This is a genomic window from Streptomyces sp. NPDC037100 (assembly GCF_055606225.1).
Map to the genome: position 1 here is coordinate 454,728 of NZ_JBVJSX010000002.1, position 56,615 is coordinate 511,342.

Below are 56,615 nucleotides of genomic sequence, written 5' to 3' on the forward strand. Positions count from 1 at the left end.
TCGTACGCCGGAGGGGCGGCCCCCTGCGGCAGGTAGACGTTCGGCGGGCCCTGCGGCTCACCGCCCGTCACTCCGTCGGCGTAATCGAATGGCTTGGACATGGCGGGGAATTCTAGGGACCGAAGGGGCTGGTGGGACAGCGCGCGGCGATATCGCCCCAAATCCCCGCGTCTCACGTGGCGGAAAACACGGCCCGGGAGGCGTTACCGGGCCGTAAGCTCCCAGTCATGCAGGTGATCCAGTCGACCAAGCTCGCCAATGTCTGTTACGAGATCCGGGGCCCGGTTCTCGAGGAGGCGATGCGCCTGGAAGCGGCAGGGCACCGCATCCTCAAGCTCAACACCGGCAACCCGGCCGCGTTCGGCTTCGAGTGCCCGCCGGAGATCCTTGAGGACATACTCCGGAACGTGTCGTCGGCGCACGGCTACGGCGACGCCAAGGGCCTGCTGGCCGCGCGCCGTGCCGTCGTGATGCACAACCAGACCCTCGGCATCGAGACGGACGTCGAGCACGTCTTCATCGGCAACGGCGTCTCCGAGCTGATCGTGATGGCGATGCAGGGCCTGCTGGACGACGGCGACGAGGTCCTCGTGCCCGCGCCCGACTACCCGCTGTGGACCGCCGCCGTCTCCCTGTCCGGCGGCACCGCCGTGCACTACCGCTGCGACGAGCAGGCCGACTGGATGCCGGACCTCGCCGACATCGAGCGCAAGGTCACCGACCGCACCAAGGCGCTCGTGATCATCAACCCGAACAACCCCACCGGGGCCGTGTACGACGAGGCGATGATCAAGGGCCTGACCGACATCGCCCGCCGGCACAACCTCCTCGTCTGCTCCGACGAGATCTACGACAAGATCCTCTACGACGGCGCCACGCACACCCCGACCGCCTCCGTCGCCCCGGACCTGCTCACCCTCACCTTCAACGGCATGTCGAAGGCCTACCGGGTCGCCGGCTACCGCGTCGGCTGGATGTCGATCTCCGGTCCGCGCGCCCACGCCGACTCCTACATCGAGGGTCTGACGATCCTGGCGAACATGCGCCTGTGCGCCAACATGCCGGGGCAGCACGGAGTCGTCGCGGCCCTCAGCGGGCGCCAGACGATCAACGACCTGGTGCTGCCGGGCGGACGGCTGCGCGAGCAGCGGGACACGGCGTACGAGCTGCTGACCCAGATCCCCGGCGTGACCTGTGTGAAGCCCAAGGGGGCGCTGTACCTCTTCCCGCGCCTCGACCCCAAGGTCTTCAAGATCAAGGACGACCGCCGCATGGTCCTGGACCTGCTCCGGCGCGAGAAGATCATGGTGGTCCAGGGGACGGGCTTCAACTGGCCGGAGCCGGACCACTTCCGGGTGGTGACCCTGCCGACGGTCGGGGACCTGACCGACGCGGTGGGGCGGATCGGCCACTTCCTGGACGGCTACAGCCAGCCCTGACCACGCCGAGCCGAAGACGGGACTGCCTGCTCACGCTTTGTGTGCAGGCAGTCCTGTTTTGTGAGCAGCTCAACTTTAGACGAAATCTAAGCTAGGATGGTTTCCTGTAAGCATCCAGGAGGCCCTCCCATGTACGAACCGATCCGCACCAAGTCGGTCCACAGCGCGGTGGACGGCCCCACCCCCGACTTCCCGCACCGTTCCCGCGAGGAAGAGCTGGACATCCAGCTCGCGGGCCATCTCGCCGCCCTGCTCGCCGTCACTGACGAACTGCGCGCGACGCAGGCCTCGGCCGACCTGGACACGGCGGCGGAGCGGCTCGCGGAGCAGGTGAGCCGGCTGCGCGGGGGACGCACCCCGGTTCGTGCGCCGATGAGCGGCCGTCGCGAGCGCGGCACCGCGGCCCTGCACCGGCGGGCGCACGCCCTGGCGGGCCGCGCGCTGGTCGTCGCCGCCTCCCGCGCCGACACCGCGGCCGCGATCCTGGCCGCCGAGCGGATGGACGCCCACACGGCGGCCCTGGAGCCGCGCGAACTCGCGTCCCACTGAGCCCTGCGGGGCTCCCCCTGACGGCCCCGGTCCGCGCGCACCCGCAGCGACGCGCGGACCGGGCGCCACTAGCCCCTCCGTGAGGGCCATCGGGTACCCGCACCCGAAGCCCGTCATGCCTGCCGCGCACGGGAGCACCCGCCCCCAGCGGTCGGCCGCCTGCGGTGACTTTCGGTCAACGTACCCCTTACAAGTCGGCACAGAACCGTGCATTCCGCCATGCCACGCGGCAGTTGCGGCCGTATCGCCCCGGTTTGGCGCGGAGAAGCGGCGGGGCTGATTCCAGCCCGCATGCAGTGGACGTTCAAGGGCACACCGCGCCGATTTGTGCGCTTCCTGTGACAACTTGTGTGGCCGAAGTGACCGTATCGGTCACGCGTTCTGCCTGACTTCCGTGGGGGAAGCTGATGCATTCACGTGCGGGAAGCACGTCACTTTGGCGTGCCCGAAGAACACACAGAACCGCTCTCCTGTCCGCGATCACGACCGCCGCCGTGGTGCTCTCGGCGGCACCGGGGCTGGCGGCGGCGCCGAAGCCGGAGTTACCGGAGCCGGAGAGCCCCTGGACGAGACCGACCAAGGTGGAGGTTCCCGCGACACCGGCCGGGTCGGTGAAGGCGCCGGAGTCGCAGGCGGAGGCCAAGCCGTCGGCGGAGGTCGCCGCCTGGCGGGCGGCGCAGCAGGCCCGCGCGGGCGGCAAGTCCGGCGCCCAGCGCGCGGGGGCCGCCGTCGAGGCCACGCCGTTCGTTCCCGAGGGGCAGGGCGAGGTGCCCTGGCACCGCATCATCGACACGCGTCTGAACGACGCGCTGGTGGCGCGGGTGAACGTCTCCAACGGCAACCTGATGCTCGCCGCGACGGACTTCGACATCGCCGGTGTCGGTCAGAGGCTGCAGCTGACGCGGACGTACAACTCCCTGGAAGCGCCGTGGGGGAAGGTGTCGCAGCGCTGGTGGCAGGCCTACGAGCGTTACCTCCAGACCGGCGACGGTGAGGTGGTCGTCTACGACGCCACCAGCGACGCCCTGCGCTTCAAGGAGACGTCCACCGGCGGCTACACCACGCCGACGGGCTACTCCAAGGACCTGAAGAAGAACGCGGACGGCACCTACACCCTCACCGACCGCAAGTCCGGCACGAAGGACACCTACGACGAGCACGGCACCCTGACGAAGGTCACGGACAAGAACGACGGCACGATCACCGTCGGCCAGCACGACGAGGGCAGCGAGCACAAGGGCTTCAAGCTCACCGAAACCCGCTCGGGCCGCTGGATCGACCTGCTGAAGACGAATGCCAGCCAGTGGCAGGCCAAGGACCACTCGGGCCGCACGGCCGTGTTCGACCTGGACCCGGCGGGCAACCTGGCGAAGGTCACCGACACCGAGGGCAAGGCCACCGCCTACGCGTACGACTCCTCACGCCGCCTGACCAAGGTGACCACGCCCGAGGGCACCGTCACGCTGTTCACCTACGACGCCCACAATCGCGTCAGGTCCATGCAGCGCGCCACCGAGGTGACGGGCAGCGGCCACATCGGTCCGACCTGGCGCTACGACTACACGGCCGCCACCCCGTCGGACGCGGGCACGACGACGGTGACCGACCCCGACGGCGACACCACCAAGTACCTGCACAACGCGGACGGTGAGGTCACCAAGGTCACCGACCCGCTCGGCCACTCCCGCCATTCGAAGTACACCAATCACCTCGTGCAGACCGCGATCGACGCGATGGGCACGGGAGCGGACGGCACCGGCGGCAACACCATCACCTACGGCTGGGACGGCCGCAACAACGCCCTCTCCCAGAAGCTCCCGCTCGGTGCGACGGCTTCGGTGACGGCGTACCAGACGGTCGCCGGCACGGACCTGCCCAACGACTTCACCACCGCGGACGGCCGCAAGGACACCTTCAAGTACGACACCAACGGCAACACGATGTCGGTGACCACCTCGGGCACGGCCGGCGGCACCCGCGAGTACACCTACAACAAGGACACCCCGACCTGCGGCGGCTTCGAAGGCCAGCGCTGCACCGCCGAAGACGCCAACGGCAAGGTCACCTCGTTCACGTACGACGCCAAGGGCAACCTCAAGACGGTCACCCCGCCCGCACCGCAGGGCACAACGAATTACACCTACGACGCACTCGGCCGGGTGGCGACCGCCACCGACGGACGCGGCATCACGACGGTCTACGTCTACGACAACCGCGACCGCGTGACCAAGGTGTCCGCCACCAACGCCACGGTCACCTACTCCTACGACGGCGACGGCAACGTCAGGACCCGCACCGACGCCTCCGGCACCACGGGCTGGGACTACGACAAGCTCAACCGCGAAAGCGTCCGCACCCTGCAGAACGGCGCCCAGACGGCGCTGGCCTACACCCCGGGCGGCGAGGTCGACCACTACATCGACCCGACCGGCAAGACCGACTACACCTGGGACAAAGCCGGCCGCCTGGACTACCTGACCACCCCGGACGGCAAGAAGACCGACTTCGACTACAACAACAACGACAAGCGCACCAAAACCGTCTATCCCGGCGGCACCACCCAGTCGGTCACGATCGACGACAACGGCCGCCCCGAAGCCGTCAAGACCACCTCGGGTACGACCACACTGATCGACCTGGCCTACGGCTACAAGAACACCGCGGGCAAGGACACCACCAAGATCCGCACCCGCACCGACAACCTCACCAAGTACAAGACCACCTACGACTACGACTCCCAGGACCGCCTGCGCTACGCCCTGGAAGCCGACTCCGCGGGCACGCGCAAGGCATCGTGGCTGTACTGCTGGGACAAGGCCGGCAACCTCACCTCCCAGGACGGCACGAAGAACGCCTGCCCCGGCGGCACCACCTACACCTACGACGACGCGAGCGAACTGACCGGCAAGAACGGCTCCACCACGGGCTGGTCCTACGACAGGCTCGGCAACGAGACGGCAGGCGCCGGCAGCACCGCCCGCACGAACGAGACGTGGACGGACCACAGCCAGCTCTCCGGCATCACCGCGGGCGGCAAGTCCTACGACCTGGTCCACGCGGGCACGGACAACTCCGAGCGCACCAAGCTGGGTTCGACCTGGTTCCACCACACCGCACTCGGCCTGGCCTCCACGACCACGAACGGCGTCGACACCGGATTCATCCGCGAACCGGCGGGCACCTTGAACTCCATGACGACTGGGGGGAAGTCCTACTACTACCTCACCGACGCCACGGGCAACGTCCTCGGCCTGGCCGACGGCGCGGGCAAGCGCACCCACACCTACGCCTACGGCCCCACCGGCCTCCCCCGCGGCACGACCACCGAGGCAGTCCCCCAGCCGCACCGCTACACCGGCGCCTACCTGGATCCGACGGGCCTGTACAAGATGGGCCACCGCTACTACGACCCGTCCCTCGGCCGCTTCACCCAGCCGGACCCGTCGGGGCAGGAAGCCAACCCCTACCTCTATGCGGGCGGCGACCCCATCAATCGGACTGACCCCACCGGGCTGCTGTGGGACGACATCACCGGGGCGCTGAAGTCGGGAGCGAAGACGGTGGGACGCTGGGTGAAGCCGGCGCCCGGTTATGTCGCTGCCTGCTACACCACAAATTCAATACTGGACGAAGACGGCAGTGACTGGGGCGAAGAAATGGGGGATCTGTGGGCCTGCGCTGATCCCACCGGCGGGTTCATCCCCGACTGACCAGAGTGAAGTCAGAAGGGCGGGTATGAAACACCCGCCCTTCTGACCTCTCCGTACAGTGCTGCAACAACGGGAAGGGCAACCGGGTCATGACGAATTCCAGAAAGATACAAATTGCTCTCTGGGTGATCGCGATAACAGCTGGCATCATCGTCGGTATCTTGACAGTCGATTAAGTCTCTTACGCTCTGGTGCGGGCCCGTCGAACGAGCGTACTTGCCGCTCTCGGCGGGCTGGTACTGACCGCCATGACCATGGCCCGCCGGAGACCGAGGAGGTGAGCGCGATGTCCCACGCCGCCGCGTTCACCGTTGCGGCCCTGTGCGCGATCGCGTGCGTCCTGTGCCTGCTCACTCCGGGATCGAACAGCGGCCCTCTCTATCGCGTGGCGATCCTCTCTGGCTTGATGGCTGTCATCTGCTTGGTGCAGGGCCTCCGCACACGCCGGTGATGAGCGGGCACCGACTCCGCCTTGGTGAGCCGAAGGGGTCATGCGGCAGGTGCCGACTTGAGGGACATGACGAAGGACGTCCAGGCCGGGGCGGTGATGGTGAGGAGCGGGCCGTGAGGGACCTTGGAATCACGGACGGGAACGACGGCGGTGTGGGCGTCGCACACTTCGACGCAGTTGCCGCCGTCGCCGTTGCCATAGGTGCTCTTGCGCCAGCGGGCGGCGCCGGGGAAGGCCTCGGCTACCTCCACGCAGGGGTCACCGATCCCGACCCCCGGGCGCTGCCCGTCCTGGTCGGAAGGGTCGGAGCGGCCGGCGCCGGGGCCGGGGCGGAATCCGGCCGAGGGCTGGCGCTGCTCGACGCGCTGGCCGTGCGGTGGGGGGTGGAGCAGGAGGCCGGCCGCAAGACCGTGTGGTGCGAGCTGTTCACCGGCGCCGACACCATCGCCGTCACCGCTGCCGACACCCCGAACACGCCCGAGCGCCCCGGTCGACGTAGGCGGTCGGCCGGAGCGCTCGGTCATCCATCGGCACGTTCGTGAGCCCGCGGGGCGGGCCGCGCCGAAGCGGGCGGGAGTGGGCCTGTCGAAGCCTGGTTCCGTCGGGGCGGACGGAGGGCGACGACCGGCCCGGAAAACCCCGCACGCCGTTGTGCGGGCCCCGCCAGTCGGTTCCGCGGCCGGCCGTGACGATATTGCTGGTCAGGGCACTGTCGGTTCCAGCCGGCCGCGGAGTACAGGGGGTGGGATCAGCCGAGGCGCTCCACCAGGGCGCGGTACTCGTCCCACAGTTCCTTCGGGGTGTGGTCGCCGAAGGTGTTGAGGTGCTCGGGGACCAGGGCGGCCTCCTCGCGCCAGACCTCCTTGTCGACCGTGAGGAGGAACTCCAGGTCGGAGTCGGCCAGTTCCAGGCCGTCGGTGTCGAGGGCCTCCTTGGTCGGCAGGATGCCGATCGGCGTCTCGACGCCCTCGGCCTTGCCGTCCAGGCGCTCCACGATCCACTTCAGGACGCGGCTGTTCTCACCGAAGCCGGGCCAGACGAACTTGCCCTCGTCGTCCTTGCGGAACCAGTTGACGTAGTAGATCTTCGGCAGCTTGGACTGGTCCTTGTCCTTGGCCACGTCGACCCAGTGGGCCATGTAGTCGCCCATGTTGTAGCCGCAGAACGGCAGCATCGCGAACGGGTCGCGGCGCAGCTCGCCGACCTTGCCCTCGGCGGCGGCGGTCTTCTCGGAGGCCACGTTGGCGCCGAGGAACACACCGTGGTTCCAGTCGAAGGACTCGGTCACCAGCGGCACGGCGGTGGCGCGGCGGCCGCCGAAGAGGATCGCCGAGATCGGCACGCCCTTGGGGTCCTCCCACTCGGGCGCGATGATCGGGCACTGCGAGGCCGGGACGGTGAAGCGGGCGTTGGGGTGCGCGGCCGGGACGCCCGACTCGGGTGTCCAGTCGTTGCCCTTCCAGTCCGTGAGGTGGGCCGGGGTCTCCTCCGTCATGCCCTCCCACCAGATGTCACCGTCGTCCGTCAGCGCCACGTTCGTGAAGACGGAGTTGCCCCACAGCGTCTTCATCGCGTTGGCGTTGGTGTGCTCGCCGGTGCCGGGCGCGACGCCGAAGAAGCCGGCCTCGGGGTTGATGGCGTAGAGGCGGCCGTCCTCGCCGAAGCGCATCCAGGCGATGTCGTCGCCGATGGTCTCGACCGTCCAGCCGGGGATGGTCGGCTCCAGCATGGCGAGGTTGGTCTTGCCGCAGGCGCTCGGGAAGGCGGCGGCGACGTACTTGGCCTCGCCGCGCGGCGGGGTCAGTTTCAGGACGAGCATGTGCTCGGCGAGCCAGCCCTCGTCACGGGCCATGACGGAGGCGATGCGCAGGGCGTAGCACTTCTTGCCGAGCAGGGCGTTGCCGCCGTAGCCCGAGCCGTAGGACCAGATCTCGCGGTCCTCGGGGAAGTGCGAGATGTACTTGGTCTGGTTGCAGGGCCAGGGGACGTCCGCCTGGCCGGGCTCCAGCGGGGCGCCCAGGGTGTGGACGGCCTTGACGAAGAAGCCGTCGGAGCCGAGCTCGTCGAGGACGGCCTGGCCCATGCGGGTCATGGTGCGCATCGAGACGGCGACGTAGGCCGAGTCCGTGATCTCCACACCGAGCGCGGACAGCGGCGAGCCGAGCGGGCCCATGCAGAAGGGCACGACGTACATGGTCCGGCCACGCATCGAGCCGCGGAACAGACCGCCCTGGCCTCCGGAGCCCTGGAAGATCTCCCGCATCTCGGCGGGGGCCTTCCAGTGGTTGGTCGGGCCGGCGTCAGCCTCCTTCTCGGAGCAGATGAAGGTCCGGTCCTCCACGCGTGCGACGTCGGTGGGGTCGGAGGCGGCGTAGTAGGAGTGGGGGCGCTTGATCGGGTCGAGTTTGCGGAAGGTGCCCTTCTCGACGAGCTCCCCGCACAGGCGCTCGTACTCGGCCTCGGATCCGTCACACCAGACCACGTTGTCCGGCTGCGTCAGTTCGGCGATCTCGTTGACCCACGAGATCAGTCCCTGATGGGTGGTGGGGACGGTGGGAGCCGCGATGTCGCGCGCCACGATTGCTCCTAAATGAGGGATTTTTTGATGTGGAGGCCCCGTGGGGGCTGCGACCCGGATGCTTCAGGGTGGATCTTGGCGCTCATCCGGTGCCGACCGCACTCATTTGATCATCCGACGTACGCGCCCATCTGTCCAGAGGAGCGCACAGGTGAGCAACGTGAGGCTCGCCACGGTTTCCGACGGCCGCTTTACGTGCACGTTGCGTTCACCTGGCAGTCCGTTTGCGTGACCGTCGCCGGACCAGGGTGAGAGGATGGCCACTCTTCGCCCATCAATCGGCGGCACTGATACGTGACTTACGGTTCCGTAGCTACCATTCGGCCATGACTGCGTTCGTCCCCGACGCGCCCACGGACTCGGCGGCCGACGGCCACGGTCCGAAGGCGCTCTCCCTGCCACACCCGGTGAAGCCGAAGCTGCGCGGCTGGCTGCACCTCGGCATGTTCCCGGCCGCACTGATCGCGGGTCTGGTGCTCACGGCCCTCGCCGACTCCACCAGAGGACGTATCGCCTGCGGCATCTTCGCCCTGACCGCCTGCCTGCTGTTCGGTGTGAGCGCGCTGTACCACCGGGGCGACTGGAGCCCCCGCATGGACGGCGTCCTGCGGCGGCTGGACCACGCCAACATCTTCCTGATCATCGCGGGCACGTACACGCCGCTGACCATGCTGCTCCTGCCCGGCGCCAAGGGGCAGTGGCTGCTGTGGGGCATCTGGGCCGCGGCCGTGGCCGGCATCCTCTTCCGCGTCTTCTGGGTCGGCGCCCCGCGCTGGCTCTACACGCCCTGCTACATCGCGATGGGCTGGGCGGCGGTCTTCTACCTGCCGGACTTCATGCGGACCGGCGGCATCGCCGTCTTGGTCCTGGTCGTCGTCGGCGGCCTGCTCTACAGCGCGGGCGGCGTGGTCTACGGGATCAAGCGGCCCAACCCGTCACCGCGCTGGTTCGGCTTCCACGAGGTGTTCCACTCCCTCACCCTGGCGGCCTTCATCACGCACTACGTGGGCATCTCGCTGGTGGCGTACCAGCACGGATAGCTCCCTCTCACCCCTTCGGGCCACGGCTTCCGGTCGTGGCCCGACGCATGCCCGGATCACTCCGATGGCCGACAATGCCCCCACGGCGGCCCCCGCACCACCGCCGCCGACCACCCCCAGCGGGGGCTCCGGGAGCGGAATCCGGGATCTCGCCGGCCGCGTCCTGGGCGTCCCGGAGCACGGCCCGCCGACCGGAAAACCCTGAGGCCGGCGCACCGCGCCATGGCATCCTGACCGGGTGAACGGTCCCGAGATCCAGGTCGAGTTCGCACCCGAGCTGCACGTGTTCGTGCCCAGGGCCCGAGCGGACGGCGCCGTGCGGGCCGCCACCGACGGCGTCTCCAGCCTCGGCCATGTCATCGAGTCGCTGGGCGTACCGCTGACCGAGGTGGGCGCGCTGGTCGTGGACGGCCGCGAGGTGCCCTTCGCGCACGTCCCCGCGGCCGGCGAGTCGGTGGCCGTGCGCACCGTGGCACGCCCGCAGCAGGTCCCGGGCGCTCCCCTGCGCTTCCTCCTCGACGTCCACCTCGGCACGCTGGCCCGGCGGCTGCGGCTGCTCGGTGTGGACACGGCCTACGAATCGACCGACATCGGCGACCCGGCCCTCGCGGCGCGTTCGGCCGCCGAGCAGCGGGTGATGCTGAGCCGCGACCGGGGGCTGCTGCGGCGGCGCGAGCTGTGGGCGGGGGCGTTCGTGTACAGCACGCGGCCCGAGGAGCAGCTGCGGGACGTGCTGGAGCGGTTCCGGCCCGAGCTGCTGCCCTGGACGCGCTGCACCGCCTGTAACGGGGTGCTGCGTGAGGCGACCAAGGATGAGGTCGCCGACCAGCTGAAGCACGGGACGCATGCGACGTACGACGTGTTCGCGCAGTGCACGGCGTGCGGCCGGGCCTATTGGCGGGGTGCGCACCACGAGCAGCTGGAGGCGATCGTGGAGCAGGCGGTCGCGTTCGCCCGGAGCGCCGTCGACGGTTGAGCGCCGTGGGGGACTGCGCGGCCGTCGTGGCCCGTCGCACAGTCCCCCACGCCCCTGAAGGGGCGTCCCTCTAGCGCTTCGCCGGGTCCCCCTTGCCGCAGGCGATTCCGTCCCTGTTCCTGTCCAGGCCCAGCGGGTCGTCCTTGCCGTTGACCTTCAGGCGGCCGTAGTCGTTCGTCTTGAGCCACTCGCAGCGGGCCGCCGTCGTCTTCTTCACCTCCGCCGGGAAGTCCGTCGGCACGCAGACGTTGATCGAGCCGTAGTGGCGGTCGCAGCCCGAGATCGTCGGGCTGACCTTCTGGGAGGCCCGCTTCTTTCCGGGCCTGACCACCCTGCCCGTGGGCGCGTCCGCGAAGTCGTGGACGTGGGCCGAGGCGTCCGTCGCCTTGAGGGCCTGGGGGCCCCGGAGGTGCACCCACTTCGCCACCGACGGCACCCCGTTCGCGTCGACCGCGAAGAGCATGTACCAGCCGGGCGGGGCCAGGTTGGGGTTGCTCGTCACGTTCAGGTCGACGTTGTTGCCGTCGACGGACAGCGGCAGGTCCACGAACCGCTGGTTCGGGTCCGAGGAGTGCGTGACGGCGGCCGGGCGGATCAGCTCTGCCTTGGCGATGGGCCGGTCGACGGTGATCCGCTGGGTGTCGCCGTAGTTCCACTCGGTGTCGATGACGGAAGTGATCGCCGGACGCGGGCCCTTGAACAGGTAGGGCGGGCTGTAGACCGACACGTCGTGGTTCCACGTGCCGTTGCCCGGGTTGTCGCCGGTCGTCATCACACGGCCGTCGGGGAGCAGGAACGCCGAGGAGTGGTAGCCGCGTGCCTCGGGGTCGACGGCCACCGGGTCGAAGGTCTCCGACGCGGGGTCGAAGATCGACGTCTCGTACACCGGGTCGGCGCGGTTGTGCAGCGCGCCGCCCGTCTCCAGCACCTTGCCGTCGGGCATCAGCACCGCGGAGACGTACATCTTGCCCTGGTTCCCGGTCTGCGGGACCGGACCGTTGCCGAGGTCGACCGCGCCCTGCGGGATCGGCGGACCGGCGACGTACGACGGGTTCGGCTGCTTGAGGTCGATGATGTCGGTCAGGCGGTTCGCCTCCGGGTTGGAGTCGATGTTGCCGCCGCCGAGGGTGAGCACCTTCTGGTCCTGCGCCGGAGGCAGCAGCACGCTCGCCGACTGGTCGCGCTCGTCCTTGTTCCGCAGGCCCGGCACCTGGGTGGTGGTGTTGGCGTCGTAGTCGTAGATCGCGGAGCCGGTGCCGGGGATGTTGTTGCCGAAGACGTGGCTGCCCGAGTAGAAGAGGCGGCCGTCCTGCATGAGGATCATCGACGGGTACAGGCCCCAGTACGACCAGGTCTGGTTGACCTTCCACAGCGGCTGCCACTGCTGCTCGGCCTCGGAGAACAGCTCGGCGGTGACCGATCCGGTGGAGTCCTCGCGCAGACCGCCGAAGGAGATGACGTCACCGTTGCCGAGGATCGTCGCCGACGGGTACCAGTGCCCGTCGTTCATGTCGTTGGTCCTGGAGTAGGTCTCGGTCTCCGGGTCGAAGACGTACGAGTCCTTGAAGCCCTCGTAGCCGTGTCCGCCCGGCACCGGATACGCCTTGTTTCCGCTCATCACCAGCACGCGGCCGTCCTGGAGCTGCACATGGCCGGCGCAGAACATGTCCTTCGGCGTGGGGATGACCTTGTAGGTGCCCTTCTGCGGGTCGTACACCGCCGAGGTGAAGGTGCCGGCCTCGAACATCGACTCGTCGTTGCCGGAGCCCGCGATCAGCAGCACCTTGCCGCCCTGCAGCACGACCGAGTGCATGGAACGCACCGGGTTCTGCGTGGGCAGCACGTCCCACTTGCCGTTGGCGCACTGCTCGGCGGTGCCGGTGCACGCGGGCGGCAGGACCGGGTCGGGGACCTGGTCCATCGTGTAGTCGTCGGTGGTGGCCGAGCCGGTGCCGTAGACGGAGACGCCCCAGGAGATGCGGTCCGTGCCGGCCGGGACCTCGGGGGTGCGGACGGTGGCCTCGGTCCAGGTCCCGGCCATGTCCAGCGTCTTGAGGTCGGTCCAGTACTGCCAGCCGGCGGTCGTGTCGTGCCGGAACAGGGTGATCGCCGCGTCCGGGGTCGTCGTCTTGTACCAGAGGCCGAGGTCGTACTGCTTGCCCGGCGTCACCACCGGCGCGCACGCGGCGGACTCGGTGATCAGCGCCTTGCGGTCGCCGTCGATCCGGCGGGTCAGCTCGACCTTCATGGCCTTGGAGCCGGAGTGCGCGTCGGCCGTGGTGGTGAAGGTGAAGTCGTTGTCGCCCCAGCCGGACTTCTCCCAGCAGTACGGCATGTCGCCGGTGCCGGCGGTCTCGAAGCCCGGGTTCTTGATGAGGTTGGCGGCGGAGGCGGACTGGGGTGCGGTCAGGAGCAGGCCCGAGGTGAGGCCCGCCACGGCCAGGAGTGCGGTACTTCTACGACGTCTGTTCACACGGCTCTCCTTGCTGTGCGGTGCTCCCGCGCGCGGGCTTCTCACGTCCCCGGCGCGGCAGGTAGACCAGCGCTTCGGTCGCGGCGAAGCGCAGGACGAACGTCGTCACCAGCGCGAGCGCGGTGGCCGACAGCACGCCCAGGTGGAACTGGTGCACGAACAGGGCGATCAGCGGGATGCGCAGCACCAGATCGGCGTTGGCGAGCAGCGCGAACCTCCCGGCCCGGTCCCACCAGCGCCGGTGCCGGCGCCGCTCGCGGAACAGCAGGTGCTCGATGAGCACGAAGTTCCAGGCGACGCCGAGCTGGTTGGCGAGGATCTCCGCCGGTACGTAGTGCATGCCGGCGGCGGTCAGCGCCCACAGGCCGACCAGGTTCGGCACGAAGCCGGTCAGCCCGATCAGGCCGAACCCGATCATCCGCGCGACCGGCGAGGCGGCGCGCAGCCCGGCCAGGTGGCGCAGGAAGCGCAGGCCCTCCTGCGCGGTCGACTTGGACTCCCCGGCGAACCGGTCCTGGAAGACGAACGGCACCTCGGTGACCGTGCGCGGGCGGCTGCGGACGGCGAGTTCGAGGAGGATCTTGTAGCCGAGCGGCTGGAGGACCTCGGCGGTGACCGCGCTGCGGCGGATCGCGAAGAAGCCGCTCATCGGGTCGCTGATGCCGTGCAGCCGGCGCGGGAACAGCGCCTTGGTCAGCCAGGTCGCCCCGCGCGAGACGGCCACCCGGTAGCTGCCCGCGAGCCCGGCCCGGCTGCCGCCCTTGATGTACCGGGAAGCCACGACCAGCCCGGCGTTGGCGCGTTCGCCGGTGGCGACCAGGTCGGGCACGAGGGACGGCGGGTGCTGGCAGTCGCCGTCCATGACGACGATCCAGTCGGACGTGGCCGCCTTCAGGCCCTCGACGACAGCGCCGCCGAGCCCGCCCACCGGCTCCTCGCGGTGCAGGACGGTCACGGGGAACGGGCAGTCCTGCGCGGCCTCCTCGATGACCTCCGGCGTGTCGTCGGTGGAGTCGTCCACGAAGACGACCTCGCAGGGCAGCCGGGCCGGGACGGCCTCGGTGATCTGGCGCAGCAGCTGCCGGACGTTCGCCGACTCGTTGAACGTGGGTACGACGATGGTGACGGCGCCCGGCTCGGGGATCTCGGCGGTCTCGACGACCTCGCTGGGGACGGTGGACTCCTGGCTCATCGCGCGCCTCCGGCGGACGTCTGGATCTGGCGGATCTCGATGCGGTCCTCGCCGGTGCCGAAGGTGGCGACCGGCTCCGAGTGCTCCATGGCGGCCTTGACGTTGGGCAGGTCGGCGGCGTCCCGTCGCACGGTCGGCGAGGCGACGACGTAGTCGAGGTCCTTCCAGCCGCGCGGCATCGTCTTCGTCACCGCCGGGTCGAGGTCGGCCTTGTAGAACCAGATGACGCCGAGGCCGGGCCGGTAGCCCTGGTGGACCAGGTCCAGCCAGAGCGCGTCGTCGACCAGCACCCGGGTGCGCTCCGGGTCCTCGACCTCCGTGGCCAGCCACTTCGACGCGGCCTTGTAGGGGGCGTTGGCGTCGGTGGTGACGGCCGTGCGGGCACCGTCGTACCAGTGCGGGACGACGTAGGCGCCGGCGGCCAGGGCGAGGACGGCGGCGAGCGCGTACCGGCCCACGCTGACGTACCGTTTCTCCGCCTCGGAGCGCCAGCGGCTCAGCACGGCGTGGGCGACGGAGGCGGTGCCTCCGGCGAGGACCAGCGCGAGGAACGGCAGGGCCTGGATGACGTACATCGCGGGCAGGTAGCCGTTCGGGCGCAGGGCCAGCGCGGCGAAGACCGCCACGGCCAGGGCCGGTCCGGCCAGGGCGCGGGCGGTGACCGACCAGCGCCAGGTGACGAGCAGCAGCAGGGCGCCCGCGAGGCCCCCGAGGGGCAGGATCCTGTCGTAGTACAGCCACGACTGGAGCACGCCCCAGGAGCCCGAGCCCTGGTCGAGGATGAACCCCGAACCGGGTCTGGTCATCTGGTACTTGACGCCGTCCCAGAGGGACACGTGCCCGGCACCCGGCAGCAACTCGCCCTTGAGCAGGGCGAACAGGGGGTAGGCGAAGCCGATCAGGGTGCAGGCCGTGACGGCTCCGGTGAGGGCGAACTTGCGGGTGTCCCGGTGGCTGTGGCGCCACATGGTAAGGAACAGCGCAGGCAGGACGACGAGCATCGTCTCCTTGGTGAGCACGGCCGTGGCGGCCGCGATGCCCGCACCGAAGTGGTGCCAGAGGTGGCGGCTCGGGGAGGCGGCCAGTGTGAAGGCCAGCAGCGTCCACATCACCGCGAGGTTGTCGAGGAAGATCTCCCGCTGGAGGACGACCGACAGCGGCGAGAGCCCGAAGAACACCATGCCGAGCGCGGCCGCCCAGCGGGGCAGCGCGAGGCGCCGGCCCAGCACGAACACCAGGACCGCGCTGATGCCACTGATCACCAGCATCGCGGCGCGCATGGTGCCCACCGTCATCGACTCGGGACTGATCAGCGCGGGGATCCAGGTCAGTACGGCGATCTGTATCCAGCCGAGCGGCGGATGGTCGTACCAGTAGGTGTAGTGCGCGAGTCCTTCGCCCTGCTGGACCGACCAGGCCTGGGCGAGGTAGGTGCCCTCGTCGTCGCTGAGGGCCGGGTAGTCGGCGATGTTCCAGCCCTGCACGACGAGGATCGCCAGGAGGAGGACGCCGCACAGGAGCAGGTCGGGACGCGAGGAGCGCAGCCGGTTCGGCGGCTCGAGTCGCCGGTGCGCACCGGTGCGGGGCGCAGGCCCGCGCTGCGCGGGGACTTTCGGAGTGGTCACCGCGGGAAGGGTGGAGGTCACGCGGGAACGTCCTCTCGGGTCGCTTCCGGCCGGGTCACGGCCGTCTCGTCGAGGTGCGCGCCGACGTGGGTCGTCAACTCCCAGTCGTTGCGGCCGCGTTGCTCACGCCACACGGCCCGCACGGCCGCACCGGCGAGAAGGACCTGGTAGAAGGGGCCGCCCACGATCAGCTTCAGGTAGTGCGTGAAGCGGACGCGCAGCCCGTACTGCTTGCCGAAGTCGTGCAGTCCGACGATCTCGAAGACGAAGGTGACCAGGGCGGTGACGGCCGGCAGGAAGGTGACGAAGGCGATGCCGACGGGCACGTCCAGGAACAGGGCGATCGCCACGTTGAGCGGGATGATCAGGCCGGTGAAGGCCTGCATGAACGGCGTCATCAGGGTGTAGCGGGCGAGCAGCCGCTGCCCGAGGGTGGGCAGTTGCTTCCAGTCCTTCTTCCGGTACACCTGCAGGAAGCCCTGGTTCCAACGGGTGCGCTGCTTCAGCAGGGACATCAGCGAGCCCGGGGTCTCCTCCCGGGTCACCATGTCGGAGTCGTAGGCGACGACGACCTTCTTGCCGACGCTGGACAGGCGCACGCCCAAATCGCAGTCCTCGGCGAGGCAGTTCGGATCCCAGCCGCCGGCTTCCCTGAGGACGTCCGTGCGGACGAAGACGGTGTTTCCGCCGAGCGGAATGAAACCTTTCTGCGCGTGCAGATGGAGCCGCGAGCGGAACCAGAAGAAGTACTCCAGACAGTTGCGCAGGCTGTACCAGCTGGAGTGGAAGTTGATCAGCTGCACCCCGCCCTGCACGACGTCCGCGCCGGTGGTGAGGAAGGCGTGGTCGACGTGGGCGAGGAGCTCGGGATGGACCTGGTCCTCCGCGTCGAAGACCCCGACGACGTCGCCGCGGCAGTGCGGCAGCGCCGTGTTCATGGCCTTCGGCTTGTTCTTCTTCTCGTGGGTGTCGACCACGACCCGGACCCGTGGGTCACGCGCGGCGGCCGTCTCGGCCACCGCGGTGGTCTCCGGGTCGTCGTGACCGACGATCACGATGATCTCGAAGTCGGTGTGGCTCGACTCCAGCAGCCGCTGGATGGTGTGGTCCAGCACCGCCTGTTCGTGCCGCGCGGGCAGCAGCAGCGAGAAGGAGACGTGCTCGTCCCCGTCCGGACTGCTGAACCGGGTGGAGGCGAGCACTTCCGGCGTACGCCAGGCGTGCATCTGCCACCACAGGGTGAACGCCGCCATCCAGAACAAGGCAAGCGAAACGGCAGCGATGAAGACAGACGTCAGCAAACAGATCCCCCCAGATCTCAGAACCCCCGGTCGTGACGGTGGGCCGGTACGGCCTCGCCCGCCACGTCACCGTGCAGAGATTAGGGGGGAACTGTGAAGCCTGGAGGCTGTTCGGATAAAGAGCATGTTTCCGTTGATACGTGACTTCAGCCACTCAAGACCGTACTGAGCCGGTCAGGCTCGGTTGTGGGGGCGTCACAGGTGAAGTTACGGCAGACGTACGCGGCCGGTTCACCACCGACCAGCGGACGGTCCGCGAGCAGGGGAAACTCCTCGCTCCCCGCGACACCCACCGCGACCACCGCACCGGGCGCGGTGCCCAGAAGTGCCGTGCGGTGCAGGGTCCTCGTGCCCTCGTCGTCGAGGGCCGGACCCACGATCGCCACCTCGCGCGGCCCGTCCAGCACCGCCTCCGCCGCGGCCAGCCCCCAGCCGATGAAGCGCGGCACCCTCGGCCCCAGCGCCTTCACGACACCCAACGCCCTCTCGGCGGCGGTGCGGTGAGGCTCGGACCCCGTGTGCGCGGCGTAACTCAGCAGGGCGTTCGCCGCCGCGGTCCATCCGGACGGGGCCGCGTTGTCGGTCGGGTCCTGCGGGCGGCGGATCAGCCGCTCGGCGTCGGCCGCGGTGTCGTACAGCGCACCCGACTCGGGGTCGGTGAAACGGACCACGACGTGATCGAGGAGGAACCCGGCGAACTCCAGCCAGACGCCCTCCCCGGTGACCGACGCGAGCGCGAGGAAGCCCTCCGCCACATCCGCGTAGTCCTCCAGGACACCTGCGTTGGCGCCGGCGTGGCCGTCCTTGCTGGTGCGGGTGAGCCGGGCCTGCTCGTCCAGGTGCAGCCGGACGAGGAGGTCGGCGGCGGCGACGGCGGCCTCGACCAGGTCGGGCCGGTCGAAGTAGGCGCCGGTCTCGGCGAGCGCGGCGATCGCGAGGCCGTTCCAGGCGGCGACGACCTTGTCGTCCCGGCCGGGCGCGGGCCGCCCGCTCCGGTGCGCCAGCAGCCGCTCCCGGATGGAGGCGACCCTCCCCGCGTCGACGAAACCGTCCCGCACGGGCAGTTGGAGGACGGACGCGCCCTCCTCGAAGGTCCCCTCCTCGGTCACCCCGAAGTACTGGGCCGCCAGCTCGGCGTCCTGCTCGCCGAGGACCTCCCGCAACTGCTCCGGCGTCCACACGTAGTACGCGCCCTCGACGTGCCGGCCCGTGCCGTCGTCGCTGTCGGCGTCCAGCGCGGAGGCGAACCCGCCCTCGGTCGTGCGCAGTTCACGCACCATGAAGTCGGCGGTCTCCAGGGCGACGCGCCGCGCGAGCTCCGAGCCGGTGGAGCGCCAGAGGTGGGCGTACACCCGGCACAGCAGGGCGTTGTCGTACAGCATCTTCTCGAAGTGCGGCACGACCCAGTCGCGGTCGACGGAGTAGCGGGCGAAGCCGCCCCCGAGCTGGTCGTACATACCGCCCCGGGCCATGCGCTCGCAGGTGTCCTGCGCCATCTGCAGGGCCCCCTCGGCGCCGGTGCGGGCGTGGTGGCGCAGCAGGAACTCCAGCACCATGGACGGCGGGAACTTCGGCGCCCCGCCGAATCCGCCGCGCTGCGGGTCGTACTCCCGGGTGAGCCCGAGCAGCGCCTGCGCGAGCTCCTCCTCGCCGGGGGTCCGCGCGTCGCCGTAGGAGATCTCCCGTCCGGCCAGATCCCGGACGATCTTCCCCGCGACCTCGGTCACCTCGTCCCGCCGCTCGTCCCACGCCTGGTGCACGCCCTGGAGCACCTGCCGGAACGAGGGCATGCCCTGGCGGGGGGCGGGCGGGAAGTACGTACCGAAGTAGAACGGCTCGGCGTCCGGGGTGAGGAAGACGGTCATGGGCCAGCCGCCCTGCCCGGTCGCCGCCTGCACGGCCTCCATGTAGACGGCGTCTACGTCGGGGCGCTCTTCGCGGTCGACCTTCACGCTCACGTAGTGCGCGTTGAGGTACTCGGCGGTCTCCTGGTCCTCGAAGGACTCGTGCGCCATGACGTGGCACCAGTGACAGCTGCTGTATCCGACGCTGAGCAGCACGGGCACATTCCGCTTCCGGGCCTCCTCGAAAGCCTCTTCCGACCAAGGCCACCAGTCGACGGGGTTGTCGGCGTGCTGGAGCAGGTACGGGGACGTCTCATGAGCCAGTCGGTTCGGCATGCTTCCATCCTGCCTCACAGCGGCCACCCGGCCACGGAACGCGCCCCCTCGCGCGAGGGGCGGCTCGTAGGTCACCGGACCGCAAACGTTGATCGTCGCCCCCTCGCGCTCGCGCCTCCCACCAAGGACACTCTTAGGCAAAGGAGTTGTGGCCTAAGGGGGACCTTGACATGCGGGACGGTCATCGGGCCGAGGCCGAGCGGCTGTTGGGGCGGGCCGTGGAGGAGGAGGTGCGGCGCTCGGGTGGCCGCACCGACGGGAAGGTGCTGCTCGCGCGGGCGCGCGGCGCGCTCGATGTGATGGCGCGGAGCGCGTCCGAGGAGTACGAGGCGTACACGCGCGCCCTGGACGAGGCGGCGGCCGGGCAGCTGACTTTCGGGCAGCGTTACGCCCGGGAGGGCGCCGGGACGCCGCTGCTGGTGGCCGGGGTCGCGGCGGTCGCGGCCGTGGTCGCCGACATGGCGCTGGGCACGGGGACGGGGACCGCTCTCGGGGCGGGTGTGACGGTGGGTGTCGTGGGGGCAGCGGCGACGGTGGTGAAAGTGGTCGGGTCGCATGTGCCGGCCGCGAGTCGTCGCGCCGGGGCCGCGAGCCAGCCGGGCGGGGCCGAACAGCTGCGGCTGCAGTGGCTGACGGCGCTGGAGGTGCGGGGCATCCGGCCGTTCCTGGACCAGCAGCGGGTGCTCGCGGCCTCGACCGGGCCGAAGAAGACGGGCGGCCCGCGGCTGCGGGGCGCGGACAAGAGCGCGGCGGCGCGTGGGCGCAACGTGCTGGAGCAGTCCTTCGGCCAGCTCCCGCAACCGGCGGAGCCGTTCGCGGGGCGGCGGCACGAGCTGGCGCAGATCCGGCAGTGGGTGCAGGCGGCCCGCGCGAGCACGGAGACGCAGCCCACCGTGGTCGTGCTGCATGGCCCGTCCGGCAGCGGCCGTACGGCGCTCGCGGTGCACGCCGCGCATGATCTGAAGGACTACTTCCGCGGTGCCTGCGTCGTCGACCTGCGCGCCGAGGGGCCGGGCGGGTCCCCGCTGTCCACCCGTGACGCCCTGCTGCATCTGCTGAACCGGCTCGGCGCACCCCGCGAGCAGCTGCTGTTCCGCGAGCGCTCTTCGCCGGACCAGCAGGTCAAGCGGCTGAGCGAGCTGTATCACCAGCATCTGACGGGCCTGCCGGTCACCGTCGTCCTCGACGACGCCTCGGAGGCGGAGCAGATCCGCGCGCTGATCCCGGAGCGGTCCGACAGTCTGGTGCTGGTGACCGCGCGGGGCCCGCTGGAGCTGGAGGGCCTGCCCGCGCGGGTGCACCGGCTGGCGGTGGAGCCGCTGGACGCCGCCGGTGCGGAGGAACTGCTGGGCGCGGCGGCCCAGGACCGCTCCGGGCCGTACGACGCGGAGTCCGCGGACCGGGTCCGGGAGCTGTGCGGCGGGCTGCCGCTGGCGCTGCGCATCGCGGGCTCGGGTCTCGGCCCGCGCTCCCCCCGCGCGCTGGCCACGGATCTCGACGCCTACGGTCCGGTGGAGCCGGTCGAACGCGCCCTGTGGCTGCGCTATACGGACCAGCCGGAGACCGTACGGCGGCTGCTGCGCCGGCTGGCCCTGGCCGGACGTGCCTCGCTGGGCGCCGCGGCGGCCGCCGCGCTGCTGGCCACAGACGAGGCGGAGGCCAAGCGCCATCTGCAGGCGCTGACCCGGGCCGGCCTGATCGACCACGTCCGGGGCGACCGCTACCGGCTGCACGACCTGGTCCGCTCCTTCGCCCAAGCCCGCCTCCTCGACGAGGAGGAGCCCGCCGAGCGCACGGCGGCGCAGGAGCGGCTGATCGTGAACTACGCCGAGCTGGCCGACTCGGTGCTGCGGATGGTCGACGGCAACATGTCGACCCGCACCAACCGCTTCAGCCCGTACGGCTTCACCTCCCTCGACGAGGCGCTGCGCTGGCTGGACGACGAGTCGAGCTTCATCACGGCGGCGCTGCGGCATGCCGAGGGAGTGGACCAGGCGGCGGTGCTGAACCTGCTGGGTGCGCTGTGCGACTACTGCCTGCTGCGGGGCGACCTGTACCGGCTGGGTGAGATCAGTGAGCTGGCCCAGGCGGTGGACGAGGGGCTGCTGGTCCGCTCGGTGCAGTGGCGCACGGGTATCGCGGCACGGCAGCTGGGCGAGCTGGACAAGGCCCGCACCACCCTCGCGTCGGTCGTGGACCTCTACCGGGAGGCCCACCATGACGCCGGTGCCGCCCGCGCGCTGTGCTCCCTCGGCATCACCCTGCACCACCAGGGCAATCTGACGGAGGCGTCGGAGAAGCTCCGCGAGGCCCTGGCACTGCAGGCCTCCCCCGAACTTGCGACGGACCGGGCCTGGACGATGCACGCCCTGGCGGCCGTCGAGCGCGACCGCGCCCGGGTGGGAGAGGCCCTGGAGCTGCTGACCGAGTCCTTGGTCCTGCACCGCGCGGGCGAGTCCGTGCACGGCCAGGCGTGGGCGCACTTCCAGCTCGGTCAGCTCGGGCTGCGCATGGGTGACGTCCCGCGTGCCGAGGCCGAGCTGCGGGCGGCCCTGGAGCTGTACGGGCGGACCCGTGACGCCCGCGGTGAGGCCTGGGCGCTGACCCAGCTGGCCCGGGCGCTGCTGGTCGCAGGGGACGCTTCCCCGGCGGTGGAGGAGCTGCGCGGGGCGGCTGCGCGCCACCGGGACAACGAGGATGCGCGCGGCGAGGCCTGGACGCTGTACTACCTGGGGCAGGCCCTGGAGGAGACGGGCGACCTCGACCAGGCGGTCCGCGAGCTGGAACGGGCCCGCACGATGTTCTCCCGTATGCGGGACGTGTACGGGCTGGCCTGCGCACGCCACCACTCGGCCCGCGTCACCCGGGACCAGCGGGCGGCCCAGACGGGCTCGCTGCGCAACTCGGGCTTCGCCCGTCAGCTGCTCGTCGACGCCCGGGCCGACTTCCAGCGCATCGGCGTCGCCCACGGCGAGGCCTGGACGTGTCTGGAGCTGGCGGTCGTGGACGCGGGCAACGCCCGTACCCAGCAGGCGATGGCCCTGTGCGACGAGGCGGTGGAGCTCTTCGCGTCCTACGGCGACCGTCGGGGCGAGGACTGGGCCCGTTTCCTGCGTTGCACGCTCCTCCCCTACGCGGCCCCGGGCGGCATGGAGGTGGGTACGGCGGTGGCTCAGGAGGAACTGGCGCAGTTGTCCCGCGCGAGCCACGGCCTGCGTGACGACAAGCTGGACGACTACCTCGACGCGTACGGGCTGCTGCTGGAGCGGGGCGTCACCCTGGAGGCGGGCTGGCAGGCCTGGCGCCTCGGCATGGTGCCGAACCGGCATGCGCGGGAGGTGATGGGGGTGGCGGTGGAGCCGAAGGCGTAGGCGCCGCCCGGCGCGTGCAGGGTGTGTGTCGCCGGCGGCTCCCATGGCGGCGGCACACACCACGGGCGCCCCTCCCCCGTCGCCCATGGCACGCATCACGGGCGCCCCCCCGTCGCCCATGGCACGCATCGCGGGCGGCAGTCGTCGCCGACAGCACGCATCACGGCCGCCACCCGTCGCCCACAGCACGCATCACGGCCGCCAGCCGTCGCCCACGGCACGCATCGCGGGCGGCAGCCGTCGCCGCCCAGCGCGCCTCTTCGGACACGACACGCCAGGAGACAGCCGGGCTACCCGTCGGCGGCGGTCCCCGCCGGCCACCGACGGGTGGCGTTCCCCGGGTGGGGGCGTCAGCCCTGCTTCTTGCCGCCCTGGCCGGAGGGCTCCGCTTGCGCGGCTTCCGCTTGTGTCCGGGACGGCTCCGCCGCCGGCTGCTCCGGCTGCTCGGCCTCCGGGTCCGGGGCCTGGGCGAAGTCGACCCGGTTCATGTGCCGGCTCATGGACTTCATCAGGGCCCACACCGCCAGGGCCATCGCCGCGAAGACGATGAAGCCGAGGACGCCGGGGGTGACCTTGTCCTCGTCGACCTCCTTGGCGAAGGAGACGAGGTGCGTCATTGCCAGGCTTGCGCTTGCGCTCATGTCAGGCATTGTCGCGGATGCCCGCAAAGAGGTCGTCCTCGGGGAGGGAGGTATCGACGAGGGCCTTCGCCAGCTCGTACTCCTCCGTCGGCCAGACCTCCTGCTGGATCTCCATGGGCACCTTGAACCAGCCCCCGTCCGGGTCGATCTGCGTGGCGTGGGCGATCAGCGCCTTGTCGCGGATCTCGAAGAACTCGGCGCACGGGATGTGCGTGGTGAGGGTGCGCTGCTTCATGCCGAACTCCTCCCAGCGCTTGAGCCAGTCCCCGTAGGGGGACTCCAGCCCGCGGTCGAGCATCGCCTGGTGCAGGGCCTCGGTGCGCGGGCGGTTGAAGCCCTGGTTGTAGTAGAGCTTCTGCGGCTGGTAGGCGGGGCCGTACTCGGCCTCGGGGTACTTCTCGGTGTCCGCGGCCGACTCGAACGCCACCATGGAGATCTTGTGGGTCATGATGTGGTCGGGGTGCGGGTAACCACCGTTCTCGTCGTAGGTGGTGATCACCTGCGGCCGGAAGGCGCGGATCTTGCGCACCAGCTCACCGGCCGCGTGGTCCACGTCCTCCAGGGCGAAGCAGCCCTCCGGCAGCGGCGGCAGCGGGTCGCCCTCGGGCAGGCCCGAGTCGACGAAGCCGAGCCACTCCTGCTTGACGCCCAGGATCTCCCGGGCCTCGTCCATCTCCTTCTTGCGTACCTCGTGGATGTGCTCCTCGATGTACGCGTCGCCCTGGAGCTTCGGATTGAGGATGGAGCCGCGTTCCCCGCCCGTGCAGGTCACGACCAGCACGTCCACCCCCTCGGACACGTACTTCGCCATGGTCGCGGCGCCCTTGCTCGACTCGTCGTCGGGGTGGGCGTGAACGGCCATCAGTCGCAACTGGTCAGTCAAGACTCAATCCTCAGTAAGTCGGCGCCCGGTGTGCGTCGGCGCAATCAGCGGCTTCTATAGTGACCGAATCGGGGGGCGAATAATTCCGGGGCCCGGTCCTGGAGCCCCTTCCGGGACCTTCGTTCCGGCCCTGCCTGGAGGACGATCATGAGTTCGGCGAGCACGCGACTGCCCGAGGGCCGTTACGGCCGTTCCTCGGACGAGCGCGCCGACCGCACGCTCAAGGTCGTGGGCGCCGTCCTCGCGGTGGCACTGCTGGGGCTCGTCGGCTGGTTCGGCTACCACTACGTCGCCCAGAACGAGATCAGCGCCGAGGTGATCAGCTTCGAGCCGGGCAAGGAGTCCGTGCAGGTGCATCTGGAGGTCCGCAAGGACGCCGGCGCCGAGGGCTACTGCACCGTGCGCTCGCAGGCGGAGAACGGGGCCGAGGTGGGCCGGGCCGACTTCCGCTTCGACGGGGACGGGACCCGCATCGACAAGGTCGTCACGCTCCGTACGACCTCCCCGGGGACGACGGCCGAGCTGCTGGGCTGCCACGCCGGCTGACAACAACTCGGCGTCACCTGGAATACCTGGAGCCTGACCTGCATTGACGTGATTGTCGTCGCATATGTCCTCCCCCTCGGGCCCCTGAATTGTTAGGCTCGTGGTTTCGCCCTTCCGTGAAGGAACATTCTTCTGGGTAGGGCGATGCTTTGTATTCCCAGTACCTACGAGGAGCACCTGTGACCCAGACCAGCGAGAACGTCACCTGGCTGACCCAGGAGGCGTACAACAAGCTCAAGGCTGAGCTTGAGTACCTTACTGGTCCCGCGCGCGCGGAGATCTCCGCGAAGATCGCCGCGGCGCGCGAGGAGGGCGACCTGCGTGAGAACGGCGGGTACCACGCGGCCAAGGAGGAGCAGGGCAAGCAGGAGCTCCGTGTGCGCCAGCTCACCCAGCTCCTCGAGAACGCCAAGGTCGGCGAAGCGCCCGCGGCGGACGGTGCGGTGGCGCCCGGCATGGTCGTCACGATCGCGTTCGACGGTGACGAGGACGACACGCTGACGTTCCTGCTCGCGTCCCGCGAGTACGCGAGCTCCGACATCGAGACGTACTCGCCGCAGTCCCCGCTGGGCACCGGCGTGATCGGCCACAAGGTCGGCGAGGACGCGGAGTACGAGCTGCCGAACGGCAAGAAGGCCCTGGTGAAGATCCTCAAGGCCGAGCCGTACGAGGGCTGACCGGCCTCCCGGTCCCTGAAGTGCCCCCGGTGCCGCTGCGGCGCCGGGGGCTTCGTCATGCCGTCGCCGAGCGGTACTTGCGGACCGCCAGGGTCCGGAAGATCACCAGGATCAGGATCGAGTAGATCAGCGAGGCCCACACGGGGTGCTGCATGGGCCAGGCGTCGGACGGGGACTGGCCCGGGTTGGCGAACAGCACACGGCAGGCCTGGACCGTGGCGCTGAAGGGGTTCCACTCCGCGATGTGGCGCAGCCACGGGGTCATGTGGCTGGTGTCCACGAAGGCGTTGGAGATGAACGTGACCGGGAAGAGCCAGATCAGGCCGCTGGAGGTGGCCGCCTCGGGGGTCTTCACCGACATGCCGATCAGGGCGCCGATCCAGGTGAACGCGTAGCCGAGCAGGAGCAGCAGGCCGAAGGCGGCGAGGACCTTGGCGGCATTGGTGCTGCCGTCCGACCCGACGCGCCAGCCGACCATCAGGGCGACGACGGCGAGGACGACCAGGGTGAGGGCCGTCTGTACGGAGTCGGCGAGGGTACGGCCGGTGAGCACCGCGCCGCGCGCCATCGGCAGGGAGCGGAAGCGGTCGATGAGGCCCTTGTGCATGTCGTCGGCGATGCCGGCGCCGGAGCTGGCGGTGGCGAACGTGACGGTCTGCGCGAAGATGCCCGCCATCAGGAAGTTCTTGTAGTCGGCGGCACTGGTGCTGTCGCCGATCTGCATGGAGCCGCCGAAGACGTAGGTGAACAGCACCACGAACATGATCGGCTGGATCAGCCCGTAGATGATCATCTCGGGGATCCGGGACATGCGGATCAGGTTGCGCTTGGCGACGACCATCGAGTCCCGGATCGACTGGCTGACCGGGTTCGCGGCAGGCGCGACCCGCACGGTGTCGGTGACGGCGCTCACTGGGCGGCCTCCTTGTCGTTCTCCTGGTCCTTGATCTCGGCCACGTGCCCCGTCAGGGACAGGAAGACGTCGTCGAGGGTCGGCCTGCGCAGGCCGATGTCGTCGATCTCGATGCCGCGGGTGTCCAGTTCACGGATGACCTCGGCGAGGAGCTTGGCGCCGCCGGTCACGGGCGCGGTGAGCTTGCGCATGTGCTCCTCGACCGTGGTCTCGCCCTTGCCGAAGCCGGCGAGGATCTCGGCGGCGGACCGGATGTGCTCGCGCTGGTGCACCACGACCTCGACGCGCTCGCCGCCGGTGCGGGCCTTGAGCTGGTCGGAGGTGCCCTTGGCGATGACCTTGCCGTGGTCGACCACCGCGATGTCGTGGGCCAGGTGGTCGGCCTCCTCCAGGTACTGCGTGGTGAGCAGCAGGGTGGTGCCGCCGGAGACCAGTTGTTTGATGACCTCCCACAACTGCTGGCGGTTGCGGGGGTCGAGGCCGGTCGTCGGCTCGTCCATGAACATCACGGGCGGCGAGACGACCAGGGCCGCCGCGAGGTCGAGGCGGCGGCGCATACCGCCCGAGTAGGTCTTGGTGGGGCGGTCGGCGGCGTCGGCGAGGTGGAACTGCTCCAGCAGTTCGGCCGCGCGCGCCTTCGCCGCCTTCGCGCGCATCTGGTACAGCTGGCCGACCATCTGGAGGTTCTCCCGGCCGGTGAGGTATTCGTCGACGGCCGCGAACTGGCCGGACAGGCCGATGGAGCGGCGGACCGCGTCGGGCTGTTTGAGCACGTCGATGCCCGCGACGACCGCTCGCCCGCTGTCGGGCCGCAGCAGGGTGGTCAGGCAGCGGACGGTGGTGGTCTTGCCCGCGCCGTTCGGCCCGAGCAGGCCGAGGACCGTGCCCTCGGGCACGTCGAGGTCGACGCCGTCCAAGGCCTTTACATCACCGAAGGTCTTGACCAGACCTTCGGCATAGATGGCGCCTGGCATATGAGTCTCCACGTCTTCGGGGATGACCGGACGGATGTCCGGCGAGGCTTCTCACCCGACACACCATAACGCGATGTATCGCGTCTCACAATGAGTTTTAGCGCGTCACTCTCCGTGAGACGAAAGGATCTTCGACCGGCCTGGGAGCAGGCTCAGCCGATGACGGTGTAGCCCGCCTCGCGCAGCGCCTGACCCACCTCGGCGCAGTGCGCCGGGCCCTTCGTCTCCAGGTGCAGCTCGACCTCCGCCTCCGTGAGCCCGAGCCGTGGGTCGGTTCGCACATGGCTCACATCGAGGACGTTAGCGTCGACCACCGACAACGCGCCCAGAAGTGTGGCAAGGGCACCGGGCCGGTCCGTCAGCCGCAGCCGGACCGCCAGGTAGCGGCCCTGCGCGGCCATGCCGTGCCGCAGCACCCGCTCCATCAGCACCGGATCGACGTTGCCGCCCGACAGCACCGCGACGACCGGGCCCTCGAAGGCGCCGGGGTCGCTCAGCAGCGCCGCGACCGGGCTCGCCCCGGCCGGCTCCACGACCAGCTTGGCCCGCTCCAGGCACAGCAGCAGCGCGGCGGACAGCTCGTCCTCGCTGACCGTGCGCACCTCGTCGACCAGCTCGCCGACGATCCTGAACGGCACGTCGCCCGGCCGCCCTACCTTGATGCCGTCGGCCATCGTCGCGGGATTCTCCACCGACACCGGCCTGCCCGCGGCCAGCGAGGGCGGGTAGGCCGCCGCGCCCGACGCCTGTACGCCCACGACCCGCACCTCCGGGCGCAGCGCCTTCACCGCCACGGCGATCCCGGCGGCCAGCCCGCCCCCGCCGATGCCGACGAGGACCGTGCGCGCCTCGGGGCACTGCTCAAGGATCTCCAGGCCGACCGTGCCCTGGCCCGCGATGATGTCGGGGTGGTCGAAGGGGTGGATGAACACCGCGCCCGTCTCGGCCGCGTACTCCTGCGCGGCGGCCAGCGTCTCGTCGACCACCTGGCCGTGCAGCCGCACCTCCGCCCCGTAGTCCCGGGTGGCGCTCACCTTGGGCAGCGGGGCGCCCTTCGGCATGAACACCGTGGAGCGCACGCCCAGCAGGGAGGACGCGAGGGCGACGCCCTGCGCGTGGTTGCCGGCGCTCGCGGCGACGACACCGGCGGCACGCTCCTCCGGAAGCAGACCGGCGATCCGGACGTACGCGCCGCGCAGCTTGAACGACCCCGTCCGCTGGAGGTTCTCGCACTTGAGGTGCACCGGCGCACCGACCATCTGGGACAGGTGCCTGCTGCCCTCCATCGCGGTCACCCGCGCCACACCCGAGAGCATCTTCTGCGCGCCGCGCACGTCGTCGAGGGTGACGGTCCGAAAGGAGTCAGCCGTGCTGTAGCTCATGACTCCAGCATCGCAGTTCACAGGCGGGAACGGCCGTTGTGACCAACCTCCGAGACCCGCTTTGCGCAGCGCCGGTACGGCCTGCCCTCCGGCCGCGTACCCTGTCCCCCAATCTGCCAGCCCTCCACGAAGTGAGCCCCCGGCCATGCCCACAACACCTGAAATGTCGATGGACATGACGACCGTCGGTGACACCGGTCTCCTCGACACGCTGCAGCACGAGGTGGCGCTGTTCGCCCGCCGTGCCGAACAGACCCGGCTCGGCGGAGTCGGGCAGGTGCGCAACTCCATGGACCGCGCCGCCTACCTGCTGCTCAACCGCCTCGACAAGGAAGGCCCGATGGGCGTCAAGGCGCTCGCGGCGAGCATGGGGATCGACTCGTCGACGGTCACCCGGCAGGTGGCTCCGCTCGTCGACACCGGCCTGGTCAAACGCACCTCCCACCCCGAGGACGGACGCGCGGTGGTGCTGCAGCTGTCCCCGCGCGGGCAGGCCCGGCTGGAGGAAGTGCGCTCCTCGCGGCGTCAGTTGATGGCCGAGCTGACGCACGACTGGGAGCCCGACGAGCGCGAGGCGTTCTGCGACCTCCTCACGCGGTTCAACACCGCGCTGTCCTCCCGGATGTCGGCGCAGGGGGTCCCGGGGCCGGAGGCGCAGTCGGCATCCTGAGCGCCCGGCGGCCCGGCTCCTGACCGTGTCGGCGCGCCCCCCGGGCCCGCACACGGACGACCGGGCCCGCACGCGTGCGGGGCACCGGCCGACCGTTCGCGGCACTGGCCGACCGTTCGGAGCACTGCCCAACCGTTCGCGGCACCGACCGACCGTTCGGAGCACCGGCCGACCGTTCGCGGCACCGACCGACCGTTCGGAGCACCGGCCGACCGTTCGCGGCACCGACCGACCGTTCGGAGCACCGGCCGAGCCGTGCGCGGCTCTTGACCTCGGGGCCGCCCCTGGCCTGATATGAGACCGGGCCCCGTCGCGCGTGGCCGGGGCCCGCGTCCTCAGGGTCGCCGTCGGGCGGGAGGTGCGGTGCTGGAGCGGCATGCGTCCCGGGCAGCCCGTCGCGCCCGGGAGTTCGAGGCGTTCGTCGCGGGCGCGGCCGGGCGGCTGCTGCACGCCGCCACACTGCTCACCGCCGAGTCCCCCGACGACAACCCCCGCGCGCGGCGCCTGCTGACACGGTCGCTGGCGCACACGTACGCGTGCTGGGACCGGCTGCACGGCGAGGATCCGTACGACCGCACCCGCCGGCAGCTGGCCACCCGCTTCGCGCGCAGCGCCTGGCACCAGCACGGCGCACTCGGCCGCGCCCGGCCGCACCCCGCGAGCCCTCTGGCCCCGCTCACCCCGCAGGAACGGCTGATCCTGGTGCTCCGGCTCCACGAAGGTGTCGCCGAGGAGCAGGCGGCCGCCCTGCTCGGTCTGTCCCCGGAGCGCGTACGGGCGATCTGCCACCGGGCGACCTCGGCCCTGCTGCACCGCTCGCGGGGCCCGGCCCCGACGGTGACGGCGACGAAGGCGGTGCCGTGAGCCCGGCCGGCCGGAGGGCGGCATGAGCGGGAACGACCGCGAGGCGACCGTACGCAGGCTGCTGGAGCAGCCGGCGCGGCCGGTGCCGCCCGAGATCCACACGGAGGCGGTGCGCCGCGGCGGCCGCATGCTGCGACGCAGGACGCTCGCCCGCCGTCTCATGTGGCTGCTGCTGTGCGCGGCGGCCGTGGCGTTCACGGTGTGGGCGCTGACGGCCCGCCCATGGGTGGAGCCGCCGTCCGACACGACTCCACCCCTCACCGGCTGGTGACCCCGCCAGGGGCCGTACCGGTCTAGCCGAGCGCCTGCTTGAGGTCGTCCACCAGGTCCTCGGCGTTCTCGATGCCGACGGACAGCCGCACCAGGTCGGCGGGGACCTCCAGGGCCGAGCCGGCCACGGAGGCGTGCGTCATGCGGCCGGGGTGCTCGATCAGCGACTCGACGCCGCCCAGGGACTCGCCCAGCGTGAAGATCTTGGCGCGGTTGCAGACCTCGACGGCCGCCTCCTCGCCGCCCTCGACGCGGAAGGAGACCATGCCGCCGAACGACTTCATCTGCTTGGCGGCGACCTCGTGACCGGGGTGCTCCGGCAGGCCCGGGTACAGCACGCTCGTCACGCGCGCGTGCCGGGTGAGCATGTCGGCGACCTTGACCGCGTTCTCGCTGTGCCGGTCCATGCGCACGGAGAGGGTCTTGGTGCCGCGCAGCACCAGCCAGGAGTCGAAGGGCCCGGCGACCGCGCCCATCGCGTTCTGGTGGAAGGCCAGTTCCTCGCCGAGGCCGGCGTCACCGGTGATCAGGGCGCCGCCGACGACGTCGGAGTGACCGCCCATGTACTTGGTCAGGGAGTGCACGACGACGTCCGCGCCCAGCGACAGCGGCTGCTGGAGGTAGGGCGTGGCGAAGGTGTTGTCGACGACGAGGCGGGCGCCGGCGTCCCGGGCGACCTGCGCGACGGCGGCGATGTCGGTGATGCCGAGCAGCGGGTTGGAGGGCGTCTCCACCCAGACGACCTTGGTCTTCGGGGTGATGGCGGCCCGTACGGCGGCCGGATCACCGGTGTCGGCGACCGACCACTCGATGCCCCAGCGGGCGACGACCTTGGCGAACAGGCGGAACGTGCCGCCGTACGCGTCGTTCGGGATGACCACGTGGTCGCCGGGGCTGAGCAGCGTACGCAGCAGGCAGTCCTCGGCCGCCAGCCCGGACGCGAACGCGAGCCCGCGACGGCCGCCCTCCAGGGCGGCGAGGTTCTCCTCCAGCGCGGTCCTGGTGGGGTTGGCGCTGCGGCTGTATTCGTAGCCGCCGCGCAGACCGCCGACGCCGTCCTGCTTGTAGGTCGAGACCTGGTAGATCGGCGGGACGACCGCGCCCGTCAGGGGGTCGGCGGTGTTGCCCGCGTGGATCGCGAGCGTCTCGAAGTGCTGACTGATGTGCCTGTCGCTCATGAGCACCGAGGGTAGTGCGCCGGGGCGACGCGTGCCGGGGGACGGCGTGAGCCGGGGTTTTCCACAGGTTCCGGGAGCAGGTTGGCCAATTGTCGGCGTGGTCTGGTTCGCTTGTTGCATGGAGATTCTCTGGGTCCTGATCGCGCTGGTCATGCTGGGCTTCGTGCTGCTCCCCTTCCTGCGGCGCAGGCGCGGTGGTGCGATAGGGCTGGTCTCGCCCGACCACCCGGACGCGGCGGACCCGGCGAACTACGGCTTCGTCCTGGAGGAGGAGCTCGACATCCGCATGCCGGGCCCCGACCAGGACCTGCTGGACGTCCTGGACGTGGTGCAGCGCACGCAGGACTACCGCGCCGCGCAGCAGCTCCTGGCGGGCACGGAGACCGAGGGCGAGCGGCGCTGGCAGCGCGTCCAGGCCTTCGCGGGCGCCGCCTCGCTGGAGCTCTCGCGGCGGCCCGGCGGGGTGTCCGAGGCGCCGGGCGGGCAGTGGCTGCGCGTGTGGCGGTCCGAGGCGCCCAAGGACGCGGGCGGCGCGGCGGTGCACGCCGAGTTCCTGGTGCAGCAGGCCTGGCGTACGGCCACGCCCGGCACGGACGAGTTCCGGATCATCATGGAGGAGGCGAGGGCGGCGTGCGGTGAGGCGGCGCTGCTCGCCCCCGGTGACCCGATCCCGTACATCGTCGAGCTGTCGGTGGCCCGCGGTCTCGGCTACTCCCAGAAGGACTTCGAGCAGGTCTGGCTGAAGATCCTGGACCGCGCCCCGGCCCACATGGGGGCGCACCTGGCGGCGCTGCACTACTGGTGCGAGAAGTGGCACGGCTCCCGTGCGGAGGCCTACTCGTTCGCCGAGGCCGCGGCGGCCCGGGCGCCCCGGGGCTCCCTCCTCTCGGCGATGCCGCTGTTCGCGGTGTTCGAGCACCTTCCCGAGGTGACCCTCGTCGCGAGTTTCTGGCAGAGCGAGGTCGTCACGAAGGCGGTCCACGGCGCGTTGCACGCGGTGCACTCGGCCCGCCCCGACGACCCGATGCTGGCCCATGTCCGGCACATGCTGGTGTTCTTCCTGGTCCGCGGCGAGCGCTGGTCGGAGGCCATGAACCAGCTGGTGCACATCGACGGCCATGTGGGCGCCCTGCCCTGGACGCTGTCGGCCGACCCGGCGGCGGAGTTCGCGGTGTACCGGGCGCTGGCGGTGGCGGGCTACGAGGCGAACGGCGGCAGCCCGGCGAGCCTGCCGCACTGAACCGCGTCCGGGCCGCGGCGCGGGCCCGCCCGGGGCCCGCCGGAATTCGGGGCCGCACCTGCACGTTGCAGTGGGCGTCGCCCCGATTGGAGACCGCATGTTCCTGCACAGCCGTACGCCCCAGCTGCCGACTTCCGAGCAGGCGCTGCGAGGCCGCCCGGAGCCGGCGTTCACGGTCCCCGACCGCCACACCGTCCTCGGCAACCCGCTGCTCGGCCCCTACCCCGAGGGTCTGCAGACCGCCGACTTCGGCCTGGGCTGCTTCTGGGGCGCCGAGCGCACCTTCTGGCAGCTCCCGGCCGGCGTCTGGACGACCCTCGTCGGCTACCAGGGCGGCCACACCGAGAACCCCACGTACGAGGAGGTCTGCTCGGGCCTGACCGGCCACACGGAGGTCGTGCGCGTGGTCTTCGACCCGGAGCAGGTCTCGTACGAGCGCCTGCTGAAGACGTTCTGGGAGTCCCACGACCCCACGCAGGGCTTCCGCCAGGGCAACGACGTGGGCACGCAGTACCGCTCAGCGGTCTACACCCACACCCCCGAGCAGGAGGCCACCGCCAAGGCCTCCCGCGCGGCGTACCAGAAGGTCCTGACGTCCTCCGGCTACGGCGACATCACCACGGAGATCGTCACGACGGAGGGCCGCCCCTTCTACCCGGCGGAGGGCTACCACCAGCAGTACCTCGACAAGAACCCGGCGGGTTACTGCGGCATCGGCGGCACGGGGGTGTCCTGCCCGATCGGTGTGGCGAGGGCCGGTGGCTGACCCCGCGGGCTCCGCCGCGAGCTTCGGCGGCGGCTGGATCTTCGAGGAGGGACTGCGGCCGTTCTGCGAGACCATCGCGGAGTTCTCGGGCTGCGAGTTCGACGACTCGGACTGGCAGGCCGTCGGCAACGCCCTGCCCCACACCGACGTCGAGAAGCCCGATGGTTGGTACGACTACCCGCTCTCGGGCCGGGTGCCGCTGACGCTGCTGGTCGCGGACGACCCCGGCTCGTCCGTGGTCTTCGTGCGGGTCACGGGGAATCCCGACGACCGCACACGGGCACAGATCGAGGCGGCCCTGCACATCTTCAGCATGTACACCGTCCGCTGACGGCCCGCCTTCCGAGGACGGGGGGCTGCTGGGAGGGTGCGCGCAGCCAATAGGGTGCCCACGTGACTGCGCCCCTGAGTTCCGAGAGATCCCGTGCCGCGCTGCGGACATCCGCGCGGGTTTCCGCCGAGTTGCTGCTGGTGCTCGCCATGTCGGCCGTGGCGTTGTGGTTGCTGGGCCGGATGTGGTCCGTGGTGTGGCCGCTCGTGGTCGGGCTGCTGCTGACCACGCTGACCTGGCCCGCGGCCCGGCTGCTGCGTCGTCGCGGGTGGCCGCCCGCGCTGGCCGCGTCCGTGGTGACCGTGCTGTTCCTGCTGGTCGCCGCCGGTGTGGTGGCGCTGATCGCCGTGCCGGTGGCGTCCCAGTCCGGGGAGCTGACCGACGGTGTCGTGGAGGGGATCCAGCGGCTGCGCGAGTGGGCCGCCGGGCCGCCGTTGAACATCGGGGACGCACAGATCAACCAGGCCTTCGACAGTGCGGTCTCCCGCGCCCAGGAGGGCGTCGGCAGCATGGTGGGCGCGGTCGTCACAGGGGTGAGCACCGTGGTGAACGGTGTCGTCACCGCCGTCCTCGCGCTCTTCCTGATGTTCTTCTTCCTGAAGGACGGACCGCGGTTCCTGCCGTGGCTGTCCCGGCAGCTGCCCGGCCGGCTCGCCGCCGACGTGCCCACCGTGTGCGCCCGGAGCTGGGACACCCTGGGTTCCTTCGTACGGTCCCAGGCGGCCGTCGGCCTGCTCGACGCCGTCCTGATCGGGCTCGGCCTGTGGATCCTGGGCGTCCCGCTGGTGCTCCCGCTCGCGGTGCTGACCTTCGTCTCGGCGTTCGTGCCGATCATCGGCGCCCTGTTCGCCGGCTTCGTGGCGGTGCTCATCGCCTTGGTGTCCAACGGCCTGACGGACGCGTTGATCGTGCTGGCGATCATCGTCGTGGTGCAGCAGCTGGAGGGCAACGTCTTCCAGCCCATGATCCAGAGCCGTGGTCTGGGTCTGCACGCGGCCGTCGTCCTGCTGGCCGTGACGCTGGGCGGCAACCTGGCCGGCATCGTGGGCAGCCTGCTCGCCGTGCCCGTGGCCGCGCTGATCGCGGTGGTGTGGAACTACGTGCGCGAGCAGCTCGTCGATCCGGCGGGCGAAGCGGCGTCCGACGAGCCGGGCACCGCCGAGCCGGATGCCGGAGCGGCCGTCCCGTCGTAGCGGCCCGGCCGCGGCGGCCCGAGGTCACCGACGCGCGAACGGCCCCGCCCGGGTCGCGGGGCTCCTCCTCGCTTGCGAGTCTGCAGGCGAGAGGAGAACCGCCATATGAGTGCAGTCGCCGCGTCACCCGTTCGTCTGGAGGCGTCCGTCGATCCCCGCCTGTCCCGGTGGATGTGGCTGGTGAAATGGCTGCTCGCCATCCCGCATTACATCGTGCTGGTGTTCCTGTGGATCGCGTTCACCGTCGTGACGGTGATCGCCTTCTTCGCCATCCTGTTCACCGCCCGCTATCCGCGGTCGCTCTTCGACTTCAGCGTCGGCGTACTGCGCTGGAACTGGCGGGTCGGTTACTACGCGCACACCGCGCTCGGGACCGACCGGTACCCGCCCTTCACCCTCGCCGACGTGCCCGACTACCCGGCGCACTTCGACGTCGCGTATCCCGAGCGGCTGTCGCGCGGACTGGTCCTGGTGAAGTGGTGGCTGCTGGCGATCCCGCAGTACATCGTGGTCAGTATGTTCGTCGGGGGCGGCTGGGGCGGGGACGACTGGCGGGGCAGCGGGCTGCTGCCCTTCCTCTCCCTGGTCGCCGTCGTCATCCTGCTCTTCACCGCCCGCTACCCGCGGCACCTCTTCGACTTCCTGATCGGCCTCGCCCGCTGGGCGGCCCGGGTGACGGCCTACGTCACGCTGATGACGGACCAGTACCCGCCCTTCCGGCTCGACCAGGGCGGGCAGGAGCCCTCACCGGAGTCACCAGCGGCCTCACCGCCGCCACCAGCGGACCCACTGAGCAAGACCTGACCCCGCAAGGGAACAATCCGCAGCGGAACCGTTTCCTCCCGCCCTACGCTCCCTCGCATGGTTCTCAGACGAGCGTTACAGCTGATCATGGTCATCGCTCTGGCCCTCGCGGGGGCGGTCCAGGGCGGCGCGAGCACGGCACGGGCCGCGGAGCCAGGAACCTCGGACGGGCGGCAACTGCTGTTCTACAACCACGCCTACGGCGTGTTCGACCGGCAGACCGCAGACGCCATCGAGCACTCCTCCTACCTGCGGGACTTCGCCGACTTCCAGGTCCGCACCACGACCGGCTCCGGCGGGCAGACCTGGACCGGCCGCTATCTGATGGGGCGCGAGACCTACTTCGAGCTGTTCGGAGTGGGCGATGTACCGGGCAAGGACGGCACCCTCGGCTCCGCCGGCCTGGGCGTGTCCACCGAACGCGCCGGCGACCTGCCCACGGTGGTCGAGCGGCTGCGCGAGGCCGGGATCAGCGACCCGGTCGAGTTCCCGCAGACGCGCGACTTCGGCGACGGCGTCCCCGTGCCCTGGTTCGACGCGGTCTTCACCACCGACCAGTACGACCTCTTCGGCGCCTGGGGCATGGAGTACCGGCCGGAGTACTTCGCCGACCCGCGCAGCAACACCGAGCCCGCCTCCCACCCGGGTGACGTGGGCCGGGAGCGCTACCTGTCGGACGCCTACCGCGACCACCTGATGCGGGACGTGACCGGCATCCGGCTCGCGGTGACCGCACGCGACCTCGCCGCCACGGTGCCGCTGCTGAAGGCCGGCGGTTTCGCGGTCCGGTCCCTGCCGGACGGGGGCGTCCTCGCCAAGGGCGGCGGCACCACGATCCGGTTCGACTCCGTGCCCCTGGACCAGGTGGGTCTCAAGGAGGTCGAGATGGTGCTGAACCACCCGGTGTCGTACCGGCACGTGGAGCGGATCGGCCACTCGGCCCTCGTGGTCGGCCCGGGGTCGCGAGCGGTGTGGACCTTCGAGGACCAGGACCGGCCGAGCGCCGGGCAGGACCAGGGCCCAACGGCCTGACCGGCGCCCCGTACGGCGGCCTCGGCCCCGTCGCCCTTCAGCAGGTCCCCGGTGACGTACTCGGCGCCGTCCGCGGCGGGGCGGGCGCTGCGGGTGAGGATCCGCAGGTCGTTGACGGACGCGCGCAGCAGCGGGACGACGTGCGCTCCCAGGGTGCCCGTGCCGCCGGTGACCAGGATCGGTGATGTCATGACTGGGCCCCAGCTCTTCGTCGGCTTCGTCAGCGCTGTGGGGTGTTTCGTCATCGCTGTCGGGCGTCTCGTCGGCGCTGTCGGGCGTTTCGCCTTCGCCGGTATGGCGGGCGGCGGCGCGACGATGTGACGAGCCGGGGTGCGGGCGGGGTGCGGGCGGCTCAGCCGCCGCTGCCGTAGGGCCTCGTGATGATCTCCAGGCGGTGGCCGTCGGGGTCGTCGAAGTAGGCCCCGCGGCCGCCGTCGTTGTGGTTGATCTCCCCGGGGCGGCTGTGGAACGGATCCGCCCAGTAGGTCAGGCCGGCCTCCTGGATGCGGCCGAAGATCTCGTCGAACTCGTCCTCCGAGACGAGGAAGGCGTAGTGCTGCGGCGTGATGGCTCCGGGGCTGTCCATGAAGTCGAGCGTCACGCCGTTGGAGATCTCGACCGGGAGGAACGGGCCGTAGGGCGGACTCACGTCGAGCCCCAGGAGGTCGGCGAGGAATCGGGCCGATGCGCGCTTGTCGTGGGCGACGACGATGGTGTGGTTCAGCTGCACGGTCATGACGGGCCTCCCCTGACGTACCCGGCGAACCCCTGTGGTGCACTCCCCCACGTGTACCCCGCGTGTGGCCCGCCGTGCATCCCGAAAGCCCTGAGGGCCCCGGCACGCGGCCGGGGCCCTCAGGGCTGCTGCACACAGGGGGAGGTCAGATCGTCGCCGTGTCGATCACGAACCGGTAGCGCACGTCGCTGGCCTGGACCCGCTCGTACGCCTCGTTGATCTGGTCGCCGCGGATCAGCTCGATCTCGGCGCCGAGGCCGTGCTCGGCGCAGAAGTCCAGCATCTCCTGGGTCTCGGCGATACCGCCGATCATGGAACCGGCGAGGGTCTTGCCACCGCCGATCACCGAGAAGAGGTTGAGGGAGACGGGCTCCTCGGGGGCGCCGACGTTGGCCAGCGTGCCCTCGGTCTTCAGCAGCGACAGGTAGGCGTTGAAGTCCAGCGGGGCGGACACCGTGGACACGATCAGGTCGAACGTACCGGCCAGCTCCTCGAAGGTCTTCGGGTCGCTGGTGGCGTAGTAGTGGTCCGCGCCCAGCCGCAGGCCGTCCTCCTGCTTGCGCAGGGACTGCGACAGCACGGTCACCTCGGCGCCGAGCGCGTGGGCGATCTTGACGCCCATGTGGCCGAGGCCGCCCAGACCGACGATCGCGACCTTCTTGCCGGGGCCGGCGCCGAAGCGGCGGAGCGGGGAGTAGAGGGTGATGCCGGCGCAGAGCAGCGGCGCGGCGACGTCGAGGGAGAGGCCGTCGGGGATGCGCACGACGAAGTTCTCGTCGACGACGACGTTCTGCGAGTAGCCGCCGTAGGTCGGCTCGCCGTCACGGCCGATGCCGTTGTACGTCGGGACGTTGCCCCGCACGCAGTACTGCTCGCGTCCGGCCTTGCAGTTCTCGCACTCGCGGCAGGAGTCGACCATGCAGCCGACGCCCACGCGGTCGCCGACGGCGAACTTCGTGACGCCCGGGCCGACCGCGGAGACGACACCGGCTATCTCGTGGCCGGGGACCATCGGGAAGATCGCCTCACCCCAGCCTTCCTGGGCCTGGTGGATGTCGGAGTGGCAGATGCCGGCGAACTTGATGTCGATCAGGACGTCGAACTCGCGGACCTCGCGGCGCTCGATGGTGGTGCGCTCCAGCGGGGCCTTGGGGGCGGGAGCGGCGTACGCAGCAACAGTGGTCATGCCGGGGGTTCTCCTAGCGGGGTTGTGTGCCCGGCTGCCTTCTGGATCTTCTCGACCGGGCACGATCACCAGCGTGCCCGACTTCCGAGGTCTCACCCAGACCACCGTTTTGCGTACGCACACGGTGCGTACCACTGGCGGGGTCAGGCTGGTGTGCGTACGACCGTGAATACTGGAACGCATGGACGAACAGCCCGAACCCGCACAGACGGCCGGCGGCGGCCTGGACCGGCGCGCCGAGCTCAGTGAGTTCCTGCGCACCCGGCGGGCCCGGCTGAAGCCCGAGGACGTGGGGCTGCCCGACTTCGGGCGGCGGCGTGTGCCCGGGCTGCGCCGCGAGGAGCTGGCGCAGCTGGCCGGGGTGTCCGTGGCGTACTACACGCGGCTGGAGCAGGGCAACGGCCGCAACGTCTCGGCGGAGGTGCTGGACGCGATCGCGCGGGCCCTGCGGCTGAGCGACGCCGAGCACGCGCACCTGATGCATCTGGCGAAGCCGAAGCAGCACAAGAAGAAGCCGGTGACACGCGGCCAGCAGGTGCGGCCGACGCTGCGGCATCTGCTGGACTCGATCGAGGGGGTCCCGGCGTACATCGTCGGACGCCGCTCCGACATCCTGGCCTGGAACCGGATGGCGTCGGCCCTCTTCGGCGACTGGGCGGAGGTGCCGGCCCAGGAGCGCAACTGGGCGCGGATGGTGTTCCTGAGGCCGGAGTACCGCGAGCTGTACCTGGAGTGGGAGCAGAAGGCGTCCGACATGGTCGGCTATCTGCGCATGGACGCGGGCTGCCACCCGGACGACCCGCGGCTGTCGGCGCTGGTGGGCGAGCTGTCGGTGAAGAGCGAGGACTTCCGCCGCCTGTGGGCCGCCCACGACGTCAAGGAGAAGAGCTACGGCGTCAAGCACATGCGCCATCCCCTGGTCGGCGACCTGACCCTGTCCTTCGAGACGTTCCGTCTGGTCGACGACGCCGAGCAGTCCCTGATCACGTACCACGCGGAGCCGGACACCCCGTCGGCGGAGGCCCTGCGGCTGCTGGCGAGCTGGGGGACGGACGCGACGCGCTCCGGGACCAGGGCGTCGACGTCGTCGGAGTAGGCGGGCCGGCGTATCAGTCCGCTGCGCCGAGGTCCTCCCGCATCAGCCTCCGCATCGCGGACAGCCTCGGCCCGGCCTCCTTGAGCGCGCGAAGAGCCCCCTCCGCGCTCTCGCCGGCCCGGGTCACGCCCCGGTCGAGCCGCTTGACCGAGGTCCCCGCGGCGGTCGTGCGAGGACCCTGCTGACGCGGCGGGCCCGCCGGAAGCCGAAGCTCCCGACGGGCCGTCAACGTGCTTGCACTACGGCTTGCTTGCCGCAGGTGCTACTTGCCGTAGTACGCGTTGTAGATCGAGATCGTCGACTTGTTGCCCTTCTTGTCGGCGATCTTGGCGTGGAAGGAGATGCCCTTGCCCTTCGCCGGGTTCTTCACGCTCACCTTGCCGTCCTTGACGGTGAGCTTCTTCCAGGTCTTGCCGTAGTCGTACGAGACGTAGACCGACAGCGACTTCAGGTTGCTGCCCTTGGCCGCGCCCTCGACGGTGACCGGGACCTTGACGGTCTTGTCGGCCGGGGCCTTGCTGTCCAGACCCGTGGCCGCGTGGAAGCGGGCCGTGGAGACGGGCAGCTTGGTGATGTCGCTGGTCTTCTTCGAGCGGAAGGTCCAGCTGGCGTCGACCCGGGTGGAGGCCGCCGCGACCTTGACGCTGCGCTTGACCGACGTCGTCAGCTTGTACGCGGCGTCACCGGCCGGCACCTTGAACTGCTTGTCGCCGAAGAGCGGGTCGTCGTTGCTGCCGACCTTGGTGCCGTTGCGGTAGAGGGTCGTGTCGACCGCGGAGAACTTCGAGTAGCCCACGTTGCCCTTGCCGTCGGCGAACAGCGGCAGGGAACCGTAGATCTGGTTGCCCTCGCGGAAGACCCCGAAGTCACCGCTCAGACGCGGCCCGAAGACGGCCGTGTTGACGGTCTTGGAGTAGCTCTTGCCCGCGGCGAACTTGTGCGTGCCCATCGCGTAGGCGGCCTCGTCGACCGGGAACCCGTCCGCGTCCACACCGCCGGACTGGGCGAACTCGAGCTGCCACTGCACGCCGCCCTGGGCGGACAGGTGCAGCGTCCGGGTGCCGGGCAGGGTCTGCGGGATGCCGATCGAGGAGGCGCCGGAGCTCCACGGCATCCAGCCCACCGCGTTGATCGCGCCCTTCTTGCCGCTCGCCGAGGCGCCGAGGCCGGCCTTCACCGTGGCCAGCTCGCTCGCCTTGTAGTGCTTGGTGAAACCGGTGGCGAGCTGCTTGACCGGGCCGCCGGCGATGACGTCGTACTCCTCCTTGTCGCCCTTGGACCAGTGGCCGTCCCACTGCTGGGTCACCGAGCCGTCGGTGATCTGCGGGCCGACGTGGGCGCTGCGGAACTTGTCGTAGGAGTCCAGCCACCAGCCGAAGCCCCAGCTGCTGTCACCGGATTCCACCGTGTAGTCGGCCGAGGCGAACTCCGACTTGACGCCGGTGGCCGGGACGGTGATGTCCACCGGCTTGGCCTTGCGGGCGTCCAGCGTGACCGTCGTGTTCTTGGTGAGGTTCAGCTTGGGCTGGGCGAGCCAGTCGACACCCTCGAACGTCTGCGGGTCGTCGCCCACGAAGACGCTCGTGTTGAGGATGTAGGTGCCCTTGGGGAGGCGGGCGGTGACCGTGCCGTCCTCGTCGTACGGCATGGCCCCCTTGCCCTTGCCCAGGCCGGCTATGCCGGTCAGGTCGGCGTTGTAGTTCTTCGCCGCCTTGCCGTCGCGGTCCAGGAACTTCAGCGTCACGTCGTACGACTCGACCTCACGCTGCACCGCCGCCGCCGTGCGGACGGTCTGCCCGTCGCCCGTCGCCGTCACGTACGCCGAGTACGCGCCGTCGACGGTGCCGCCCAGCTTGGTGTCGACGGTGAACGGCACCGAGGCCTTGCCGCCGGCCGGGACCGTCACCGAGGTGGCGCCGAGTTTGAAGAAGCCGGCCGGGACGGCCTGGCCCTTCGGGTTGGTGGCCGTCGACGAAAGCTTCAGCGTGACGTCCTTCGTACCGAGGTTGCGGTACGTCAGCTCCTTGGTGACCGGCTTGTCGTCGGTGTGGGGCCACTGCTGCACCCCGAAGCTCACCGAGGCCGGATCGGCGATCACGGACTGCTTGATGGCCTTGTCGACCTGGATCCGGCCCGAACCCTGCTGGAACGGGGTGTACTTGCCGCCCTTGGTGGAGCCGGTGAGGGCGCCCTTCAGCTCGGCGTACTTCCAGTCCGGGTGCTGCTGCTTGAGGATCGCCGCCGCGCCCGCGACATGCGGGGTCGCCATCGACGTACCGGAGATCGTCATGTAGCCGGCCGGCTTCTCGCCGACCTCCTGGGCTATCTGGTTGCCGGGGGCGGAGGCCGCCGTGATGTCCACGCCGGGCGCGGTCACGTCCGGCTTGAGGGCACCGTCCATGCCGGGACCGCGGCTGGAGAAGTCGGCGAGCTTGTCCTTGTCGTCGACCGCGCCGACGGTCAGGGCCGCGGCGGCGCTGCCCGGGGAGCCGATGGTCTGCTCGCCGAAGTCGCCCTCGTTGCCCGCCGCGATGGCGAACAGGACGCCCTTCTCCTCGGACAGCTTGTTCACCGCCGCTTCCAGCGGGTCGATCGCGGGCGTGTCGCCGCCGCCCAGGCTCAGGTTGACGACGTCGGCGCCCTCGGCGACGGCCCACTCCATGCCGGCGACGATCTCGGAGTCGCTGCCGAAGCCGCCGTCGTCGAGGACCTTGCCGTTGAGGATCTTCGCGCCGGGCGCGACACCCTTGTACGTGCCGCCTGACTTCTTGCCGGTGCCGGCCGCGGTGGAGGCGACGTGCGTGCCGTGGCCCACCTTGTCGGAGGCGTCGGGCGCGGTGGTGAAGTTCTTGGCGCCGACCACCTGACCCTTGAGGTCGTCGTGGGTGGCGTCGACACCGGTGTCCAGGACGGCGATCTTGGTGCCCTTGCCGTCGTAGCCGGCCGACCACGCCTTGGGCGCGCCGATCTGCGGGACGGACTTGTCGAGGCTGGCCTTGCGGACGCCGTCGAGCCAGACGTGCGCGATACCGGAGGCGGTCTTCTCGCCGTTGGTGACCGCGTCCCAGAGCTCGGGCGTGTCCTTCTGCGGCGTCTGCACCGCGTCCGCGTTCACGGACTTCAGCGCGCGGCTCAGGGTGCCGGCCTCGCGGACGTCGGCCTTGGTGGCGGCGGCGCTGCCCTGGTAGCCGACGATGACCTTCAGGCCCTTCTTCTGGGCCTTGCGGGTCGCGGACTTGTTCAGCTCGGTGACGTCGAAGAGCCGCTGGTCGAGCTTGCCCGTGGCGACCAGGCGGGCGGCGTCGGCCGGGATGACGAGGGTGTGGCCGTCGACCTTGCGGACCTGGGCGGGTACGTTCTCACGGCCCTTGGCGTGCTCCAGGCCGATGACACGGCCCTTGGCGTCGAGGACGACCCGGTCGCCGGTGATCAGTGTGATGCGGTGCTTGGCGGTCAGGGACGCCGGCTTGGCGGCCGCTGCCGCCTGCTCGCCGTTGGCCGACGCCGGGCTGGTCATGCCCGCCGCCAGGGCCACGGCCGCCGCTGTGGCGACCGTGGCCGCGCACGCCCTTTTCACTTGTCTGCGCAAGTTTCCCCCTTGCAGAAGAACCGGGTGAATTCCCCGTTCACCCGGCCGGGGGTGGTCTCGTACGCATGCACGTACACCCCCCGGAATACGCAGTATGCCGAGGGGTGATCAGGTGCTCAATAGATGAGAGGAAGGCAAGAAATCCGTCGGCCGACTGTTACAAGGCCGTCGGAACTCCGTTACAGGGAGCGGTGGTTACGCACGCGCGTTCTCCTTGACGGTGATCCGGCCCTTGCGGATCGTCGCCAGGCGCGGGGCCTTCCGCGCTGTCGCCGAGTCGTGGGTGACCATCACGAAGGTCAGGCCGAGCTCCTCCCACATGCGTTCGAGTACGTCCATGATCTCGTCGCGCATGGATTCGTCGAGATTTCCGGTGGGTTCGTCGGCGAGGAGCACTTTCGGCTGTTTCACCAGGGCCCGGGCGATGGCCACGCGTTGTTGCTGACCACCGGACATCTCGCCGGGCAGATGGGCGAGGCGCTCGCCGAGGCCGACCGACGGCGCAACTCGCGCCTCAGGTAGGTGAAGAACATGGCCGCAAGCTGGGGACGGTCTGTGATGAGGGCTTGAGCCACGCCTGAGAGGTGGATGAGAACAGCCGAAAGGCCGCCGCCCACCCCTCGTCCGAGGTGGGCGGCGGCCTTTCGTCAGCAAAGCGGTGAGAACCGGCGCGCCGTCAGACCGCCGAACCGGCCTTCCAGTCGGCCCAGCTCATGTTCCAGCCGTTGAGGCCGTTGTCCGGCGCGATCGTCTTGTCGCCGGTGTTCTCGACGACCACCACGTCACCGAGGATCGAGTTGTTGAAGAACCACGCGCCCGGGGTGTTCGGGTCGTCGGCGCCCTTGGCGTCCTGCAGGCCGACGCAGCCGTGACTGGTGTTCACGCTGCCGAAGATGGACTTCGCGCCCCAGTAGTTGCCGTGGATGAACGTGCCGGAGCTGGACAGGCGGATGGCGTGCGGCACGTCCTTGATGTCGTACTCGCCCTTGCCGTCGTCGTCCGTGAAGCCCACGGTCGCGCCGTTCATGCGCGTCTCCTTGAACTTCTCGGACATCACCATGACGCCTTCGTAGGTCTTGTTCTCGGGCGAACCGGCGGAGATCGGGATCGTGCGGACGACCTTGCCGTCCTGCGTGATCTTCATCTTCTTGGTCTTCGCGTCGACGTACGAGACCTGGTTGCGCCCGATCTTGAAGGTGACCGTCTTCTGCTGGACGCCGAAGACGCCCTTGGCTCCCTCGACGCCGTCGAGCGCGAGCTTCAGCGTGACGGTGGAGCCTTCCTTCCAGTAGTCCTCGGGCCGGCAGTCCATGCGGTTGGCGTTGAACCAGTGGCAGGCGACCTCCTGGCCGCCGGTCGTGCTGACCTTGACGCCCTTCTGGACCGCCGCCTTGTTGGTGATCGCCTTGTCGAAGTTGATCGAGACCGGCATGCCGACGCCGACGGTGGTGCCGTCGTCCGGCGTGAAGTTGCCGATGAAGCTGTTGGCCGGGGAGACCGTGGTGAACGAGGCGTTCTCGTGGGCGACGCGCCCGTCGGAGTCCTTCGCCTCGGCCGCCAGCTTGTAGGTGGTGGACCGCTCCAGCTGCGTGGTGGGCTTCCAGCTGGTCTTGTCGGCGGATATCTGGCCGCTCACCTCGGTGCCCTCGGACGTCGTCATCTTGACGTCCGTGAGCGTGCCCTTGCTCACGGTGACGGCGGCGGAGTTGTTGATGGAGGCGTTGTCGGAGCCGTCCTCGGGTGTGATCTTGATCTGGGCCTCGGAGGTCTTCTTCGCCGCGGCCTCGTCGACCTTCGACTGGGAGCTGTCGCCTCCGTCTCCCCCGGAGGCGCTGTCGTCGCCGCCGGAACACGCCGAGAGCATCAGCACTCCGCCGAGCAGTGCGGACGCGACCGTCAGGCCCTTGCGCCGCTTACTGACCGTCATCACACGCTTCTCCATCGTTGCCGATTTCCCCAAACCCCGAGTGTCCCCGTCAGAAACCTGAGTGCCCCCGTCGGGACCCGTGAGTCCTCGCCGGGACTCGTAAGTCCTCGCCAGGACTCGTGAGTCCTCATCCGGAACTTTCAACGCTACGACCGGTTCATCCGGTTCCCCAGGTCGCGCAGGTGTGGGGATCACCACGTCCGTGACGGACGTGGCCGGTCGATACGGGTGCGGTCGGTGCGTCGGTTGAGACGCGAAGACCCCGGGCGGCGGTTGCCGCCCGGGGGCACGACTTCCCGGACAGCTCAGCCGTCGCTGTCGTCGCCATCATCCTCGTCGAGGTCCCAGTCCGGCGAATCGGGGTCGTAGTCGACCCGCTCGCTGCTCCAGGAGGCCTGCTGGAGTTCCACCCCGGGCACCTCGCTCACCAGGTCGAAGGGGTCCACGAGGTAGGCAAGGGCTTCCGCCGTGTCGTCCGTCACAGCGCTCTCGGCGTGGGCCCGCTCCGCCGCGGGCATCTCCGCCTCGTCGGCGATCCGGCGCAGCGCGGACTTGGTGACCGCGTCCACGTCGTTGACCTCGAGAACGAGTTCCACCCGAAGCCGTACAAAACGTGATGTCTCTGGAGTGCTCATGGCGCGAGCGTACGTCCGGGCCCTCCCGTGACTTTCCCGTGACCCGCGACTTTCACTAACATCGCCCCACACGGCCAATTCGCCGACGTCACAAGGGGATCGATATTCCGTGTCATCCGCTCGCCGCCCGTTGCTGACCGCCACCGCCGCGGCGTCCCTGCTGGGCGCCATGTGGTTCGTCCCGTCCGCGAACGCGACGCCGGACTCCCCGGTGAGAGACGCCGTCTCGACGAGCCCGTCACCGCAGGTCACGGAGCAGGCCCGGATCGCGGCCACGACCGCCGACGCCTCCGTCACCGGCGCACGCCTCGCCGACACCGGCACCTTCGACAGCACCCCGTACGTGCTCGGCGGGACCTTCTGCCTGACGCTGGGCGCCGGGTTCGTCGTGTACTCGGTGCGCCGGGAACGCCTGGGTCTCTGAGGGTCGTTGAGAAGGGGCCCCGCCTCAACGACAGGGCCCCTTCTCTGCCCTACTGGAGCGGCCCGGTGACCTTCTCCACCGCGGCCAGCAGCCGTCCGTCGCGCACGAACGCGTCCGCCGCGGCGAGATCGGGCGCGAGGAACCGGTCCGGTCCGGCTCCCTCGACTCCGGCCTCCCGTGCGGCGTCGATGGCCGCCCGCGTCGCGGGCGCCGGGGTCAGTCCCTCGCGCAACTCCACTGCGCGCGCGGCGGCGTAGAACTCGATGGCGATCACGCGCGTGAGGTTGTCGACGGCCGTGCGCAGCTTGCGCGCCGCCGACCAGCCCATCGAGACGTGGTCCTCCTGCATGGCGGAGGACGGGATCGAGTCGGCGGACGCCGGCACGGCGAGCCGCTTCAGTTCGCTCACCAGCGCGGCCTGCGTGTACTGAGCGATCATCAGACCCGAGTCCACACCGGCGTCGTCGGCGAGGAACGGCGGCAGGCCGTGGCTGCGGTTCTTGTCGAGCAGCCGGTCGGTGCGCCGCTCGGCGATCGAGCCGAGGTCGGCGGCGGCGACGGCCAGGAAGTCCAGGACGTAGGCGACGGGCGCCCCGTGGAAGTTGCCGTTGGACTCCACCCGGCCGTCGGGCAGGACGACGGGGTTGTCCACGGCGGACGCCAGCTCGCGGTCGGCGACCAGCCGGGCGTGGGTCATGGTGTCCCGGCCGGCGCCGGCGACCTGGGGGGCGCAGCGCACCGAGTAGGCGTCCTGCACGCGCGGGGCGTCGTCCTGGTGATGCCCGGTCAGGCCCGAGCCCTTCAGCACGGCCAGCATGTTGGCGGCGCTGGCGGCCTGGCCCGGGTGCGGCCGGATGGCGTGCAGCTCGGGCGCGAGGACCTTGTCGGTGCCGAGCAGGGCCTCCAGCGACAGGGCGGCGGTGACGTCGGCGGACCGGTAGAGCGTCTCCAGGTCGGCCAGGGCCATCACCAGCATGCCGAGCATGCCGTCGGTGCCGTTGAGGAGGGCCAGGCCCTCCTTCTCGCGCAGTTCGACCGGCTGGATGCCGTGCGCGGCGAGGAGTTCGGCGGCCGGGCGCACGACACCGTCGGGGCCCTCGGCGTCGCCCTCGCCCATCAGCGCGAGCGCGCAGTGGGAGAGCGGCGCGAGGTCGCCGGAGCAGCCGAGGGAGCCGTACTCGTGCACGACCGGGGTGATCCCGGCGTTGAGGAGGTCGGCCATGGTCTGCGCGACCTCGGGCCGGACGCCGGTGTGCCCGGAGCAGAGGGTCTTCAGCCGCAGGAACATCAGGGCGCGGACGACTTCCCGCTCCACGGCCGGGCCCATCCCGGCGGCGTGCGAGCGGACGATGTTGCGCTGCAGCTGCGCGCGCAGCTCCGGGCTGATGTGCCGGGTCGCCAGGGCACCGAAGCCGGTGCTCACGCCGTACACGGGGTCCGGCTTGGCCGCCAGCGCGTCCACGATCTCGCGGGCCGCGGCGAGGGCGGCCACGGCCTCCTCGGAGAGCTCGACGCGGGCGCCGCCGCGCGCCACGGCGAGCACGTCGGACGCCGTCACCCCGGCCGTCCCCACCACCACAGTGTGCATATCCATATTCAGGAGCGTACGCAGTGAATTCGATGATGTCACCACTGGGGGCGGCCTTCACCCCTTACCGAATGCGTCACACCGCCCGGCCCGGAGGCAGAGCGCGTCCCGGATCAGAGCGCCGTACGGGAGCAGGGCGCCGTACGGGGTCAGGAGCCGTACGGGATCAAGGAGCCGTGCGGGATCAGGGTGCGTGCCGACCCCGGAACCGCCGGCGCTCACCGCCGGCCTCCTGGGACGGTTCGTCCGCGAGCCGCACGACGGGATCGTCGGGCCCGGCGCGCCCCGCGACGACCGGCCTGGCCGCCCGCTCGGCCTTGGCCCGGTACTGGGCGGCGTCGGCGAGCCGGAACAGCCGACGGGCGGAGCGCACCGGCCCGATCGGGTCCTCGGTGGAGGCGACTCCGCAGGCCACCCCGTCCCCGAGCTCCAACTCGGCGGCCCTGCGGCACAGTTCGTCGGCCGCCTTCACGACCTGGTCGGCGGGCGGCCCGACCGCGAGCAGACAGAACTCGTCCCCGCCCAGCCGCGCGGCCAGCGCCCCCGGCAGCATGGCCCCGCACAGCGACAGCACCGATCCGAACCGCTCCAGGAGCCGGTCGCCGGCGGCGTGCCCATGGGTGTCGTTGACCCGCTTGAGCCCGTTCAGATCGCAGACGACCAGACTCACCACCGCGTCGTCCCGGCGGTGCCGCTCGATCGCCCGCTCCAGTCGTACGTCCACGGCGCGGCGGTTGGCGAGCCCGGTGAGGGAGTCGGTGAAGGCGAGCCGCCGGACCTCCTCCAGCCGCTCGGTCTGGGCGATGCCGGCGGCCACGACGGAGGCCAGGACGGTGGCGAAGTCGGCGTCGTCCCGCCCGAAGACGGCCTCACCGACCGGGCGTGCGACATACAGTTCGCCCCAGGCCCGCCCGTGCAGCACGATGGGCGCGACCACGCAGCAGCCGCGACCGCGGCGCCGCAGGGTGGCGACCCGCTGATGGCAGTACCCGGGCCGTCCCGCGGCGGGCCCCTCGGCGGTCTCCACCCACGCGTCGGGCTCCCCGCCACCGGCCCACTGTTCGTGCAGGAACTCGGTGATCTCCGCGAACTGGTGCACCGGGTAGGCCTCGTCCTCCGGGAACTCCTCCTCCCCCTCCGCCAGCTCGCCCACGTTCACCAGGACCCGCAGCCGCCCGAGCTCGCGCTCCCACACCGACAGCGCGGCGAAACTCCCGCCCAACGCCCGGCACGCCCCGGCCGCCGCGGCGCGCCACGCCTCACGTGACCCGTGCGCGGCCGCCATCCCCTGAGCCAACGCGACGACGGCCGCGAGCCGTCTGTCCTCACCCATCCCTCCAGGCTAGGGAGTTTCCAGCCAGACTGACCTGTTTACGACGCGAACGGGGACGACGATTTCGCCCGGCTCCCTTCGGCCGCTACTCCCCCGGCCACTGCGGCTTACGCCGCTCGTTGAAGGCCGCGACCCCCTCCGCCCGGTCACCCGAGAAGGCCGTCGCCCGCCACGCCGCGTCCTCGACCTCCAGCCCGGCCCGCAGGTCAAGCCCCTGCCCGAGCCGCAAGGCCCGCTTCGCCGCCCGCAGGCCCACCGGCGAGTTCCCGGCGATCCGCGCCGCCAGCGCCAGCGCCTCCTCCCGGTCCCGCCCCTCTTCGACCAGCTGATCGACCAGCCCCAACTCGCCCGCCTCGACGGCCTCCACCCGTCGCGCGGAGAAGATCAGTTCGGCCGCCCGCGCCGCCCCGACGCGCCGCGGCAGCAACTGCGTGCCCCCGCCCCCGGGGATCACCCCGACCGACACCTCCGGCAGCCCCACCACCACCGTCCGGTCCGCCACGATCACGTCGCACGCCAGCGCCAGCTCGAACCCGCCGCCGAGCGCGAACCCGTGGACCGCCGCCACCGTCGGCACCGGCAGCTCCAGCACGCCGGTGTACGCCCCCCGCGTCACCGGCCGCTGCCGCAGCAGATCCGCGTCGCTGAAGGAGTTCCGCTCCTTCAGATCCGCCCCGACACAGAAGGCCCGCTCATGCGTCGAGGTCAGCACGACCGCCCGTACGTCCCGGTCCTCCCCCAGCGCCGCACAGGCCCCGGCGATGGACCGCGCCATCTCCGTCGACACCGCGTTCATGGCCTTCGGCCGGTCGAGGACGAGCTCCGCGACATGCCCCTGCTCATGCCGCCGCACCAGCACGAACTCCCCGAACCGTTCCTCACTCATGACACCCTCCGGTTAACGCGGGTTAACAAGGTCGACGCTTCGATCATCGCAGCCGCACCCGGCCCGCGAAAAGGGCGGACTCGCCCTGCTTCCACCACCCCCCGCCCACCCGTTCGAGTGACATCACCCCAACCCCGGCCCAACCGCCCATGGGAGCGCATAGCGTGCGTCCCCCACGGCGCACAGGGGGCGCGGGTGCTGCGGGGAGGGACCGTTTCGGGGAGGGACCGCGATGACGACGAACACGCCGGCGAGGCCGCGAGGGGACGCCGGAGCCGCCACGGCACCGCCCCGACGTGAGCCCACGCCCGGCCGGGCCACGACGGCACCACCACACCGCCCTGACCCCGGGCCCCATCAGGCCACGACGACACCACCACACCGCCCTGACCCCGGGCCCCACCAGACCACGACGACACCACCACACCGCCCTGACCCCGCACCCCACCAGACCACGACGACACCACATCGGCGTGAGCCGCCCGTGCCCCACGAGCCGGCCCCGGCCGGGACCGGCCCCTTCGCGCCCCGCGTCCGGGGCCGTCACCGCAAGCCCCGCCCCCGCAAGGTCCTGCTCGCCGCCGGCGGCCTCGCCCTCGCCGCGGGTGCCCTGAGCCTCCTGCGACTGACCTCCGGCCCGGGCTCCGAGGGCGGCACCCTCGAGGCCGGAACCCGCCCGGACCCGGCCACCACCTCCACGGACGATGCCGCCCGCACCGCCGCGACCCTCCCGGCCACCCCCGACGCGAGCCCCTCCTCGCCCACGGCCCTGGGTGGCCTGACCCCGTCACCGGTCACCAAGGGCTCCCGGCCGTCCCCGCCCGCCACGGCCGGCGCCCCGGGGACCGTCACGGCCGCTGCCCCGGCACCCACCACCATCCCCGGCACGCCGAACGCCCCCGCCCCCTCGACGACGGCCCCGGAAGCCGGCGACGCGCCGAGCCCGGCCCCTTCTCCACCCGCACCGCCGACCCGGACCCCACCGGCCCCGGCACCCGCACGCGAGGAGCCGAAGAAGCCCCACGACCCGGACCTGTGTGTGCCGGTCATCGGCCTGTGCGTGGACTCGCCGGTCGACCGGCCATGACGAGCGAGGCGAGGCGTTCCGGCACGGGGACTGGGCGCTCCGGCACGGGGGGCCGACGACTCCGGCCAGGGACTCGACACTCCGGCACAGGGACCTGCGGCACCGGCCAGGGACTCGACACTCCGGCCCAGGGACCCAACGACTCCGGCCAGGGACCGGACGCTCCGGCACAGGGACCCGCGCCCCCGGCACGAGACCCCGACGACTCCGGCCAGGGACTCGACGAGCGGCTACGGTGCCCCGTCGCGCCGCGTGAGCAGCCACGGCTCCACGACGCCCAGGCCGCGCACCGGCCGCTGCCACATCGGCTGCAGCCCGAACCGGTACACCGGGGGCTCCTCGCCCTCCTTCTCCGCCGCCGCGGCCTCCTCGGCCGCCTCCGCCTCCGAGGCCGGGGCGTCCTGCGTACGGATCAGCTCCTCGGCGAAGGCGGTGTCGACGAGGACGGCGTCCTTCGGAGCTATCGACGTGAGCCGGGAGGCCAGGTTGACGGTCGTACCGAACACATCACCCATTCGGGTGGTCACCGTGCCGAACGCCATGCCGACGCGCAGCTCCGGCATCGTCTCGTCGTGCGCCATGGTCTCGATCAGCCGCAGGGCGATCTCGGCGGCCGTGCCCGCGTCGTCCGCGGCGTAGAGAACCTCGTCGCCGAGGGTCTTGATCAGCCGCCCGCCGTTCGCGGCCACCAGGTCTGCGGCCGTGGTCTCGAAGGCCTCGACCAGCTCGCCGAGCTCCTCCTCCTCCATGCGGCGGGTCAGCCGCGTGAACCCGACCAGGTCGGCGAAGCCCACGGCGAGGCGCCGGTCGACCATCTCCTCGTCGTCGGCCGCCTGGACGACCCGCCCGGCCGAGGCGGCGAGCTGCCGGCGCCAGACGTAGACGAGGAACTCCTCCAGCTCGGGCAGGAGCAGCTCGACGATCGGGTACGTCACCTCGGTGCGGGTCATGCCCGGCTCGGGCGGCTCGGTCAGCCCCTCCAGGAAGGAGTCGATCTGCCACTCTGCGAGCCGCGCGGTGGTCTGCCCCGTGGACCGGGCCACCTGTACGGCCATCGCCTCGCTCAGCAGCCCCGCCTCGACGAGGCCGGCCAGGCGCCGTAGCGCGAGGACGTCGGCCTCGGTGAGGGCCTTGGCCTGACCTATGTCGGCGAAGCCCATGGCCCGCCAGAAGCGGGAGGCCAGTTCCATGGAGACACCGGCGCTGCGGGCCGCCTGAAACGGGGTGTAGCGGCGCTCGGCGCCCAGGATGAGCCCTTCGAGGCGCAGGGCGAGCGGATCCTCGCCGGAGTCGGCGCCCTGCGCGTCCTCGCCGGAACCCGAGTCGTCGACGGTCACGCGTGTTGCCCTTCCGATCTGTCACGGTCATGTATCGACCGGCCTCAACTCTACGGCAGGTGTGCGCCAGCTCACTCCGTCAGGTTCAGCCGACGGGTTGAGAGCCCGGCGTTTTCCGGCAGCCGGCATTGCTGCCACGGCCCCGCTGGGGGCTGCCGCCCCAGAACCCCGCTTCGGCCGGCGCTTCCTCGGCCGAGGAAGCGCTGTGGGACCTGTGGGAGGGCACCCGGGCATCCCATGGCCCGCGCGGCCGGAACGGGGCCCTCAAGCGCCGGACGGGCTGGAAGCATCTGGCCCGCGCCCGGCCCCCACCTCGGCTCACGCCGGTCTCAGGTGCACGATGTCCCCGGCCCCGACGGGCTCCTGCACCCCCTCCTCCGTCGCCAGCACCAATCGCCCGTCCCCGTCCAGAGCCACGGCCTCCCCCACCACCGCCCGATCCCCCGGAAGCTCCGCCCGCACCACTCGCCCGAGCGTCGCGCATCCCGCCACATATGCCTCCTGCAACCCGCAGGGGCCCGCGTCGCCTCCGGCGGCACGCCACTTGCCGTACCAGTCCTCCAGCGAGCGCAGCACCCCCCGCAGCAGCGTGTCCCGGTCCGTGCTCACCGCTCCCGCCAGGCCCAGCGACCCCGCCGTCGGCACGGGCAGCTCTTCGTCCTTGAGGGAGACGTTGATGCCGACCCCGATGACGACCCCGTCGTCGCCGGCCCGCTCGGCCAGGATCCCGCCGGCCTTGCGCTCCGCTCCCCCGACCGTGACCAGCAGATCGTTCGGCCACTTCAGGGCCGTGTCGACGCCCGCCGCCCGCGACAGGCCCGTCGCCACCGCGACACCCGTGAGCAGCGGCAGCCAGCCCCACCGCGCCACCGGCACCTCGCTCGGCGTGAGCAGGACGGAGAAGAAGAGGCCGGAGCGCGGCGGCGCCGTCCACCGGCGGTCGAGCCGGCCGCGGCCCGCCGTCTGTTCCTCGGCGACCAGCACCGCGCCCTCGGTCACCTCGCCCTTCGCCGCCCGGGCCACCAGATCGGAGTTCGTGGAGCCGGTGCGCTGCACCACGTCCACCTCCGACCACAGCCCTCCCGGCCGCACCAGACCGCGGCGCAGGGCGGTGACGTTGAGGGGCGGGCGGTCGAGGTCGGACCATCGGCTCGACCTCGGCTCACGGGGCCCGTCGGACGGGTTTCCATCTGCACCTGGTGGCGTCTTCATGCAAGCCACCCTAGGTTTGACATCCTCCATCCCGCAGAGGGAGTGGATTCCAGCCCGAAGGGGCTGAGGTTCACGGGCGCTCGGCCACTTCGTGGCGTCGCCCCTCCGGCGTGTCCCGCCGCGACAGCTTGATCGTATGCGCCACGTTGGCGCCGCGCCGCCGATTCCGTAGATCTCATCGGCGATCCTGGGAAGGCAGGGGCGGTGTGGTAAACGCCGCACTGCCGATGCGGAGGCACCCCACTAGTCTACGGATGAGTAACCGTCCCCCCTTTTGAGCAGGCAGGGAGCCGCATCCCGATGTCCGAGCCGGAAGAGCAGCAGCAGCCCGACATTCACACGACCGCGGGCAAGCTCGCGGATCTGAAGCGACGCATCGAGGAAGCGACACACGCCGGCTCCGCTCGTGCCGTCGAAAAGCAGCACGCCAAGGGCAAGCTGACGGCCCGTGAGCGGATCGAGCTCCTGCTCGACGAGGGCTCCTTCGTCGAGCTGGACGAGTTCGCCCGGCACCGCTCCACGAACTTCGGCCTCGACAAGAACCGCCCGTACGGCGACGGGGTCGTCACCGGGTACGGCACCGTCGACGGCCGCCCGGTCGCCGTGTTCTCGCAGGACTTCACCGTCTTCGGCGGTGCCCTCGGCGAGGTCTACGGCCAGAAGATCGTCAAGGTCATGGACTTCGCCCTGAAGACCGGCTGCCCGGTCATCGGGATCAACGACTCCGGCGGGGCGAGGATCCAGGAGGGCGTCGCCTCGCTCGGCGCCTACGGCGAGATCTTCCGCCGCAACACCCACGCCTCCGGTGTCATCCCGCAGATCAGCCTGGTCGTCGGGCCGTGCGCGGGCGGCGCGGTCTACTCCCCGGCCATCACCGACTTCACGGTCATGGTCGACCAGACCTCGCACATGTTCATCACCGGCCCCGACGTCATCAAGACCGTCACCGGCGAGGACGTCGGCTTCGAGGAGCTGGGCGGCGCCCGGACCCACAACGCGACCTCCGGTGTCGCCCACCACATGGCGGGTGACGAGAAGGACGCCATCGAGTACATCAAGCAGCTGCTGTCCTACCTGCCGTCCAACAACCTCTCGGAGGCCCCGGTCTTCCCCGAGGAGGCCGACCTCGAGGTCAGCGACGAGGACCGCGAGCTGGACGTGATCGTCCCGGACAGCGCGAACCAGCCGTACGACATGCACGCGGTGATCGAACACGTCCTGGACGACGCCGAGTTCTTCGAGACGCAGCCGCTGTACGCGCCGAACATCGTCACCGGCTTCGGCCGGGTCGAGGGCCACCCGGTCGGCATCATCGCCAACCAGCCGACGCAGCTCGCCGGCTGTCTGGACATCAAGGCCAGTGAGAAGGCCGCCCGCTTCGTGCGGACCTGCGACGCCTTCAACGTCCCGGTGATCACGTTCGTCGACGTCCCCGGCTTCCTGCCCGGCGTCGGCCAGGAGCACGACGGCATCATCCGCCGCGGCGCCAAGCTGATCTACGCCTACGCCGAGGCGACCGTCCCGCTCATCACGATCATCACGCGCAAGGCCTTCGGCGGCGCCTACGACGTCATGGGCTCGAAGCACCTGGGCGCGGACCTCAACCTCGCCTGGCCCACCGCCCAGATCGCCGTCATGGGCGCCCAGGGCGCGGTCAACATCCTGCACCGCCGCACGATCGCGGAGGCCGAGGCGAACGGCGAGGACCTGGAGGCGGTCCGGGCCCGGCTGATCCAGGAGTACGAGGACGCCCTCCTCAACCCCTACGTCGCGGCCGAGCGCGGTTACATCGACGCCGTGATCCTGCCGTCCGAGACCCGCCGGCACGTCGTACGGGGTCTGCGTCAACTGCGTACGAAGCGGGAATCCCTGCCTCCGAAGAAGCACGGCAACATCCCCCTCTAGCCCGCAGCGAGCCCAGGAGGCCCACATGACGATCAAGGTCGTACGGGGCAACCCGACCCCGGAGGAGCTGGCCGCCGCCCTGGCGGTGGTCAGGGTCCGCGCCGCGGCGGCGGCAGCCGCCCCGCCCGGCGCGCCGACGTCCCGCGATTCCTGGTCCGACCCGTCCCGCATCGCGGCCCACCGCCTGCCCCGGCCGGGGCCGTCGGCGTGGGGCCGCACGTACTGGCCGGCCTGAGCGGCAGCGCACTTTCCCTGGGGCGCGGGCGGTGTCGCTGTGCGGCTCCGCCCGCGGGCGCGACAAGCCCCCACCGTCCCGGGGGCGGGGGGGGGGGCGGTTTTGGGGGGGGGGGGGGGGGGGACCGGACTCCCGCGGGCAAAGGGAAAACAACCCCCCAATGGTGGCAACTTTTTGTCCGCCCCCCAAA

48 protein-coding genes and 2 pseudogenes (1 of these 50 only partly in view) are annotated in these 56,615 nt (G+C 70.8%); 24 read left to right on the top strand and 26 right to left on the bottom strand.

Translation table 11 applies throughout. The annotated features are described in order from the left end of the window. Positions 1–101: the beginning of a hypothetical protein gene (locus ACZ7EG_RS07195; protein WP_471073528.1), read on the bottom strand. It extends 940 nt beyond the left edge of the window; only the first 101 of its 1,041 coding nucleotides appear in the window; it begins with the start codon at positions 99–101; its stop codon lies off the left edge, out of view. A 126-nt stretch (positions 102–227) separates the two neighbouring features. Between ACZ7EG_RS07195 and ACZ7EG_RS07200 the strand changes: the two genes are divergently transcribed. From ACZ7EG_RS07200 to ACZ7EG_RS07210, 3 genes are all read left to right on the top strand, one after another. Then, positions 228–1,439 (top strand): pyridoxal phosphate-dependent aminotransferase, encoded by a 1,212-nt coding sequence (locus ACZ7EG_RS07200; protein ID WP_366712153.1) that lies wholly within the window; start codon positions 228–230, stop codon positions 1,437–1,439. A 129-nt stretch (positions 1,440–1,568) separates the two neighbouring features. Then, positions 1,569–1,988, top strand: a complete 420-nt coding sequence (locus ACZ7EG_RS07205; RefSeq protein WP_471073532.1) for an SCO4983 family protein — start codon at positions 1,569–1,571, stop codon at positions 1,986–1,988. Between the two features lie 494 nt (positions 1,989–2,482). Next, complete coding sequence (locus ACZ7EG_RS07210; RefSeq protein ID WP_471073535.1) at positions 2,483–5,698, top strand: RHS repeat-associated core domain-containing protein; 3,216 nt, start codon at positions 2,483–2,485, stop codon at positions 5,696–5,698. Positions 5,699–6,187: 489 nt separating this feature from the next. Here the strand turns inward: ACZ7EG_RS07210 and ACZ7EG_RS07215 are convergent, their stop codons facing one another. Beyond that, complete coding sequence (locus ACZ7EG_RS07215) at positions 6,188–6,400, bottom strand: DUF397 domain-containing protein (protein WP_471073538.1); 213 nt, start codon at positions 6,398–6,400, stop codon at positions 6,188–6,190. Between ACZ7EG_RS07215 and ACZ7EG_RS07220 the strand changes: the two genes are divergently transcribed. Next, the gene (locus ACZ7EG_RS07220) at positions 6,302–6,691 is read left to right on the top strand and encodes a hypothetical protein (protein WP_471073541.1); all 390 of its coding nucleotides are present in this window, start codon (positions 6,302–6,304) and stop codon (positions 6,689–6,691) included. The two genes, ACZ7EG_RS07215 and ACZ7EG_RS07220, sit on opposite strands and share 99 nt — an antisense overlap. Before the next feature lie 206 nt (positions 6,692–6,897). Here the strand turns inward: ACZ7EG_RS07220 and ACZ7EG_RS07225 are convergent, their stop codons facing one another. Continuing rightward, positions 6,898–8,727 carry a phosphoenolpyruvate carboxykinase (GTP) gene (locus tag ACZ7EG_RS07225; protein ID WP_471073543.1) on the bottom strand — a complete coding sequence of 610 codons (1,830 nt, stop codon included), beginning with the start codon at positions 8,725–8,727 and terminating at the stop codon, positions 6,898–6,900. Between the two features lie 326 nt (positions 8,728–9,053). Here ACZ7EG_RS07225 and trhA point away from each other — a divergent pair, with 326 nt between their 5' ends. Together trhA and ACZ7EG_RS07235 are read left to right on the top strand one after the other, a co-directional pair. After that, complete coding sequence (gene trhA / locus ACZ7EG_RS07230) at positions 9,054–9,767, top strand: PAQR family membrane homeostasis protein TrhA (RefSeq protein ID WP_466769821.1); 714 nt, start codon at positions 9,054–9,056, stop codon at positions 9,765–9,767. 238 nt (positions 9,768–10,005) lie between these two features. After that, positions 10,006–10,743, top strand: a complete 738-nt coding sequence (locus tag ACZ7EG_RS07235; RefSeq protein WP_471073548.1) for a Mut7-C RNAse domain-containing protein — start codon at positions 10,006–10,008, stop codon at positions 10,741–10,743. 70 nt (positions 10,744–10,813) lie between these two features. Here the strand turns inward: ACZ7EG_RS07235 and ACZ7EG_RS07240 are convergent, their stop codons facing one another. The 5 genes from ACZ7EG_RS07240 to ACZ7EG_RS07260 form a co-directional block, all read right to left on the bottom strand. Continuing rightward, positions 10,814–13,216 carry a galactose oxidase-like domain-containing protein gene (locus ACZ7EG_RS07240; RefSeq protein ID WP_471073551.1) on the bottom strand — a complete coding sequence of 801 codons (2,403 nt, stop codon included), beginning with the start codon at positions 13,214–13,216 and terminating at the stop codon, positions 10,814–10,816. After that, on the bottom strand, positions 13,200–14,408 hold the full coding sequence (locus ACZ7EG_RS07245; protein WP_471073554.1) for a glycosyltransferase: 1,209 nt from the start codon (positions 14,406–14,408) through the stop codon (positions 13,200–13,202). Before ACZ7EG_RS07245 ends, ACZ7EG_RS07240 begins: the two co-directional genes overlap by 17 nt. Further along, the gene (locus ACZ7EG_RS07250; RefSeq protein WP_471073557.1) at positions 14,405–16,054 is read right to left on the bottom strand and encodes an ArnT family glycosyltransferase; all 1,650 of its coding nucleotides are present in this window, start codon (positions 16,052–16,054) and stop codon (positions 14,405–14,407) included. The genes ACZ7EG_RS07245 and ACZ7EG_RS07250 overlap by 4 nt, the downstream gene beginning before the upstream one ends. Continuing rightward, positions 16,051–17,334 carry a glycosyltransferase gene (locus ACZ7EG_RS07255; RefSeq protein ID WP_471073560.1) on the bottom strand — a complete coding sequence of 428 codons (1,284 nt, stop codon included), beginning with the start codon at positions 17,332–17,334 and terminating at the stop codon, positions 16,051–16,053. Before ACZ7EG_RS07255 ends, ACZ7EG_RS07250 begins: the two co-directional genes overlap by 4 nt. A 146-nt stretch (positions 17,335–17,480) precedes the next feature. After that, positions 17,481–19,514, bottom strand: a complete 2,034-nt coding sequence (locus tag ACZ7EG_RS07260) for a thioredoxin domain-containing protein (protein WP_471073563.1) — start codon at positions 19,512–19,514, stop codon at positions 17,481–17,483. A 170-nt stretch (positions 19,515–19,684) separates the two neighbouring features. Between ACZ7EG_RS07260 and ACZ7EG_RS07265 the strand changes: the two genes are divergently transcribed. Beyond that, positions 19,685–22,885: a tetratricopeptide repeat protein gene (locus ACZ7EG_RS07265; RefSeq protein ID WP_471073566.1), complete on the top strand. Its 3,201-nt coding sequence runs from the start codon at positions 19,685–19,687 to the stop codon at positions 22,883–22,885. 350 nt (positions 22,886–23,235) lie between these two features. On the opposite strand, the gene ACZ7EG_RS07270 is transcribed toward ACZ7EG_RS07265, so the two are convergent. Together ACZ7EG_RS07270 and mca are read right to left on the bottom strand one after the other, a co-directional pair. Next, positions 23,236–23,535, bottom strand: coding sequence for a hypothetical protein (locus ACZ7EG_RS07270; protein WP_471073569.1), 300 nt, complete (start codon positions 23,533–23,535; stop codon positions 23,236–23,238). Beyond that, entirely contained in the window at positions 23,528–24,409 is an 882-nt protein-coding gene (mca, locus tag ACZ7EG_RS07275; protein ID WP_362040571.1) for a mycothiol conjugate amidase Mca, read from the bottom strand. Before mca ends, ACZ7EG_RS07270 begins: the two co-directional genes overlap by 8 nt. 147 nt (positions 24,410–24,556) lie before the next feature. On the opposite strand from mca, the gene ACZ7EG_RS07280 reads away from it, so the two are divergent. Together ACZ7EG_RS07280 and greA are read left to right on the top strand one after the other, a co-directional pair. Then, positions 24,557–24,955 (top strand): DUF4307 domain-containing protein, encoded by a 399-nt coding sequence (locus ACZ7EG_RS07280; protein ID WP_471073573.1) that lies wholly within the window; start codon positions 24,557–24,559, stop codon positions 24,953–24,955. Positions 24,956–25,134: 179 nt separating this feature from the next. Further along, the gene (gene greA / locus ACZ7EG_RS07285; RefSeq protein WP_471073576.1) at positions 25,135–25,632 is read left to right on the top strand and encodes a transcription elongation factor GreA; all 498 of its coding nucleotides are present in this window, start codon (positions 25,135–25,137) and stop codon (positions 25,630–25,632) included. 55 nt (positions 25,633–25,687) lie between these two features. Here greA and ACZ7EG_RS07290 read toward each other — a convergent pair whose 3' ends face one another. From ACZ7EG_RS07290 to ilvA, 3 genes are all read right to left on the bottom strand, one after another. Further along, entirely contained in the window at positions 25,688–26,545 is an 858-nt protein-coding gene (locus tag ACZ7EG_RS07290) for an ABC transporter permease (RefSeq protein WP_471073579.1), read from the bottom strand. After that, on the bottom strand, positions 26,542–27,519 hold the full coding sequence (locus ACZ7EG_RS07295; RefSeq protein ID WP_471073582.1) for an ATP-binding cassette domain-containing protein: 978 nt from the start codon (positions 27,517–27,519) through the stop codon (positions 26,542–26,544). Before ACZ7EG_RS07295 ends, ACZ7EG_RS07290 begins: the two co-directional genes overlap by 4 nt. A 152-nt stretch (positions 27,520–27,671) precedes the next feature. Continuing rightward, on the bottom strand, positions 27,672–28,901 hold the full coding sequence (ilvA, locus tag ACZ7EG_RS07300; protein ID WP_471073585.1) for a threonine ammonia-lyase: 1,230 nt from the start codon (positions 28,899–28,901) through the stop codon (positions 27,672–27,674). Between the two features lie 163 nt (positions 28,902–29,064). Here ilvA and ACZ7EG_RS07305 point away from each other — a divergent pair, with 163 nt between their 5' ends. The 3 genes from ACZ7EG_RS07305 to ACZ7EG_RS07315 all read left to right on the top strand — a co-directional run bounded on the left by ACZ7EG_RS07305 (position 29,065) and on the right by ACZ7EG_RS07315 (position 30,706). Beyond that, the gene (locus ACZ7EG_RS07305) at positions 29,065–29,571 is read left to right on the top strand and encodes a MarR family winged helix-turn-helix transcriptional regulator (protein WP_471074845.1); all 507 of its coding nucleotides are present in this window, start codon (positions 29,065–29,067) and stop codon (positions 29,569–29,571) included. Between the two features lie 363 nt (positions 29,572–29,934). Then, positions 29,935–30,435, top strand: a complete 501-nt coding sequence (locus ACZ7EG_RS07310; RefSeq protein ID WP_471073588.1) for a sigma factor-like helix-turn-helix DNA-binding protein — start codon at positions 29,935–29,937, stop codon at positions 30,433–30,435. Between the two features lie 22 nt (positions 30,436–30,457). Next, positions 30,458–30,706 (top strand): hypothetical protein, encoded by a 249-nt coding sequence (locus ACZ7EG_RS07315; RefSeq protein WP_471073591.1) that lies wholly within the window; start codon positions 30,458–30,460, stop codon positions 30,704–30,706. A gap of 22 nt (positions 30,707–30,728) precedes the next feature. Here ACZ7EG_RS07315 and ACZ7EG_RS07320 read toward each other — a convergent pair whose 3' ends face one another. Next, positions 30,729–31,883: a cystathionine gamma-synthase gene (locus ACZ7EG_RS07320; RefSeq protein ID WP_471073594.1), complete on the bottom strand. Its 1,155-nt coding sequence runs from the start codon at positions 31,881–31,883 to the stop codon at positions 30,729–30,731. A 118-nt stretch (positions 31,884–32,001) separates the two neighbouring features. On the opposite strand from ACZ7EG_RS07320, the gene ACZ7EG_RS07325 reads away from it, so the two are divergent. The 6 genes from ACZ7EG_RS07325 to ACZ7EG_RS07350 all read left to right on the top strand — a co-directional run bounded on the left by ACZ7EG_RS07325 (position 32,002) and on the right by ACZ7EG_RS07350 (position 37,249). After that, the gene (locus tag ACZ7EG_RS07325) at positions 32,002–33,123 is read left to right on the top strand and encodes a hypothetical protein (RefSeq protein WP_471073597.1); all 1,122 of its coding nucleotides are present in this window, start codon (positions 32,002–32,004) and stop codon (positions 33,121–33,123) included. A gap of 97 nt (positions 33,124–33,220) precedes the next feature. Next, positions 33,221–33,889: a peptide-methionine (S)-S-oxide reductase MsrA gene (gene msrA, locus ACZ7EG_RS07330; RefSeq protein ID WP_471073599.1), complete on the top strand. Its 669-nt coding sequence runs from the start codon at positions 33,221–33,223 to the stop codon at positions 33,887–33,889. After that, entirely contained in the window at positions 33,882–34,220 is a 339-nt protein-coding gene (locus ACZ7EG_RS07335) for a hypothetical protein (RefSeq protein ID WP_471073601.1), read from the top strand. Before msrA ends, ACZ7EG_RS07335 begins: the two co-directional genes overlap by 8 nt. Positions 34,221–34,282: 62 nt before the next feature. Next, positions 34,283–35,413 (top strand): AI-2E family transporter, encoded by a 1,131-nt coding sequence (locus ACZ7EG_RS07340; RefSeq protein ID WP_471073603.1) that lies wholly within the window; start codon positions 34,283–34,285, stop codon positions 35,411–35,413. Positions 35,414–35,518: 105 nt separating this feature from the next. Then, a complete protein-coding gene (locus tag ACZ7EG_RS07345) occupies positions 35,519–36,217 on the top strand; it encodes a DUF4389 domain-containing protein (protein ID WP_471073605.1) in 699 nt (232 codons plus the stop codon). 81 nt (positions 36,218–36,298) lie between these two features. Then, positions 36,299–37,249 (top strand): DUF5829 family protein, encoded by a 951-nt coding sequence (locus ACZ7EG_RS07350; protein ID WP_471074847.1) that lies wholly within the window; start codon positions 36,299–36,301, stop codon positions 37,247–37,249. 5 nt (positions 37,250–37,254) lie between these two features. On the opposite strand, the pseudogene ACZ7EG_RS07355 reads toward ACZ7EG_RS07350, so the two are convergent. Next, positions 37,255–37,440, bottom strand: a pseudogene (locus ACZ7EG_RS07355) (NAD-dependent epimerase/dehydratase family protein); the annotation flags it as partial. Between ACZ7EG_RS07355 and ACZ7EG_RS07360 the strand changes: the two are divergent. Continuing rightward, positions 37,439–37,570: a hypothetical protein gene (locus tag ACZ7EG_RS07360; protein ID WP_471073607.1), complete on the top strand. Its 132-nt coding sequence runs from the start codon at positions 37,439–37,441 to the stop codon at positions 37,568–37,570. The pseudogene ACZ7EG_RS07355 and the gene ACZ7EG_RS07360 sit on opposite strands and share 2 nt — an antisense overlap. Before the next feature lie 31 nt (positions 37,571–37,601). Here ACZ7EG_RS07360 and ACZ7EG_RS07365 read toward each other — a convergent pair whose 3' ends face one another. Beyond that, positions 37,602–37,985, bottom strand: coding sequence for a VOC family protein (locus ACZ7EG_RS07365; protein WP_104777681.1), 384 nt, complete (start codon positions 37,983–37,985; stop codon positions 37,602–37,604). Between the two features lie 145 nt (positions 37,986–38,130). Continuing rightward, positions 38,131–39,171 carry an NAD(P)-dependent alcohol dehydrogenase gene (locus ACZ7EG_RS07370; protein WP_471073610.1) on the bottom strand — a complete coding sequence of 347 codons (1,041 nt, stop codon included), beginning with the start codon at positions 39,169–39,171 and terminating at the stop codon, positions 38,131–38,133. 181 nt (positions 39,172–39,352) lie between these two features. On the opposite strand from ACZ7EG_RS07370, the gene ACZ7EG_RS07375 reads away from it, so the two are divergent. Continuing rightward, entirely contained in the window at positions 39,353–40,267 is a 915-nt protein-coding gene (locus tag ACZ7EG_RS07375; RefSeq protein WP_471073613.1) for a helix-turn-helix domain-containing protein, read from the top strand. A gap of 262 nt (positions 40,268–40,529) precedes the next feature. On the opposite strand, the gene ACZ7EG_RS07380 is transcribed toward ACZ7EG_RS07375, so the two are convergent. From ACZ7EG_RS07380 to ACZ7EG_RS07395, 4 genes and pseudogenes are all read right to left on the bottom strand, one after another. Further along, positions 40,530–43,784 carry a S8 family serine peptidase gene (locus ACZ7EG_RS07380; RefSeq protein WP_471074850.1) on the bottom strand — a complete coding sequence of 1,085 codons (3,255 nt, stop codon included), beginning with the start codon at positions 43,782–43,784 and terminating at the stop codon, positions 40,530–40,532. A gap of 267 nt (positions 43,785–44,051) precedes the next feature. Beyond that, positions 44,052–44,369 (bottom strand): annotated as a pseudogene (locus tag ACZ7EG_RS07385) (ATP-binding cassette domain-containing protein); the annotation flags it as partial. A 163-nt stretch (positions 44,370–44,532) separates the two neighbouring features. Then, entirely contained in the window at positions 44,533–45,783 is a 1,251-nt protein-coding gene (locus ACZ7EG_RS07390; RefSeq protein WP_471073615.1) for a L,D-transpeptidase, read from the bottom strand. A 305-nt stretch (positions 45,784–46,088) separates the two neighbouring features. Further along, complete coding sequence (locus ACZ7EG_RS07395; RefSeq protein ID WP_471073617.1) at positions 46,089–46,418, bottom strand: hypothetical protein; 330 nt, start codon at positions 46,416–46,418, stop codon at positions 46,089–46,091. A gap of 109 nt (positions 46,419–46,527) precedes the next feature. On the opposite strand from ACZ7EG_RS07395, the gene ACZ7EG_RS07400 reads away from it, so the two are divergent. After that, entirely contained in the window at positions 46,528–46,842 is a 315-nt protein-coding gene (locus tag ACZ7EG_RS07400; RefSeq protein ID WP_471073619.1) for a hypothetical protein, read from the top strand. 49 nt (positions 46,843–46,891) lie between these two features. On the opposite strand, the gene hutH is transcribed toward ACZ7EG_RS07400, so the two are convergent. The 3 genes from hutH to ACZ7EG_RS07415 form a co-directional block, all read right to left on the bottom strand. Next, entirely contained in the window at positions 46,892–48,430 is a 1,539-nt protein-coding gene (gene hutH, locus ACZ7EG_RS07405; RefSeq protein ID WP_471074853.1) for a histidine ammonia-lyase, read from the bottom strand. A gap of 184 nt (positions 48,431–48,614) precedes the next feature. Next, positions 48,615–49,763 (bottom strand): GGDEF domain-containing protein, encoded by a 1,149-nt coding sequence (locus ACZ7EG_RS07410; protein ID WP_471073621.1) that lies wholly within the window; start codon positions 49,761–49,763, stop codon positions 48,615–48,617. Positions 49,764–49,848: 85 nt separating this feature from the next. Further along, the gene (locus ACZ7EG_RS07415) at positions 49,849–50,649 is read right to left on the bottom strand and encodes an enoyl-CoA hydratase/isomerase family protein (RefSeq protein ID WP_471073623.1); all 801 of its coding nucleotides are present in this window, start codon (positions 50,647–50,649) and stop codon (positions 49,849–49,851) included. Positions 50,650–51,133: 484 nt separating this feature from the next. Here ACZ7EG_RS07415 and ACZ7EG_RS07420 point away from each other — a divergent pair, with 484 nt between their 5' ends. After that, entirely contained in the window at positions 51,134–51,736 is a 603-nt protein-coding gene (locus tag ACZ7EG_RS07420) for a hypothetical protein (RefSeq protein WP_471073625.1), read from the top strand. 230 nt (positions 51,737–51,966) lie between these two features. On the opposite strand, the gene ACZ7EG_RS07425 is transcribed toward ACZ7EG_RS07420, so the two are convergent. Together ACZ7EG_RS07425 and ACZ7EG_RS07430 are read right to left on the bottom strand one after the other, a co-directional pair. Next, entirely contained in the window at positions 51,967–53,073 is a 1,107-nt protein-coding gene (locus ACZ7EG_RS07425) for an adenylate/guanylate cyclase domain-containing protein (protein ID WP_142160202.1), read from the bottom strand. Between the two features lie 318 nt (positions 53,074–53,391). After that, complete coding sequence (locus ACZ7EG_RS07430) at positions 53,392–54,285, bottom strand: biotin--[acetyl-CoA-carboxylase] ligase (protein ID WP_471073628.1); 894 nt, start codon at positions 54,283–54,285, stop codon at positions 53,392–53,394. Positions 54,286–54,585: 300 nt separating this feature from the next. Between ACZ7EG_RS07430 and ACZ7EG_RS07435 the strand changes: the two genes are divergently transcribed. Both ACZ7EG_RS07435 and ACZ7EG_RS07440 read left to right on the top strand, forming a co-directional pair. Beyond that, the gene (locus ACZ7EG_RS07435; RefSeq protein WP_351642544.1) at positions 54,586–56,190 is read left to right on the top strand and encodes an acyl-CoA carboxylase subunit beta; all 1,605 of its coding nucleotides are present in this window, start codon (positions 54,586–54,588) and stop codon (positions 56,188–56,190) included. Between the two features lie 25 nt (positions 56,191–56,215). Continuing rightward, on the top strand, positions 56,216–56,425 hold the full coding sequence (locus ACZ7EG_RS07440) for an acyl-CoA carboxylase epsilon subunit (RefSeq protein WP_471073631.1): 210 nt from the start codon (positions 56,216–56,218) through the stop codon (positions 56,423–56,425). The last annotated feature ends 190 nt before the right edge of the window (positions 56,426–56,615 follow it).

What these genes read in the sequence shown, in the direction of transcription:
- ACZ7EG_RS07200 (WP_366712153.1), top strand. Translation starts at nt 228, where the DNA reads ATGCAGGTGATCCAGTCGACCAAGCTCGCCAATGTCTGTTACGAGATC.
- ACZ7EG_RS07205 (WP_471073532.1), top strand. Translation starts at nt 1,569, where the DNA reads ATGTACGAACCGATCCGCACCAAGTCGGTCCACAGCGCGGTGGACGGC.
- trhA (WP_466769821.1), top strand. Translation starts at nt 9,054, where the DNA reads ATGACTGCGTTCGTCCCCGACGCGCCCACGGACTCGGCGGCCGACGGC.
- ACZ7EG_RS07245 (WP_471073554.1), bottom strand. Translation starts at nt 14,408, where the DNA reads ATGAGCCAGGAGTCCACCGTCCCCAGCGAGGTCGTCGAGACCGCCGAG.
- ACZ7EG_RS07260 (WP_471073563.1), bottom strand. Translation starts at nt 19,514, where the DNA reads ATGCCGAACCGACTGGCTCATGAGACGTCCCCGTACCTGCTCCAGCAC.
- ACZ7EG_RS07265 (WP_471073566.1), top strand. Translation starts at nt 19,685, where the DNA reads ATGCGGGACGGTCATCGGGCCGAGGCCGAGCGGCTGTTGGGGCGGGCC.
- ACZ7EG_RS07270 (WP_471073569.1), bottom strand. Translation starts at nt 23,535, where the DNA reads ATGCCTGACATGAGCGCAAGCGCAAGCCTGGCAATGACGCACCTCGTC.
- ACZ7EG_RS07280 (WP_471073573.1), top strand. Translation starts at nt 24,557, where the DNA reads ATGAGTTCGGCGAGCACGCGACTGCCCGAGGGCCGTTACGGCCGTTCC.
- ACZ7EG_RS07295 (WP_471073582.1), bottom strand. Translation starts at nt 27,519, where the DNA reads ATGCCAGGCGCCATCTATGCCGAAGGTCTGGTCAAGACCTTCGGTGAT.
- ilvA (WP_471073585.1), bottom strand. Translation starts at nt 28,901, where the DNA reads ATGAGCTACAGCACGGCTGACTCCTTTCGGACCGTCACCCTCGACGAC.
- ACZ7EG_RS07305 (WP_471074845.1), top strand. Translation starts at nt 29,065, where the DNA reads ATGTCGATGGACATGACGACCGTCGGTGACACCGGTCTCCTCGACACG.
- ACZ7EG_RS07315 (WP_471073591.1), top strand. Translation starts at nt 30,458, where the DNA reads ATGAGCGGGAACGACCGCGAGGCGACCGTACGCAGGCTGCTGGAGCAG.
- ACZ7EG_RS07320 (WP_471073594.1), bottom strand. Translation starts at nt 31,883, where the DNA reads ATGAGCGACAGGCACATCAGTCAGCACTTCGAGACGCTCGCGATCCAC.
- ACZ7EG_RS07325 (WP_471073597.1), top strand. Translation starts at nt 32,002, where the DNA reads ATGGAGATTCTCTGGGTCCTGATCGCGCTGGTCATGCTGGGCTTCGTG.
- msrA (WP_471073599.1), top strand. Translation starts at nt 33,221, where the DNA reads ATGTTCCTGCACAGCCGTACGCCCCAGCTGCCGACTTCCGAGCAGGCG.
- ACZ7EG_RS07345 (WP_471073605.1), top strand. Translation starts at nt 35,519, where the DNA reads ATGAGTGCAGTCGCCGCGTCACCCGTTCGTCTGGAGGCGTCCGTCGAT.
- ACZ7EG_RS07360 (WP_471073607.1), top strand. Translation starts at nt 37,439, where the DNA reads ATGACTGGGCCCCAGCTCTTCGTCGGCTTCGTCAGCGCTGTGGGGTGT.
- ACZ7EG_RS07365 (WP_104777681.1), bottom strand. Translation starts at nt 37,985, where the DNA reads ATGACCGTGCAGCTGAACCACACCATCGTCGTCGCCCACGACAAGCGC.
- ACZ7EG_RS07370 (WP_471073610.1), bottom strand. Translation starts at nt 39,171, where the DNA reads ATGACCACTGTTGCTGCGTACGCCGCTCCCGCCCCCAAGGCCCCGCTG.
- ACZ7EG_RS07375 (WP_471073613.1), top strand. Translation starts at nt 39,353, where the DNA reads ATGGACGAACAGCCCGAACCCGCACAGACGGCCGGCGGCGGCCTGGAC.
- ACZ7EG_RS07380 (WP_471074850.1), bottom strand. Translation starts at nt 43,784, where the DNA reads ATGACCAGCCCGGCGTCGGCCAACGGCGAGCAGGCGGCAGCGGCCGCC.
- ACZ7EG_RS07390 (WP_471073615.1), bottom strand. Translation starts at nt 45,783, where the DNA reads ATGACGGTCAGTAAGCGGCGCAAGGGCCTGACGGTCGCGTCCGCACTG.
- ACZ7EG_RS07395 (WP_471073617.1), bottom strand. Translation starts at nt 46,418, where the DNA reads ATGAGCACTCCAGAGACATCACGTTTTGTACGGCTTCGGGTGGAACTC.
- hutH (WP_471074853.1), bottom strand. Translation starts at nt 48,430, where the DNA reads ATGCACACTGTGGTGGTGGGGACGGCCGGGGTGACGGCGTCCGACGTG.
- ACZ7EG_RS07410 (WP_471073621.1), bottom strand. Translation starts at nt 49,763, where the DNA reads ATGGGTGAGGACAGACGGCTCGCGGCCGTCGTCGCGTTGGCTCAGGGG.
- ACZ7EG_RS07415 (WP_471073623.1), bottom strand. Translation starts at nt 50,649, where the DNA reads ATGAGTGAGGAACGGTTCGGGGAGTTCGTGCTGGTGCGGCGGCATGAG.
- ACZ7EG_RS07430 (WP_471073628.1), bottom strand. Translation starts at nt 54,285, where the DNA reads ATGAAGACGCCACCAGGTGCAGATGGAAACCCGTCCGACGGGCCCCGT.
- ACZ7EG_RS07435 (WP_351642544.1), top strand. Translation starts at nt 54,586, where the DNA reads ATGTCCGAGCCGGAAGAGCAGCAGCAGCCCGACATTCACACGACCGCG.
- ACZ7EG_RS07440 (WP_471073631.1), top strand. Translation starts at nt 56,216, where the DNA reads ATGACGATCAAGGTCGTACGGGGCAACCCGACCCCGGAGGAGCTGGCC.